The organism is Scytonema hofmannii PCC 7110 (assembly GCF_000346485.2).
Classification (GTDB): Bacteria; Cyanobacteriota; Cyanobacteriia; order Cyanobacteriales; family Nostocaceae; genus Scytonema; species Scytonema hofmannii.
In genome coordinates, this window is the sequence record NZ_KQ976354.1 from 7,364,283 (window position 1) to 7,421,953 (window position 57,671).

The 57,671-nt window shown below is 41.0% G+C and carries 53 protein-coding genes (1 of these 53 only partly in view); 27 read left to right on the forward strand and 26 right to left on the reverse strand.

The annotated features are described in order from the left end of the window. The 7 genes from WA1_RS30830 to WA1_RS30860 all read left to right on the forward strand — a co-directional run. Nucleotides 1–1,901: glycoside hydrolase family 10-like protein (locus WA1_RS30830; protein WP_148663006.1), on the forward strand; the 1,901-nt coding region annotated here is incomplete at its 5' end. Between the two features lie 314 nt (nt 1,902–2,215). Beyond that, entirely contained in the window at nt 2,216–5,065 is a 2,850-nt protein-coding gene (locus WA1_RS30835) for a PAS domain S-box protein (RefSeq protein WP_017740454.1), read from the forward strand. A 22-nt stretch (nt 5,066–5,087) separates the two neighbouring features. Next, complete coding sequence (locus WA1_RS30840) at nt 5,088–6,305, forward strand: EAL domain-containing response regulator (RefSeq protein WP_017740453.1); 1,218 nt, start codon at nt 5,088–5,090, stop codon at nt 6,303–6,305. Between the two features lie 147 nt (nt 6,306–6,452). After that, on the forward strand, nt 6,453–7,562 hold the full coding sequence (locus tag WA1_RS30845) for a response regulator (protein WP_017740452.1): 1,110 nt from the start codon (nt 6,453–6,455) through the stop codon (nt 7,560–7,562). A 206-nt stretch (nt 7,563–7,768) separates the two neighbouring features. Beyond that, on the forward strand, nt 7,769–8,089 hold the full coding sequence (locus WA1_RS61395) for an NACHT domain-containing protein (protein ID WP_026134359.1): 321 nt from the start codon (nt 7,769–7,771) through the stop codon (nt 8,087–8,089). Then, entirely contained in the window at nt 8,076–9,197 is a 1,122-nt protein-coding gene (locus WA1_RS30855) for an NACHT domain-containing protein (RefSeq protein ID WP_051076994.1), read from the forward strand. The genes WA1_RS61395 and WA1_RS30855 overlap by 14 nt, the downstream gene beginning before the upstream one ends. 107 nt (nt 9,198–9,304) lie before the next feature. Continuing rightward, the gene (locus WA1_RS30860; protein WP_017740451.1) at nt 9,305–10,639 is read left to right on the forward strand and encodes a PQQ-dependent sugar dehydrogenase; all 1,335 of its coding nucleotides are present in this window, start codon (nt 9,305–9,307) and stop codon (nt 10,637–10,639) included. A gap of 67 nt (nt 10,640–10,706) precedes the next feature. On the opposite strand, the gene WA1_RS30865 is transcribed toward WA1_RS30860, so the two are convergent. The 6 genes from WA1_RS30865 to dndE all read right to left on the reverse strand — a co-directional run bounded on the left by WA1_RS30865 (nt 10,707) and on the right by dndE (nt 14,884). Beyond that, entirely contained in the window at nt 10,707–11,468 is a 762-nt protein-coding gene (locus WA1_RS30865; protein ID WP_017740450.1) for a HEAT repeat domain-containing protein, read from the reverse strand. Nucleotides 11,469–11,612: 144 nt separating this feature from the next. After that, a complete protein-coding gene (locus tag WA1_RS30870) occupies nt 11,613–12,167 on the reverse strand; it encodes a GNAT family N-acetyltransferase (protein WP_017740449.1) in 555 nt (184 codons plus the stop codon). A 167-nt stretch (nt 12,168–12,334) separates the two neighbouring features. Then, complete coding sequence (locus WA1_RS58275) at nt 12,335–12,487, reverse strand: hypothetical protein (protein WP_169886891.1); 153 nt, start codon at nt 12,485–12,487, stop codon at nt 12,335–12,337. A 186-nt stretch (nt 12,488–12,673) separates the two neighbouring features. Next, nucleotides 12,674–13,084 (reverse strand): RDD family protein, encoded by a 411-nt coding sequence (locus tag WA1_RS30875; protein WP_017740448.1) that lies wholly within the window; start codon nt 13,082–13,084, stop codon nt 12,674–12,676. Nucleotides 13,085–13,089: 5 nt separating this feature from the next. After that, nucleotides 13,090–14,361 (reverse strand): AmpG family muropeptide MFS transporter, encoded by a 1,272-nt coding sequence (locus WA1_RS30880; RefSeq protein WP_026134358.1) that lies wholly within the window; start codon nt 14,359–14,361, stop codon nt 13,090–13,092. Nucleotides 14,362–14,503: 142 nt separating this feature from the next. Then, nucleotides 14,504–14,884, reverse strand: coding sequence for a DNA sulfur modification protein DndE (gene dndE, locus WA1_RS30885; protein WP_017740446.1), 381 nt, complete (start codon nt 14,882–14,884; stop codon nt 14,504–14,506). A gap of 269 nt (nt 14,885–15,153) precedes the next feature. Between dndE and WA1_RS30890 the strand changes: the two genes are divergently transcribed. Together WA1_RS30890 and iscB are read left to right on the forward strand one after the other, a co-directional pair. Further along, nucleotides 15,154–15,384, forward strand: a complete 231-nt coding sequence (locus WA1_RS30890; RefSeq protein ID WP_017740445.1) for an addiction module protein — start codon at nt 15,154–15,156, stop codon at nt 15,382–15,384. A gap of 425 nt (nt 15,385–15,809) precedes the next feature. Continuing rightward, entirely contained in the window at nt 15,810–17,138 is a 1,329-nt protein-coding gene (iscB, locus tag WA1_RS30895; protein WP_017740444.1) for an RNA-guided endonuclease IscB, read from the forward strand. A 218-nt stretch (nt 17,139–17,356) separates the two neighbouring features. Here iscB and dndD read toward each other — a convergent pair whose 3' ends face one another. Then, the gene (dndD, locus tag WA1_RS30900; RefSeq protein ID WP_017740443.1) at nt 17,357–19,345 is read right to left on the reverse strand and encodes a DNA sulfur modification protein DndD; all 1,989 of its coding nucleotides are present in this window, start codon (nt 19,343–19,345) and stop codon (nt 17,357–17,359) included. 120 nt (nt 19,346–19,465) lie between these two features. After that, nucleotides 19,466–21,076 carry a DNA phosphorothioation system sulfurtransferase DndC gene (gene dndC / locus WA1_RS30905; RefSeq protein WP_017740442.1) on the reverse strand — a complete coding sequence of 537 codons (1,611 nt, stop codon included), beginning with the start codon at nt 21,074–21,076 and terminating at the stop codon, nt 19,466–19,468. Between the two features lie 434 nt (nt 21,077–21,510). Here dndC and WA1_RS30910 point away from each other — a divergent pair, with 434 nt between their 5' ends. The 3 genes from WA1_RS30910 to WA1_RS30915 all read left to right on the forward strand — a co-directional run bounded on the left by WA1_RS30910 (nt 21,511) and on the right by WA1_RS30915 (nt 24,872). Then, a complete protein-coding gene (locus WA1_RS30910; RefSeq protein WP_026134357.1) occupies nt 21,511–23,109 on the forward strand; it encodes a DGQHR domain-containing protein in 1,599 nt (532 codons plus the stop codon). Nucleotides 23,110–23,677: 568 nt separating this feature from the next. Beyond that, complete coding sequence (locus WA1_RS60435) at nt 23,678–23,893, forward strand: hypothetical protein (RefSeq protein ID WP_272819261.1); 216 nt, start codon at nt 23,678–23,680, stop codon at nt 23,891–23,893. Then, nucleotides 23,826–24,872 carry a DNA sulfur modification protein DndB gene (locus tag WA1_RS30915; protein WP_017740439.1) on the forward strand — a complete coding sequence of 349 codons (1,047 nt, stop codon included), beginning with the start codon at nt 23,826–23,828 and terminating at the stop codon, nt 24,870–24,872. The genes WA1_RS60435 and WA1_RS30915 overlap by 68 nt, the downstream gene beginning before the upstream one ends. A 112-nt stretch (nt 24,873–24,984) precedes the next feature. Here WA1_RS30915 and WA1_RS30920 read toward each other — a convergent pair whose 3' ends face one another. From WA1_RS30920 to tig, 6 genes are all read right to left on the reverse strand, one after another. Beyond that, complete coding sequence (locus tag WA1_RS30920) at nt 24,985–25,458, reverse strand: DNA phosphorothioation-associated protein 4 (RefSeq protein ID WP_017740438.1); 474 nt, start codon at nt 25,456–25,458, stop codon at nt 24,985–24,987. 109 nt (nt 25,459–25,567) lie between these two features. After that, nucleotides 25,568–26,197: a type I restriction endonuclease subunit R gene (locus WA1_RS30925; protein WP_017740437.1), complete on the reverse strand. Its 630-nt coding sequence runs from the start codon at nt 26,195–26,197 to the stop codon at nt 25,568–25,570. Between the two features lie 199 nt (nt 26,198–26,396). Next, complete coding sequence (locus WA1_RS30930; RefSeq protein ID WP_026134356.1) at nt 26,397–27,332, reverse strand: alpha/beta fold hydrolase; 936 nt, start codon at nt 27,330–27,332, stop codon at nt 26,397–26,399. A gap of 73 nt (nt 27,333–27,405) precedes the next feature. Further along, the gene (clpX, locus tag WA1_RS30935) at nt 27,406–28,746 is read right to left on the reverse strand and encodes an ATP-dependent protease ATP-binding subunit ClpX (protein ID WP_017740435.1); all 1,341 of its coding nucleotides are present in this window, start codon (nt 28,744–28,746) and stop codon (nt 27,406–27,408) included. A 9-nt stretch (nt 28,747–28,755) separates the two neighbouring features. Then, complete coding sequence (gene clpP / locus WA1_RS30940; RefSeq protein ID WP_026134355.1) at nt 28,756–29,454, reverse strand: ATP-dependent Clp endopeptidase proteolytic subunit ClpP; 699 nt, start codon at nt 29,452–29,454, stop codon at nt 28,756–28,758. A gap of 247 nt (nt 29,455–29,701) precedes the next feature. After that, a complete protein-coding gene (gene tig, locus WA1_RS30945; protein WP_017740433.1) occupies nt 29,702–31,171 on the reverse strand; it encodes a trigger factor in 1,470 nt (489 codons plus the stop codon). Nucleotides 31,172–31,855: 684 nt separating this feature from the next. On the opposite strand from tig, the gene WA1_RS30950 reads away from it, so the two are divergent. From WA1_RS30950 to WA1_RS30960, 3 genes are all read left to right on the forward strand, one after another. Further along, complete coding sequence (locus WA1_RS30950; protein WP_017740432.1) at nt 31,856–32,899, forward strand: aspartate-semialdehyde dehydrogenase; 1,044 nt, start codon at nt 31,856–31,858, stop codon at nt 32,897–32,899. A 115-nt stretch (nt 32,900–33,014) separates the two neighbouring features. Beyond that, nucleotides 33,015–33,899: a 4-hydroxy-tetrahydrodipicolinate synthase gene (gene dapA / locus WA1_RS30955; protein WP_017740431.1), complete on the forward strand. Its 885-nt coding sequence runs from the start codon at nt 33,015–33,017 to the stop codon at nt 33,897–33,899. A gap of 354 nt (nt 33,900–34,253) precedes the next feature. Beyond that, nucleotides 34,254–36,026 carry a ribonuclease J gene (locus WA1_RS30960; protein ID WP_017740430.1) on the forward strand — a complete coding sequence of 591 codons (1,773 nt, stop codon included), beginning with the start codon at nt 34,254–34,256 and terminating at the stop codon, nt 36,024–36,026. A gap of 130 nt (nt 36,027–36,156) precedes the next feature. On the opposite strand, the gene WA1_RS30965 is transcribed toward WA1_RS30960, so the two are convergent. Further along, nucleotides 36,157–37,353 carry an anion transporter gene (locus WA1_RS30965; protein ID WP_017740429.1) on the reverse strand — a complete coding sequence of 399 codons (1,197 nt, stop codon included), beginning with the start codon at nt 37,351–37,353 and terminating at the stop codon, nt 36,157–36,159. A 417-nt stretch (nt 37,354–37,770) separates the two neighbouring features. Here WA1_RS30965 and WA1_RS57410 point away from each other — a divergent pair, with 417 nt between their 5' ends. Continuing rightward, nucleotides 37,771–37,932, forward strand: a complete 162-nt coding sequence (locus WA1_RS57410; protein WP_017740428.1) for a hypothetical protein — start codon at nt 37,771–37,773, stop codon at nt 37,930–37,932. Continuing rightward, nucleotides 37,916–38,293, forward strand: a complete 378-nt coding sequence (locus WA1_RS30970; protein ID WP_017740427.1) for a Mo-dependent nitrogenase C-terminal domain-containing protein — start codon at nt 37,916–37,918, stop codon at nt 38,291–38,293. Before WA1_RS57410 ends, WA1_RS30970 begins: the two co-directional genes overlap by 17 nt. A 61-nt stretch (nt 38,294–38,354) precedes the next feature. Here the strand turns inward: WA1_RS30970 and WA1_RS30975 are convergent, their stop codons facing one another. Continuing rightward, entirely contained in the window at nt 38,355–40,196 is a 1,842-nt protein-coding gene (locus tag WA1_RS30975; protein WP_066613066.1) for a caspase family protein, read from the reverse strand. Nucleotides 40,197–40,454: 258 nt separating this feature from the next. Between WA1_RS30975 and WA1_RS30980 the strand changes: the two genes are divergently transcribed. The 3 genes from WA1_RS30980 to WA1_RS30990 all read left to right on the forward strand — a co-directional run bounded on the left by WA1_RS30980 (nt 40,455) and on the right by WA1_RS30990 (nt 41,961). Beyond that, nucleotides 40,455–40,961 carry a hypothetical protein gene (locus tag WA1_RS30980; protein WP_051076997.1) on the forward strand — a complete coding sequence of 169 codons (507 nt, stop codon included), beginning with the start codon at nt 40,455–40,457 and terminating at the stop codon, nt 40,959–40,961. 78 nt (nt 40,962–41,039) lie between these two features. Beyond that, nucleotides 41,040–41,213 carry a 50S ribosomal protein L32 gene (rpmF, locus tag WA1_RS30985; protein WP_017740425.1) on the forward strand — a complete coding sequence of 58 codons (174 nt, stop codon included), beginning with the start codon at nt 41,040–41,042 and terminating at the stop codon, nt 41,211–41,213. Between the two features lie 151 nt (nt 41,214–41,364). Then, nucleotides 41,365–41,961, forward strand: a complete 597-nt coding sequence (locus WA1_RS30990; RefSeq protein WP_017740424.1) for a sulfite oxidase-like oxidoreductase — start codon at nt 41,365–41,367, stop codon at nt 41,959–41,961. Nucleotides 41,962–42,013: 52 nt separating this feature from the next. Here the strand turns inward: WA1_RS30990 and WA1_RS30995 are convergent, their stop codons facing one another. After that, a complete protein-coding gene (locus WA1_RS30995; RefSeq protein ID WP_017740423.1) occupies nt 42,014–43,390 on the reverse strand; it encodes an aldehyde dehydrogenase in 1,377 nt (458 codons plus the stop codon). Between the two features lie 17 nt (nt 43,391–43,407). Continuing rightward, a complete protein-coding gene (locus WA1_RS31000; protein WP_017740422.1) occupies nt 43,408–44,508 on the reverse strand; it encodes a sensor histidine kinase in 1,101 nt (366 codons plus the stop codon). A 365-nt stretch (nt 44,509–44,873) separates the two neighbouring features. Between WA1_RS31000 and WA1_RS31005 the strand changes: the two genes are divergently transcribed. Continuing rightward, a complete protein-coding gene (locus WA1_RS31005; RefSeq protein ID WP_017740420.1) occupies nt 44,874–45,155 on the forward strand; it encodes a hypothetical protein in 282 nt (93 codons plus the stop codon). Between the two features lie 77 nt (nt 45,156–45,232). On the opposite strand, the gene WA1_RS31010 is transcribed toward WA1_RS31005, so the two are convergent. The 4 genes from WA1_RS31010 to WA1_RS31025 form a co-directional block, all read right to left on the reverse strand. Beyond that, nucleotides 45,233–45,451 carry a hypothetical protein gene (locus WA1_RS31010; protein ID WP_272819262.1) on the reverse strand — a complete coding sequence of 73 codons (219 nt, stop codon included), beginning with the start codon at nt 45,449–45,451 and terminating at the stop codon, nt 45,233–45,235. A 79-nt stretch (nt 45,452–45,530) separates the two neighbouring features. Continuing rightward, nucleotides 45,531–45,749: a type II toxin-antitoxin system HicA family toxin gene (locus WA1_RS31015; RefSeq protein ID WP_017740419.1), complete on the reverse strand. Its 219-nt coding sequence runs from the start codon at nt 45,747–45,749 to the stop codon at nt 45,531–45,533. Continuing rightward, complete coding sequence (locus WA1_RS31020; RefSeq protein ID WP_017740418.1) at nt 45,749–45,991, reverse strand: type II toxin-antitoxin system HicB family antitoxin; 243 nt, start codon at nt 45,989–45,991, stop codon at nt 45,749–45,751. The genes WA1_RS31015 and WA1_RS31020 overlap by 1 nt, the downstream gene beginning before the upstream one ends. A 75-nt stretch (nt 45,992–46,066) precedes the next feature. After that, nucleotides 46,067–47,023, reverse strand: coding sequence for an RpnC/YadD family protein (locus tag WA1_RS31025; RefSeq protein ID WP_017740417.1), 957 nt, complete (start codon nt 47,021–47,023; stop codon nt 46,067–46,069). 344 nt (nt 47,024–47,367) lie between these two features. Here WA1_RS31025 and WA1_RS31030 point away from each other — a divergent pair, with 344 nt between their 5' ends. From WA1_RS31030 to WA1_RS31040, 3 genes are read left to right on the forward strand one after another with little or no spacing between them, the layout of a single operon-like run. Then, complete coding sequence (locus tag WA1_RS31030; RefSeq protein WP_017740416.1) at nt 47,368–47,706, forward strand: CU044_2847 family protein; 339 nt, start codon at nt 47,368–47,370, stop codon at nt 47,704–47,706. Beyond that, complete coding sequence (locus WA1_RS31035) at nt 47,690–49,363, forward strand: AAA-like domain-containing protein (RefSeq protein WP_017740415.1); 1,674 nt, start codon at nt 47,690–47,692, stop codon at nt 49,361–49,363. Before WA1_RS31030 ends, WA1_RS31035 begins: the two co-directional genes overlap by 17 nt. Continuing rightward, nucleotides 49,363–52,302, forward strand: a complete 2,940-nt coding sequence (locus WA1_RS31040; protein ID WP_017740414.1) for an AAA-like domain-containing protein — start codon at nt 49,363–49,365, stop codon at nt 52,300–52,302. Before WA1_RS31035 ends, WA1_RS31040 begins: the two co-directional genes overlap by 1 nt. A 31-nt stretch (nt 52,303–52,333) precedes the next feature. On the opposite strand, the gene WA1_RS31045 is transcribed toward WA1_RS31040, so the two are convergent. The 4 genes from WA1_RS31045 to ureA all read right to left on the reverse strand — a co-directional run bounded on the left by WA1_RS31045 (nt 52,334) and on the right by ureA (nt 55,173). Then, nucleotides 52,334–52,639, reverse strand: coding sequence for a hypothetical protein (locus WA1_RS31045; RefSeq protein ID WP_033334573.1), 306 nt, complete (start codon nt 52,637–52,639; stop codon nt 52,334–52,336). Nucleotides 52,640–52,746: 107 nt separating this feature from the next. After that, nucleotides 52,747–54,450 (reverse strand): urease subunit alpha, encoded by a 1,704-nt coding sequence (gene ureC, locus WA1_RS31050; RefSeq protein WP_017740412.1) that lies wholly within the window; start codon nt 54,448–54,450, stop codon nt 52,747–52,749. A gap of 75 nt (nt 54,451–54,525) precedes the next feature. After that, a complete protein-coding gene (locus WA1_RS31055; RefSeq protein ID WP_017740411.1) occupies nt 54,526–54,837 on the reverse strand; it encodes an urease subunit beta in 312 nt (103 codons plus the stop codon). 33 nt (nt 54,838–54,870) lie between these two features. After that, on the reverse strand, nt 54,871–55,173 hold the full coding sequence (ureA, locus tag WA1_RS31060; RefSeq protein WP_017740410.1) for an urease subunit gamma: 303 nt from the start codon (nt 55,171–55,173) through the stop codon (nt 54,871–54,873). A 622-nt stretch (nt 55,174–55,795) separates the two neighbouring features. Here ureA and WA1_RS31065 point away from each other — a divergent pair. From WA1_RS31065 to WA1_RS31075, 3 genes are all read left to right on the forward strand, one after another. Then, entirely contained in the window at nt 55,796–55,981 is a 186-nt protein-coding gene (locus WA1_RS31065) for a plasmid partition protein ParG (protein ID WP_272819263.1), read from the forward strand. A gap of 74 nt (nt 55,982–56,055) precedes the next feature. After that, nucleotides 56,056–56,979 (forward strand): CHAT domain-containing protein, encoded by a 924-nt coding sequence (locus WA1_RS31070; RefSeq protein WP_017740408.1) that lies wholly within the window; start codon nt 56,056–56,058, stop codon nt 56,977–56,979. 4 nt (nt 56,980–56,983) lie between these two features. After that, nucleotides 56,984–57,671, forward strand: the 5' portion of a protein-coding gene (locus tag WA1_RS31075) for a tetratricopeptide repeat protein (RefSeq protein ID WP_017740407.1). 638 nt of this gene lie beyond the right edge of the window; the window shows 688 of its 1,326 coding nt (coding positions 1–688); the start codon lies at nt 56,984–56,986; its stop codon lies off the right edge, out of view.

Genomic DNA, 57,671 nt, shown 5'->3' on the forward strand with positions numbered 1-57,671 from the left:
CCCCTCTCCCCACCGCCCCCACTCCCTACTCCCTACTCCCTACTCCCCGCCTCAACATTGCACCGCCACTAAAGTCAGACGAAGCGATCGACCAATTAGAACAACGGGTACGGTTTAATGTCGATCCCAGCTCGCAATCGCCAATTAGCCAATCAGATGCGATCGCACTCCAGCACGAACTTGAAAACCTGATTGGTAGAGTAGAAAGTTCTCGTTTGACAGCTTTAATTATTAACGGAAACGCCAACACAACCCAAGGGACTAAGGCACAACAAACAGAAGTTGCATCAACAACACCAGGCTCACTTGTTTCCAATCCAAAACAAGTTATAGATCATGCCCGTACAGTCGCTAAAAACTTGCCCCAATTAGTTTCACAAAGAAATTATGCGCTTGCTCGTCAGCAGTGGCTCCTAGCAAGGACAAATTTATGGAAACAATTTCCGCTCGACCAAAGACTTGCTCAACCAGAAATCCGTTCAGTGTGGCTTGATCGAGGAACAATTGTCCGTGCTAAGAACGAAAAAGGGTTAGCCGTCATTTTTGATAAATTGGCTCAAGCGGGAATTAACACAGTATTTTTTGAAACTGTAAATGCCGGATACACAATTTACCCGAGTAAAATTGCACCACAGCAAAACCCCCTCATTCAGGGATGGGACCCCCTTGAAGTTGCGGTCAAGCTGGCTCATGAAAGAGGTATAGAATTACACGCTTGGGTTTGGGCGTTTGCGGCAGGTAACAGAAATCATAATACACTACTGAACCTTAACCCTGAGTATCCAGGACCAGTGCTTGCGGCTCATCCTGATTGGGCGGGCTATGACAATCGCGGTCAGATGATTCCAGCCGGACAGGGTAAGCCATTCTTCGACCCAGCTAATCCCCAGTTAAGGCAATACCTAATCAATCTCTATGAAGAAATCGTCACTCGTTACAATGTAGATGGTCTGCAACTAGACTACATCCGCTATCCTTTCCAAGACCCCTCTGCCAACCGGACTTATGGCTATGGCAGAGCTGCTAGAGAGCAGTTTCAACAACAAACTGGTGTAGATCCAGCCAGTATTTCTCCAAAAGACAGAGAATTATGGCAAAAGTGGACGGAATTTCGCACGCAACAAATTAACACTTTTGTTGCACAACTGTCAAAGCAACTACGAGAAAAACGACCGAATTTGATTTTGTCAGCTGCTGTATTTCCCCTACAAGAACAAGAACGCGTTCAAAAACTTCAACAACAATGGGAAGTTTGGGCAAAGAATGGGGATGTAGATTTGATTGTTCCCATGACTTATGCTCTAGAGACAGCTCGTTTTGATCGACTCGCACAACCTTGGATCAGATCTTCACAACTAGGATCGGCGTTATTAGTACCCGGAATTCGTTTGCTTTCATTGCCTACAGTGGGAGCATTCGATCAAATTCAACTACTGAGGGATTTGCCCGTCATCGGTTACGCCCTATTTGCCGCCGAGAACTTTAGCAATGACCTACATAAAGTTTTTAGTGCAACTCAAGGTAGCGTTCAACCCAAACCACAAGAACTAATCCCTCACCGCCAACCTTTTAAAACTGCTGCAACCCGTTACTCTGCTTTACAACGGGAATGGAAATTTTTGTTTCAAAATAATAAGTTACAACTGTCTTCCACAACTCTAGCAACATTTCATTCTCAAGCAGATATTGTACAAAGTGCTTTAGAACGGCTAGCGCAAGAACCGAATTCCAGTAATTTGATTGCTGCAAAAGCCGTACTCGCTCGCTTTGTGTCTCAATTTAGAATATTGATGCGTGCTCCATCTCAAGAAAATTTGTATCAAGTCAAAGTTTGGGAAAATCGTTTGACTACAATAGATCGGTTATTGCGTTATGGAGAACGCGCTCAAGTTCGCAAGTAAGAGAAAATTGCAACCGCAGATGCACGCAGATGCACGCAGATAAAACATAAATTTTGTGGATCTTGTGGGACGGGCATCCTTGCCCGTTCTATTATCAAATGAACGGGCGAGGACGCCCGTTCCACAAGAAAATGCTGTTTCTGTTAGGAATGCTGTAGCTCAATTCCTTTGACAATCAATTTTAGTATAAATTAATGCTCTTTTTCTGCGCTTATACGCAAGAAATTGTTTTTTGACAAAGTAACAATAAAAGACGTGAGTTAGACAAAACACTATAATACAACAATTTCACCATTCAGGCTATTGCAACCTTTATGCACGCCTTAGCTCAATATATTTCACTACCGTGTTTGGATTGTGTCATTTATCCTTCGCCTCCAACTATTACCGGAGAAGGAACTTTGTTGGACGCAGTTGCTCTTATGCGTCAATCTCGGCTACAACCAGGTTTTGTCTTAGTATTAGACGAAATGCGAGTGGTGGGGTTGCTGACAGAGCAAGATATAGTGCAGATAGCTTTTTCAGAGGTTAACTTTAAAGAAATTAAGATTTTTGAAGTGATGGCGACTTCCGTGATTACCCTGAAGCGCTCTGAAATAGAAAACAATATATTAGTAACATTACTAAAACTATTACGCCTACATCATTTACCTGCACTAGTCGTTATAGATGAAGAGGAACGATTAATTGGAGTCATTACATATGAAAGTATCTGTCACTCTTTAGAAAGAGAAGGGTTGACTATAGGTTCATTAGAGCAAACCCAAGAACAATTCAGTTTGATAGAATCGGCTGTTATCGATGCTGAGGCAAAACAGCAACTTCAAGCTGTTATTGATGCAGTGCCTGGATTTGTATCGTGGGTGAGAGCTGATGGACACTATTTGGGAGTGAACCGTCGTTTAGCTGAAAGTTTGAATTTAACAACTGAGGACTTTGTTGGTCAATTGGTGGGTTTTACACAAACCAATCATGAGATAGCTAATTTCATACAAGATTTTGTTGCTAGCCCGCAGATAGCGACATCTCGTATCTTTGATATGCAGGTTCATGGCACAGTTCGTAATTATTTGATTACATCGCATAAGTACCAGCAAGGGCAAGCTACAGTTTTAGTAGGAATTGATATTACTGAAACCAAACAAGTAGAAAGAGCATTACAACAAGCGCAAGCAGCCCTTGTGCAAGCAAATGCAGAACTGGAGATGCGAGTTGAAGAGCGTACAAAAGCTTTGAGAGATATGAATCGACAGTTAATGTACGAAATTGCCGATCGCCAATTAGTAGAAGAGCAATTGCGGCAATCTCAAGAAATGTTGCAACTTATCATGGATAACATTCCTCAAAGTGTTTTTTGGAAGGATACAACATCCGTCTATTTAGGTTGCAACCGCAATTTTGCTCAGATAATAGGCTTGGATAGCCCAGAAGATATTCTTGGCAAGACTGATTATGATTTAGTTCGTAACCAGGAAGAAGCTAAATATTACTGTGCATGTGATGCTAGGGTGATGGAGAATGATGTCCCAGAGTATCATGTAGCCTCACTTCACCTGCGGAAAGATGGTAAAGAAGCTTGGCTAGAGACGACTAGAGTGCCACTTCACGATCTAGAAGGTAACGTCATGGGAATCTTAGGTACATTTGAAGATATTTCTTCTCGCAAGCAAGCCGAAGAAAGTCTTCGACTGCGCGATCGCGCGATCGCAGCTAGCAGCAATGGCATTATCATTACTGATGTGACAATGCCAAACTCACCAATTATTTATGTCAATAAAGCGTTTGAGCAAATCACGGGTTACTCTGTAGAAGAAGTTCTGGGAAAAGATTGCCGTTTTCTTCAAAATGATGATCACAATCAGCCCGGTTTAATTGAATTACGCAATGCCATTACTCAGGGAAACAGCTGTACTGTCATTTTACGCAACTACCGTAAGGATGGTTCTCTGTTTTGGAATGAGTTAAGTATTTCTCCGGTTCACGACTCTAATGGAAATTTAACACACTATATTAGTATTCAAACTGATATTACAGAGCGACAGAGGGCAGCTGTTGCTCTATTGGTATCGCAAGAGAGACTGCACTATTTACTCTCCTCTAGCCCAGGAGTCATTTATAGCTGCAAACCTTCAGGCAATTTTGAGACAACATTTATCAGTGAAAATGTGACTTCCGTGTTGGGTTATGAAGTACAAGAGTTTATGCAAACGCCTGGTTTTTGGATAGAGCGCGTTTGTCCAGAGGATTTGCCAAGAGTCGTTGCTGATGCGGCAAAACTACTTGAGCAAAGACAAATTAACTACGAGTACCGCTTTTTTCACAAAAATGGTAGTGTTCGGTGGATGTACGACCAAGCCCAGCTTGTGTTAGATGACACTGGCAATCCACTAGAAATCGTTGGTTACTGGATCGATATTACAGAACGCAAGCAACTTGAAGAGGAACTAAAAAATGCGCTGCAAAAAGAAAAAGAACTCAACGACCTCAAATCTCGCTTCATTGCCATGACGTCCCATGAATTTCGCACGCCCTTAAGTACGATTCTCTCCTCAGCCGAATTGCTACAACACTACCGTCACAAATGGACACAGGAAAAACAACTTTCTCACCTGCAACGCATTCAAAACGCAGTCCACCATATGACAGAAATGTTAGACAATGTGTTGTTAATTGGTAGAGCAGAATCGGGAAAACTGAGTTTGGCTCTAGAAGAGTTTGATTTAATTGAATATTGTCAGTACATAATTGAGGAATCAGGATTAAATATTAAAAATCAACAGACAATTAGTTTTAAAAGCCAAAATGAATCCATAAAATGTCGTATGGATAAAAAATTATTGAGGCATATTTTAAGTAACTTACTATCAAATGCTATTAAATATTCTGCGGAGGGTAATCTGATTCAATTTAGTCTTCATTTAGAAGCTGGACAAGCAATCTTTGAAATTCAAGACTGTGGGATTGGGATTCCACCAGAAGACCTACCTCATATATTTGAATCATTTCATCGGGGTACAAACGTCAGTCACATCCAGGGATCGGGATTGGGACTAGCGATTGTCAAAAGGTGTATCGATACCCACAAAGGTGAAATTACTGTGACAAGTCAAGTTGGCGCAGGAACAAGGTTCACTGTCAGATTACCAGTGACCGATGACCAGTGACCAGTGACAAACCAAGGAAAATATGATAAAAATTTTAGTTATTGAAGACGAAGAATCAGTAAGAGAAAATATTTTAGACCTATTGGAAGCAGAAAACTATGATACGATTTCTGCGGCCAATGGAAAAATCGGCTTACAACTGGCATTCTCTGAAGCGCCCGATCTAGTTTTGTGCGATCTCATGATGCCAGAAGTCGATGGTTACGGCGTACTAACTGCATTACGCGAACAAATAGTGACAGCAACAATTCCATTTATCTTTCTGACTGCTAGATCTGCCAGATCTGATTTTCGTCAAGGCATGGATTTAGGAGCGGATGACTATCTAACCAAACCATTTACTCGAGCTGAACTGTTAAATGCGATCGTCAGTCGCTTATCCAAACAAGCCATTCTGAAACAATATATAAAGCCAAACTATGAAACCAAGGCTATCTCGCCAGAAGCACAAAAGCTAGAAATGTGCCTGCGTCATACTTTAGAACAACGAGAATTTCGCCAATTTCAAATTTATTACCAACCTATTGTTGATATCAATTCTGGTAAAATCATAGCAGCTGAAAGTTTGATGCGCTGGCAACATCCTGAATTGGGTATGGTTTCTCCGACACAGGTGATTCCTTTAGCAGAGTCTACAGGTTTAATCGTCCCTATTGGAGAATGGATACTGCGTAGTGTGTGCAAGCAAACAAAATTATGGCATGATGCAGGATTTCCTTTCTTGCACATTGCTGTCAATTTATCAGTCTGTGAATTGATGGAACCTAAATTTAGTCAAAAGATTATTAAATTTTTACTGAACAATAACCTAGTAGCCGATCGCATAGGGCTAGAATTAACAGAAAGCATGATTATGCAAAATGTAGACTGTGCTCTTCAGAATATACAAGAAGTCAACTCCTTAGGAGTACAAATTGCTATTGATGATTTTGGCACAGGTTATTCTTCTTTGCTTTATCTAAAACAACTGCCCATCAATACATTAAAAATAGATCGTTACTTCATTCAAAACGTTGCCAGCGATCTCCAGAAAGCAGCAATTACCACAGCATTGATTCAAATGGCGCACAATTTAAATCTAAAGGTCATAGCTGAAGGTGTAGAGACAGAACAAGAATTAGAATTTTTACGAACTCACAAATGTGACGCCATGCAAGGTTTCCTCTTTAGCCGTCCCTTACCAGCCTCAGAGTTTGAAACAATGTTAATAGCGGATAAAAGGTTAATTGTTAGTTGTTAGTTGTTAGTTGTTTTTGGAAGATATTTAATACTTAAAAAATAACTATATATAAAATAAAATATGTTTTAAATAAAATTGATAAAATGATAACTTAAATAATTAGACGGAGGCAGTGACAAACGACAAATGACAAATGACAAATGACAAATGACAAATGACAATATGCACAAAATTCTAGTAATAGAAGATGAGACAAGCGTGCGGCAAAATTTAGTGGAATTACTCACTTATGAGAATTTCAATGTTGTTGCTGCAGAAAATGGTCTAATCGGTGTGCAATTAGCTCATGAGGAAGTGCCGGATCTAATTATCTGCGATGTTATGATGCCAGAACTAGACGGGCATGATGTTTTGCAGAAATTACGTCAACAACCGCTAACAGCAACAATTCCATTTATTTTTTTGACTGCTAGATGTGAAAAAGCCGATGTGCGCCAAGGAATGGTCTTGGGAGCAGATGATTACCTCACTAAGCCTTTTACCAGGCTAGAATTAATTGCGGCTATTTCCTCTCGATTGGAAAAACAAGCTGCTATTCGTCAGCAATCACAAAAAAAGCTGGATGAGTTACGTAGCAGTATTGCCATGTCCCTTCCTCATGAAATGCGGACACCACTGAATGGAGTTTTGGGTTTCTCAGAACTTCTGATCAAAGAAGTTGATAACCTTACCTCGCACGAAATTCGTGAAATGGCTGAAGGCATTCATAAATCGGGTGAACGTCTATATAGGCTAATTCAAAAATTTTTACTCTATGCAGAATTAGAAGTCATAGCGACGGATTCACAGAGAATAAAGTTACTCCAAAACCACAAGGCTGTATTTCCCACAATGGGATTGCAAAGATTAATCAACGAAAAAGCTAAAAAATTAGGACGTGGGACAGATGTACATATCAATTTCCAAAAATCTTGTATGTTAAGAATTTGTGAAACCAGGCTTTATAGGATGACGGAAGAATTATTGGATAACGCTTTAAAATTCTCATTGCCAGGGACTAAGATCTATGTAGAAAGTTATGTTACTGACCAAAAATTCACTTTATCATTTACTGACTTTGGTAGAGGTATGACAAGCGCCCAAATTTCCGACTTGGGCGCATATCGGCAATTTGAGCGAAAACTTTACGAACAGCAAGGTTCGGGTTTGGGATTAAGCATTGTCAAGCGTATAGCGGAATTACACGGAGGTGAACTCCAAATTTACAGTCAGCCTGGAGAGAAAACTATTGTGCAAGTACTGCTTCCATTTGCTTAATGCCAAAAAAGAAAACACTTAAGGCATTATCCACAGTAAGCGGATTTTATGGTAGTGCCTAGTCGTGTTTAAATTTATATATTGGTTAATTGGCTGACTTTGATACCATTATGAACTAGTGATGTTTGAGATTATGTGTGATTTGCTGTTTTACTGTGCGTATACATTTGTATAAAATATAGACGAAAAATTATTTACTATAGAATATGGCAAAGCGATCGCTCCAAGCATCAGTTGAGGGCATAAGAAAAGCGAAACACGCGTTTAAACTCAAAGGGTGGACACAAGAATATTTAGCATCTGAAGTTGGATTAGACACTCGACAACCAATTTGGAAGTTTTTTAGTGGTAAACCTGTTGAACGTTACGTCTTCCACGAGATTTGTAATTTACTAGATTTAAATCTAGAAGAAATTGTCCAAAAGCCCGATATTGAACTCGTAACAATTTTAGATGAGACACAAGAACATTCCACAGATATCAATGCTTTAGTACAAAAAGCATTTGTTGTTGGTGCGGTGGGATGAAGCCAGAGGTATTAAACGCGATGAATTTTATCAAAATCTATCTTTAGTACAGAAAATCAAGTTACTCAGTCGTATAGCAGTAAGTACTTTTGCTCAAGGCGATTATTTTTTTTCAGAAAGTCGAATTCAGCAACTCATTGGTGATTACCTCAGCCATTTACCACAAGCACCGACTGATGTAGACGCTTTGCAACTAGATAGTACAGCAGTGTTGAAATCAATAGAAGCACAGCACGGACTCTTAGTGGAACAAGCAAGAGGAATTTATTCTTTTTCCCACTTAACTTTTCATGAATATTTTACAGCCAGAGAAATTATAGCAACATCCAATCCTCAAACATTGCAAGAATTTGCCACTCATTTCAATGAAAAGTCTTGGCAAGAAGTTTTTTTGCTAGTTGCGGAAATGCTACACTCTGCTGATGATTTGTGGTTATTGATCAAACAACAAATTCAGATCCTCGCCACTTCAAATGAAAAATTACAGCAATTTCTGAAATGGATAAATCAAAAGGCAAGTGCGATAAGCCGGGTACAGCGGCGCTGCCATGCGATCGCATCTTATCACCCAGCCAGCGTGCGTTCCTTCTACTTCACCCTTGGTCTTCCTCCGAACCATTCTCTAGCGGGAAACCAAAGTTTTACTCTATTGTTAGATAACAGACTTGCATCGACACTTGTTATCGATTTAGCTTTGGATTTAGCTTTGACTTATGTCTTAACAGTCAGTTTAGCCATGACTGCGGACATTTTCTTTCAAAGACTGTCTGCACTCAAACTATCTCTCGATTTGGAACACTTATTAGGGCAAAATTCTTTATTACAAACATCATTACAAAACCTAAAAAACCAGTTACCCGATTCCATAGAAGAGAGGGAAACTATCAAAGCATGGTGGTTGGCAAATGGAGAAACGTGGACTGAAGAATTGCGAAATTTAGCCATCAGTCAGCGTGATATTGGCTACAATTGGCAGTTCACAGAGAATGAGTTGGAATTACTACAGCAGTACTGGGATGCCAACAAATTGCTCTTTGATTGCCTGAATAGTAGCGATCGCGTAAATGCTAAAATGCGACAATCGATTGAGGAAAGCTTGTTCACCTGACCAGTGACCAGTGACCAGTGACCAGTGACCAGTGACCAGTGACCAGTGACCAGTGGGCAAGCGTTAAACTTGAAGGTATTGTACCTTAAAGTAGTACGGGGACTGCTATGAAATCTCTGCGTTGGTTGCTGCTGTTTCTGTTTCTGGGTACACCGGCTTGCGATCAAACCAGTGCTTACCCAGAAGAATCTACAACCCAAGCTTCTACACCCTCTGCTCAACTAGCACAGAATTCGGCACAAACACAAAATGTTATTCCGACTAAAACACTGTCTCCTACACCCATTAATATTGACCTCAAAGATTTACCAAAACCTTTCGCAACAGAAAGTGCCTCAAAAGGACCCCAAGTCGTACCGATTCCAGCAAAACCCACTCTAAGTGTACCCAAGGGCTTTGTTGTTAACGTTTTTGCAGATGGTTTAGATGCACCGCGTTGGTTGGCTTTAACTCCTAGTGGAGATGTCTTGGTGACAGAAACCAGACAAAATCGCATTCGTTTACTTAAAGATACCAACGGCGATGGGGTGGCTGATGTTAAAGAGACATTTGCTAGTTCTGCAAATGGACTCAATATTCCCTTTGGTATGGCTTTTGCAGATAATTCCTTCTTTTTGGGTAACACTAATGCTGTCCTGAAATTTCCTTACCAACAGGGTCAGCAGCAACTCAGTGGTACTGGACAAAAGATCGCTGACCTACCAGGCGGTGGATACAATCAGCACTGGACTCGTAACGTGGTGTCATCACCAGATAGTAAAAAAATATACGTTTCTATTGGTTCGGAAAGTAATGTAGATGAAGAACCACTACCAAGGGCTTCCGTACAAGTTATGAACTTAGATGGTACTGGACGGCAAACCTTTGCCTCTGGCTTGCGTAACCCAGTTGGTTTAGACTTTCACCCTGTTACAAAAGAACTTTACACAAGTGTCAACGAACGAGATGGTATAGGAGATGATTTAGTCCCAGACTACTTCACTCGCATTCAACAGGGAGAATTTTACGGATGGCCTTATACGTACCTAACACCCAATAATCTTGACCCCCGCCAAACAAGAGGTAACCAGAGCAAACGACCTGACTTAGCAGCCCGCACTCGTACCCCAGATGTTTTATTTCAAGCACATTCAGCAGCCTTGGGCTTGCAGTTTTATGACGGTCAGACCTTTCCCGAAAAATACCGTAACGGTGCTTTTGTTGCCTTTCGCGGTTCTTGGAATCGCGATCGCGGTACTGGTTACAAAATTGTTTTTGTGCCTTTTGATAGTCAAGGGAGACCCCAAGGCTACTATGAAGACTTCCTCACTGGATTTTTACTTGACCCTTCCGTACCGACAACTTGGGGGCGTCCTGTAGGTTTACTCGTTTTACCTGACGGTAGTCTTTTGGTCACCGAGGAAGCCAACAATCGGATTTATAGAATTCAGTATAAGGGTTAGTGGTTATTGGTTATTGGTTAGTGGTTTTTATTAACAACTAACAACTAACAACCAACAACTAACAAAATTAAAACCATCCCTCAAGTTCGAGGGTTTCCACCATTTGGAGTCCACGGATATCACCGACACCTAAGATAGCAGCTTTGGCATCCTCCCTAACACCTAAATCTTTGTCTTCAGCAAAAGCTTGAATTAAAGCGTCTACAGCTGTGGCATAGACGACATTAGAAGGGAGTTCGCGGCATAGTTGTCCCAATGCCCAAGCACAATTACTTCGCACTGGCGCAACGGGGTCTTGCACCAATGCTTCAATCAAGGGAGGTATTGCCCTCACAACTGTTTCATAACCGACATTTGCCATTTGAGTTAGGGCGCTAGCAGCCCACAAACGCACTGCTGAAATATCAGTTCTTAACGCATCTGTTAGGGGCGTTAAAGAACGGCGATCGCGACAGTTTCCCAATGCCCACACAATGCCTTTACGCACGTAACCATTCCAATCTCGGTTTAATTGGGCAATCAATGGCTCTACGGCATCTGGGCTAGGGTTGCGTCCAATGGCGTATGCTGCACTCACCCGCACCAAAGGGCAAGTATCAGTTAATAAACGAATCAAATGCGGAATAGCTCGTGCATCTTCTATGTCACAAAAAGCACGAGAAGCTAGCATTCTTTGCTGTGGTTCGGGATGTTCCAATAGAGCTAGCATTGCCTCTGGGTTAGGCTTAGGTGTTTCTGCTTCCGCAGTCAGCTGTCCTAAGTGGTCTAGAGGGCTTTCAAGTTCTATTTCTACATCATCAAGTAAGTAATGGTCTTCTTCGTCATACATATCGTATTTAAATCCCTGATAGGGATTAATATAAAACTCTTCGTGTCAAGAAGTGAAGATCTATAGCTAACTCAGATCCCCGACTTCTTTAAGAAGTCGGGGATCTTGTCTCTTTCCTGCACCTACTGATGACACTTTATAGTCTTATTCATCACGACTGAGTGGTTTAAACATCCACAGTGATTGAGTTGCATAGCCAAGCTGATTGTAAAGATTGTAGGCGGCTGCATTCGACTCAAACACTTGTAATGCTATTTGGCGATCGCCTCTAGCCTTTGCCCAATTTTCCACATGAAGCATCAAAGCTTTAGCAATGCCCTGTCGCCGATGTTCTAGTGTAACATAAAGTAAAAAAATATGAGCGTGACGAGTTCCCCGTATCTGATCGATAGCATTTCCCACCCAAATACAGGCGACGGGGGAAGAGGAGGGGGAGTGAGGGAGTGAGGGAGGGAGGGAGTGGGGGAGTGAGGGTGAATTGGTTTCTATGATCCTGGTTCCTACAAAATCCACCCACCAAAGAGGTGTTGCAGTAGAGAAATACTGCTCGACTGTTTGTACTAAATGAGAAAAATCCTGTTGCTCTGGAAAAAGTTCTTGGTAAGTTCGTTGCATGAACTTGACCAATAGGGCGCGGTCTAGAGTAGAACCACGGCGAATAACATAATTGGGTAGTAACGATTCCAAAACTGATACCATTTTGGATTTTAGATTTTAGATTTTGGATTGAGAAAGTCATGTCTAGACTCGATTTGGGTCAACTATACTGTCGCATTCTTTATTCAAATTGGTATAACTGGGGAAAAGTTTTCTATTTTTTCGTCAAAATAGTTGGTGGTTAGTAGCTAACCACCAACTACTAACCACTAACCACTAACTACTAACATTCCCAACTCCCCAATAGGTGCAGGGGAAGCCATATCTGAAGGTAGGAAGATGCGAGCGCTAACTGCCACAAGGGCAACGAAAAATATAAGCACTACAAGTAGAGGAGCAATATACTGTCGGAAAATAGCCATAACACAGAATGCTTAGAACAGCAAATTATTAGGATCGCTAGCTTAAGAAATATTAAGCTGTCTTAATTTATTCTAGCGACTTTGGAGACCTCATACCAATTTGCACAAAGAATGTGACAAATGGTTAGTTTAGAGCGAGTGTAGATATGACTCAATCCAAAATCCACGCATCCAAAATCTAAAATGTTATCGGCGATCACGTTCCAAATCGGCAATAGTTTTTTCCCAATACCAATTTTCTGGCATACCAGGGAAATCTTGCTTTGCCTGCTCAACGAGTCGTTCGGCGGTAGCAGCGTCACCAGATAATAGACTAATCAGCTTGTTCTTAAGACTGGCATCAGGTGTACGCTCATCACTTTGGGGCTTACTTCCATTAGAAGAAGGTCGAGGTGATGGTGACTGCTGCTTTCTGAATTCCCAAAATAAGACGTAATACAGCGTACCAAAAATGACAATTAGGCTAAATGTTCCTAGAAAAGTTAACAAGTTAAGTGATAAAAATCCCAGAACTAACTGGGAAAGAACGTAGCCGAGTAGTACGCCAGTGATTAAAAGAATAACTGTTGCGGTACTAATGATGAACTTCTGCCCCATAATTCTTATTCCTCATAGTCAAGTCCGGGTCTCTTAATTGGTTCTGGTTGTTGATTCCAAGGAGCAAACCATGGTAGTAAAAGTAAACCGGGTACAGCAGCGACGATACTGATTAAGAAAAATGTTGGCCAACCCATACTTTTTGCTACAACTCCAGATGGAGCAACCAAAACATCACGGCTGACAGCCATAAAGCTGGAAAGTAAAGCATACTGAGTTGCAGAAAAGCGCTGATTGCATTGACTCATTAAAAAGGCAACAAACGCTGCTGTTCCCAATCCACCACAAAAGTTCTCTATGTTAATGGTGAGTACCAAAAACTGATAGTTTTTACCAAGTTGTGCGAGTACAAAATAGGCCAAGTTACTTACAGCTTGCAGAACGCCAAACACCCATAAGGAGCGATTAATACCAACTTGACTCAAAATTGCTCCCCCAACGAGAGTTCCAACAATCGTCGCAATCAATCCCATACCTGTTTGAATTGCGCCAATATCGGTGAGGGTAAACCCTGTTTGAATCAAAAAAGGTGTTGACATACTGCTTAAGAAAGCATCACCTAGTTTATAGAGAACAATAAACACCAAAACTAAGAAGCCTTGCAATACCCCCCGTCTCTGGAAAAATTCCCCAAACGGTAAAAGTATAGCTTCTCCTAAAGATTCTGGCGGGCTAATGTGCTTTGGTTCTGGTGCCAATAGAGTACCAAAAATTCCAATTGCCATGCTTAACGCCATCAACAAGTAGACCGATGACCAAGGTATCCTATCAGCAAGTATGAGCGCTAGAGAACCTGTAAGCAACAATGCGACTCGGTAACCCAAGACAAAAATTGCTGCACCAGCGCCCATTTCCGCTTGTTTCAGGACATCAGTTCGGTAGGCGTCAGCGACAATATCTTGAGTTGCACTTAAAAAGGCGATCGCAATGGCGTTAACAGCTAAAAGTTGTAGTGCTTGCTTGGGCTGTTGAAAAGCCATCAGAGAAATAGCTAAGAACAATCCAACCTGTAGAGCAATCAACCAACCGCGCCGCCGACCCAAAAAGGGCAGTGAAAACCTATCAATCAGAGGCGACCAAATAAACTTCAAGGAGTATGGCAAAGCCACCAAGCTAAACAGCCCAATAGATGCCAAATCCACCTTTTCCACTGTCATCCAAGCTTTCAAGGTAGTCCCTGTTAAAAACAATGGCAACCCAGATGCAAAACCTAGTAATAACAGAGTCGCCATCTTGCGGCTTATAAAAACCTTTTGTATTGATAATATTGTCTTCACAGTTTTAATATTCTCCTCCGGCAACCGGATGAATGTAAATTTATGGGGAGTAGGGAGTAGGGAGTGGGGAATAGGGAATTGGAGATTTTGGATTTTGGATTGGTTCTTCTTCCTTGTCCCCCTTGTCCCTACTCCCCACTCCCTAAACTACCAATTCAATTAAATCTTCAATTTTCTTAATATTGGGATCGCCAGCCAAGTAACCGATACCGCGATGTAAGTGAAGGCGAAACTGCGTGGCAAGAGTTTCTTTATCTGTCCCAAAGCCATCGTTGTAACAGCGTTGCTTGAGAGCAAGTAACAAAATATCAGACATCTCGCCACCAAACACCCACCATGTCATCTCAACGTTGCTGTCAGCAGGTATTGGTACGGGTGATGGAGGAGTTGGTTCTGCAAGAGAACGACAAAAACCCCAACGACACAACACGTTCCAGTTTTCAATTTTGGTATTGCGTTTGAGTTTGATAAGTTGCTCTTTTGCTGTTTGTGAGAGTTTTATGCGATCGATAGGAGGTTCCATGGGGAGGCAGAGGCGTAGGTATGAAGAAAAACATTATGTTTGAGCTACATTATGCAGATTATTTCACTTGTAGTGCAAACAATTCAGGATAAACTACCTTACGGATAAATCTAGAGCACCGACACAGTAATCCCAAAAACCCGGTTTCTTCGTCTATAGCGAAGTCAAGGTTTTCTACTATCTACTGACTTCTAATCCAATGGAAGAGCGCACTATTCATTAAATTTTTGTTATGATAAGATTTAGAGTTTAAGACTTTGCGAGGAGCTATGCAGTCAATTGAGCAACTGATGAACGAGATATTATCTTTGCCCAATGCATCAAGGGCACTTCTCGCTGACAAGCTAGTAGAGAGTTTGGAATTTGACACCGACTCAACTATTCAGACAACTTGGATAACTGAAGCCAAAAGACGCAGAGACGAAATTCGAGAAGGTTTAGTCCAACCCATCCTAGGGGAAGATGCGTTGGCACAAGTAAGACGACTAATTGAACCATGAGGTATGTTTTTCACCCCACAATTGATGAGAACCTTCGGCGATGTATGACCCGTAGGTTTCTCTATGGAATTTTATACATAATCGAGCCAGATTACATCCTCATTTTGGCAGTTATGCATTGCAGCCGAGAACGTGACGACTCCACACACTTCCGCAAAGCGGTAAGTGTGGGCTTCTTAAGAAATTAAGAGGTTCGTCATTAGCCTCAGTAACCCGCCCGTGCGAGGGTTGCTACGTTTTTTAAGAATGTATAGGCACTTTGGGATATAGGGAGTAGCGCCCTGTCTTCTAGTCCCAAACACTGCGGCTTGTGGTTAAACATCTCTACAGGTAGAGGAGAAGTGCTGCAAGTAAGAAACCTTGAAAAACATTGGCGAAGAAGACCACGCCGAAAGGCGATTACCTGCTTATTAGGAATATCCTAAATGAAAGTTTACGTTGTTAACAAACATGGTCGTCCATTAATGCCTACAACTCCCCGCAAAGCTCGGTTGCTTTTAAATGTTGGCAAAGCCAACATTTATTGTCGAGAGCCATTCACTATTCAATTAATTTATGGTTCTAGTGGCTATACTCAAAGAGGAGATTTAGGTATTGATGCTGGCTATCAAAATATAGGTTACAGTGTTGTCAATGAAAAAGAAGAATTGATTGGCGGCGAAGTGCAAATGCTACGAGGAATGTCAGAACGCTTGACAGAACGCAAAAAATACCGTCAGCAGAGAAGAAATAGAAGACGACATCGTGCCTCAAGATTGAATAATCGCAAGTGCAAAGAAGGATGGTTATCCCCAAGCACCCAGCACAAACTTGATACTCACCACAAAATTATTGACCTTGTTAAAAGTGTTGTTCCAGTCAAAGAAGTTGTTGTTGAGGTTGCTTCTTTCGACATCCAAAAAATCAAAGACGGCACTATTGAAGGTGTAGGTTATCAGCAAGGCGAGCAATACGACTTTGACAATCTTCGTGAGTACATTCTTCATAGAGATGGGCATAAATGCCAGAATCCTAACTGCAAAAACAAGTCTTGTGCTCCAATTCTGCAAGTGCATCACATTGGATTCTGGAAAGAAGATAGAACCGATAGACCTGCAAACCTGATAACACTTTGCGATAAGTGCCATACCCCCAAAAACCATAAAAAGAACGGATTCTTGTTTGGTTGGGAACCAAAGCTCAATTCATTCAAAGGTGAAACTTTTATGTCCACGGTGCGGTGGCGCTTAACTCTTGAAGGTGAATATAGAGTAACTTATGGTTACATTACTAAAGGAGTAAGAAGAGATTTCAACATAGAGAAATCTCATCATAATGATGCGTTTGTTATCGCAGGTGGAACAACTCAAAGAAGAACAGAACCTTTGATGTTAGAACAAATTAGGCGGAACAAACGCTCAATGGAACAGTTCTATGATGCCAAATATATCGATAGTCGAGACGGGTCGATTAAGTCTGGTTCCGAACTATCTTCCGGGCGCAGAACTCGCAACAAGCAAAAGAATGGCGAGAACCTAAGACTGTACCGAAAACAAAAAACGTCAGATGGACAACGCCGAATCAAAAAACAGCGCTATCGCTATCAACCCAAAGATTTTGTTCAATTTGAAGGAAAAATTTATGAAGTCATTGGGATGCAAAACTTAGGCACTGGTGTTAAGTTGAAAAATTATCCTGGTATTAAAAACAAAGTTGTCAATGTTGGCAAAGTTAAATCCATAAAAAGAAGGTCGGGTCTGCGTACAAAATTATAAATTTGGCAACTCCTCAACCACCCCGCTCCCTCACTCGCCTTCGGCAAGTATTGGTCGGAACTGGTTTCGTCGCTGCCCCAAAATTCATCTCATCGCTCCCCTTACGGATGAGTGAGAGGCTTCTTTTAGATTAAGCTAAATACTGGAAAAATCGTAGATAGTCGAAGGTGTATCGGCGCTCTAGACAAAGCATTCTCAATCCAAAATTTAAAATGGTATTACCAAAAATACCCTTCTTTAACCGTTGTTTGACGAGTCGATGAATCATATTGCAGGAGATATTTGCGAGCGATCGCATCATTTTCTTGCAAGGCTTTAAATTCTTTTTCTGCAATTTCTGTATCGGTAGAAAGCAAAATCACCTGATGAGAAGCTGAGGGAAAGTAACGCTCAACTAAGTTAGTGCGGTGAGAAGAATCTAGTCTTCCTAACGGAGTATCAATAGCTACTGGCAAGTGATGCCCGGAAACACGAGCTAATCCCCAAAGGAATGCGATCGCTAAAAGTTGCTTCTCTCCCGCTGATAGACGGTGTTTTGGAACCATCTTACCTTGTAAATCGTACAAAGAGAGACCAAAGGTATCAGTATCAATGACTATACGGTGTACTAAATCTGACTTATGTAATAAATAGCGAAAACACTCAGTCACTTCCACTTCCAGCTTATTAAGTTTTTTCAGAGTTAGGCGTTCGCGGAAAAGCTTGAGAGTCTGTTGAACTTTAGCAGAAGCAGCAATTATATGCTCTTTACTCTTACGGTCAATATTTTGGTCTGTATATTTTTTTAAATTCTTTTTTGACTTTTCAATAGCGGCGTCTAATTCAATCAAACAACGTCTTTTTGCTTCATATTCTACTTTGATTTCGGCAACTTTATTTTGTGCTTCAGTGTGGACATCATGTAGCTTTTGATATATTTCCGGAGAAGCAGCCGTTTGCAATTGTCTTTCTAATGTTACAATCTCCTCTTCTTTTGTTCCAAGAACCCCAAGTTGCTGTTGAGCAGAAGATTTTGCCGCTTCTAAAGAATAACTCATGATATTAGATAGTTGAGCAAGCAATTCTGCATCAGCCAATAACCATGCTTCCTCATCATTATTTGAAGCCAATAGCTCGCTTTCCTCTTGAATCAAAAATTTAATTTTATCGAATTTTTCAGATGACAAACGTAATTGAGCAATCTTATTAATTAAACGTTCATTTCTTTCCAGTAAAACACTTCGGGCTATTTGTGTTTGTGAAGAGCGAATTTCACTTTCTCCCGTTTTCTGCACCTGAACAAGTAAAGGTTGAATCAACACCAGTGGTAAAACATCAGCTGCCAATTGACACATAGCTTGACGGACTTGTTCGATTTCTGCAGTTACTTGTGCTTGCTGTTTTTCTAGCTGACTGCGTTCTCCTGCAATTTTGCCACCTTCTGAAATGAATTTATCAAGAGCTATTGTCTGTTTTTCTTCCGCCGATTCTAACTTAGATTTAATGTGTTCTAATTGTTCCTGAGTTGCTTGTTTTTCTTCTGTTTGTTGTTGCAGTCTTTGTTCAATTTCTTCCAGATTTGCCAAGTCTTTTGTATCAGCTAATTCCTTGCGTTTGCGGTTGACTAAAATTTCTAAATCTTCTGCCAAACGTTCTGCCAACTCTAAACCTAAAAGCCCACGAATCGCTTCAACAACATTTTGTGGAGGGATTTCCTGTTGTGCTAGTTCTTTTACCTGTTCGCCATCAAACAGAAATAAGTTAGAAATTCCTAAAGGAATAAGATTTTCAACGTACTCATCCCATATACTAACTAAGCCGATGTCAAGCCATTCGTCGTTTGCACCAATATCCAAAATACCCAAATGGTCTTTCCCATCTTTGGGATTTTTTTCCCAAGTTCGTACAATACGGTATCTCACTGGCTTGTCATTTTCAATATGTTCAAAAGCCAATTCAATACGAGTTTTCTCGATTGGGGGAGTGGAACTGCTAACACATTGCGTGAGAAAATCACTGTAACTTAGATTTCCACGAGTAGAACATTGAGCGCGAGGTCCGTACAATGCAAGGCGAATAGCATCCATTAAAGTCGTTTTGCCACCACCATTCATTCCACCAAATAAGATAATGGGGCTAGAACTATCATTGTTTCTGGGGTCGAGTTTAATAATTTGACGACCGTAGTAAGGACCAAAGTTTTGTAATACGAGTTCAAGGAATATCACAGTTGTTTCTTATACCATTTTGGATTTTAGATTTTGGATTTTGAATTTTGGATTGACAAAGCCTGACATGGGCTTAGTTGCATTGTTTTTCAAACTGGTATTAGTCTTTAAATCTGATAGCTAATTTTCTATCTTGTCCACATTTTTGGCTTGAAACTTAACTTGTCGCCAACTTTGCGATTTGTCCGCTTCCACATTGTTTGTAATAGCAGCGTCACCCAAAGTTAACTGCTTGATCTTAGCAACGTCGCCTTCGACAACCGCCTCTTTTAAATCTCGTTTCAAATGCGCGTTCTTAACTGCTTCATCTTGGGAACGCGAACTTGTTTCAAAACATTTTTCTAGTGTGTCAAATATTCCCACACGGCGAGTCTTTTTACGGTACTGGCGTTCTGTATCCAAGAGATTTGCCATGAGTTCCAAGTGCATTGCATCCTCACTACAGATTTCTTCAAGCACCGCCCATTCATCACTACCTAGCAAACTTATCCCAGCGCCAGGACGGGGATCTTTAAAAGCTTCACCCGTGATTTCCTGATAAATTTTGGGTAAGCTATCATCAAACTCGTGTCTTTCCTCTAGCCATATACGCCGAATTTCACTCAATTCTTCTATAGAAATAAGCGTAATATCGCGCATATTTTCTGGTGCGGTGCGACGAATTTGTAATTGAATAGTTAGGAGTTTTCTCAACCAGTCCTCTCTAGCTTCTTTAACATAGGGACCGGGTATCGGCTCAACTGACACTTCTCCATCTGAGTTGCGCTCGTACAGTTGTACGTCACCATTTCTACGACGAAAGTCTCGGCGATCGCGGTTTTCTTCAGCATCTAATTCCTTACGGAATTCTAGTAGAGGTTGTAACCACTCTTTCTCTTCGTCATTTTGAATCATCGCTGCTAGAGATTTATCCTGACTCACTAGCGTACAAACCCAGCATCCAAAACGAGAGCTACCACAACTGGGGGTGGATGTATCAACAACTAGAGGACATTCATTATCAGCGCTAGCACCTCTATACATAGCGAATAAGTCCTTATTGCTGTATCCCCAAGGGTTTTCCCATTGCATCAGATATAGCCAAACTTCATCGTTTCGCCAGTCTTCAATTGGGCTGTAAACAAGGGAGTTTGGTAAGTTCATATTAGGGCTGAGGCGATCTCGTACCCGCTTGGCTTCCCATTTTTTCATCCTAGCAGCACGATTTGTGCTTTCAGCTTTGCGAGTCCCCAAAACAACAATAGCTTCACCATTGTTTCTGATAACATCGCGAATAAAACGGTTAGAAGGATTGATTTTGAGACGCTCTGTACACCAACGAAATTTTCCTTTTGGAGCTGGGTATCCTTTACCAATAAAACCTACCCAGAATGTTTCTTTAACATCTGGCTGTAGCAGATGAGGTTCTATTGGTATTTGTTGTTCGATAGCTGCTAGTTTCATCTGCTTTAAGGAATTGCGTACCCATGCAGATACATAAGGATTTTCTACAAGGGTGTCTGTTGTGATAACGTGTATTGTTTTAGTTCGCTTGTTCGGTGGAAGTTTTGCGATCGCATTCCACACTAGTTGTAAAGTAGCAGTACTGTCCTTGCCTCCACTGAAACCTAAAACCCAGGGTATTTCGTCTAGACAGTATAACTCTTGGATTTCTTTGGTTAGCTTTTCTGTGTCTTCTACGAACTCTGCTACAGTACGCTGTCCGTTTACTGATATTTTGCTTTCTGTCATTTCTGACAAATCCTCATAATTGCTGGTTACAAATACTTAATTATTGTATATTCTTCACCTTCATTTACTTTTTACTTGTTCCTGACTTTTATAAGCCATTCCTGGCAATGAAAAACATGCTATGATTTCTCGAATTTTGCGACTTGCATCACCATTAATATGTGGCTGTTTTTCAAGACATCCATCTTTCAAGAAACACGGGGAGTGGGGAGTAGGGAGCAGGGAGTGGGAAAAGAGTGTTTCTTTCATTCGTAGGGGTGGTGCGCCGCCCGTGGGACGCTCCTAAGAGTGCTCCTGTTCCCGAAATTAGCTGTAAGTATAACCCTATATTGCATAAATTAGCACAAATTAAAGTTTTTAAAAACTTTCTTTTTAGATACTCATTTTCTTATATATTTAGCTTCAAGTCTATTTATAAGTTTTTAAAAACTAATATGAAGAACACTCAAGACAACTATAATACTGATATGAGCAGTCAGTATAGAAAACCCCAAGATGAGCATCAAAATTTACTGGCTTCTATGCTTGATAAGTATCAAGAGGGAACTGACCAGATTTTAGTTCAGAAAACTGAAATGGGCGGTACTCAGGCATATGTTAGTTCTGTCACCCTAGAATGGTTTGCAAGCCGGGTCAACTTTGCGTCTTACTTACCCTTGTTCCAAAAAAAGTACAATTCCCAGACTGATAACGTCGAGATAGACGCCGAGAGTATTGATGAAATTCAACAACGCCCACTAGATTGGTCGCGTCAAGCACCATTGGTTCAGTATTTGGCGACTCGAAAACACCACAAATTCCCACCAGTTCTAGTGGTTATTAGTAAATCGTGGGTAGACAATCCTGAAGCACCAGAGTGGGACAATGAAGGACGAGCCATAAAACCGACTACTGACTTCACTCCAATCGATAAAGATGGGAAATTCGGATTACTTAACATTTCCGAGAAAGATGTAACTATTTATGCCCTAGATGGTCAACATCGATTGATGGGAGTGCAAGGTTTAATAGAGTTGCTTAAAACTGGTAAACTGCGGAGATACAGAAAGGATAAAACTCCTTTCGATACCTTCATAATGGTCAACGATTTGCTAGAGCAATACCAAGTTTCGCCGGATTACTTGGAAAATGTACCTCAAGAAGAAATTGGCATAGAGTTTATTTGTGCGGTTGCTGCAGGTGAAACCCGTGAAGAAGCGAGGCTGCGCGTTAGATCCATCTTTGTTCACGTCAACCTTATGGCGGTACCTTTGAGTAAAGGTCAACTTGCACAACTGAATGAGGATGATGGTTTTTCTATTGTTGCTAGAAAGATTGCTGTCACCCATCCACTGTTAGAACAGTGCGAAGGAAGGAACCCTCGAGTCAATTGGAATAGTGCAACTGTTGCGACAAAATCCACTGTTTTGACAACCCTACAAGCACTTAAAGAAATGTCTGAAAGATACTTGGGGCAAAAGTTTTTGCACTGGAAACCTTTGGATAAAGGTTTAATTCCTATGCGACCAGAGAATGAGGAACTTGAAGAAGGAATCAAGGATTTTCAAACACTGTTTGATTATTTAGCCAGTCTTCCCAGCTACAACATTCTCAAATATGAAGAGACACCTGTTTTACGACACTTCAGCTTTGAAAAGAATGGAGGTGAAGGAAATATACTTTTCCGTCCTGTTGGTCAAGTTGCTCTAGCTCAAGCTCTTGGTGTTTTAATATTTAAAATAGGATTTTCCTTAGAAGACGTATTTAAAAAGCTGCGTAAGTTCGATCGCGAAGGTGGGTTTAGTAGTATGGAGCATCCCAAATCTATTTGGTATGGGGTTTTATACGATCCAAACAAAAAGCGGGTACAGGTTGCTGGACGGGATCTTGCAGCGAAGTTGCTAATCTATATTTTAGGTGGTGTGGAGGATAGTGTTGAACGTGCTGAATTGCGTAGAGATTTGGTTAAAGCTAGAACTGTTGAAGATAAAACGATAGATTTTGATGGGAAATTCGTTGAACCCAAGCAGTTAGGGATTCCAGCCATAATATAAAATTATAAACTGCGTTTTCTGATATAAGCAGTAACTTTGGAATAAGAATTTGTAGAAATCGATTTATCCGGGTATTAAGGTTTGAAGCAAGAAGATCGATGTGAATTCTTATGCTTATCTCATGCTGTGCGAACAAACCTCAACAAGAACGGGGTTTAAAACTCCAACTATGTCGGCTTTGCTCGTTTTAGATTGGGATCGGAATACCAATACTTAAACTAAATTTCTTCCTTCTTCCTTTATTAAATAAAGACGAGATATTAAGAACTCACAAAACAAGTTTTAACAATAACTTTATGTAAACTAAACAAGGAGAAATGAAATCTACTTTCTAATTAGTTACATTAAGATAAGAGCGAATTTATTACTTAACTAGTAACTACTTTGCGTATATAGCAATCCTAAATCATTTGTAAAATTCTCTCTTCTGTCTTTTCTTGGCGTTCTTTGCGTCTTAGCGGTTAATAATTTTTCCAACTCAAATAGGATTGCTAGAGTTATGCTTAAGCTGCCATTTGAAAATTAGTCTCTTGTATTTGTTACGTCTACCAAATTTTATAGGATATTTATGACTTTTTTAACTGAAGATAGTAACGAGATTATTTCGCCTCAAGATAAAGCTCAGATTAGTACATTAATTGAGCCAATTTTTTCCAAGAATCACCGCGATCGCTGCTACATAGGTCTCATTTTTCAGCAAGGAAAGAAAGCGGGAGATGTTACAAATCAATGTTCCCGCCAGCGACTTTTCCAGCCTTCTTCAAGCAAAACCATCAACTGGTAACGATCCTGATTCTGGTAAAAATCGTCCAGAAGTTCAAGGACATACTGAGGAAATTAAAGATTATATTCTTGACCGTGCTCGTAAACAAAAACCTTGGATTTTGGGAACACTCACTGCAAATGTCAATCCAAAAGACATAAAAATTATTCAATTGTATCGAAATATGTGTTTGGTGATTATTCGCCGTACAGTTAAGCTAGATATTACTGACGGACAGCATAGAAAACGAGCTATTCACGAATTAATGGAAAGCTCTGAAAGCGAGTTAATTGCCGATCATGATTTTCCTATTACTTTAGTTTTAGAAGGTGATTTTCGCCAGTGCCAAACAGATTTTCGAGACATGGCTCAAACTAGAACGTTAGATAAATCTTTATTGCTATCGTTTGGAGAGTATTCTGGTAGAGTTGGTATTACTAAAGAATTAATTGACAGAGTACCAATGTTTTCTGGTAAAACAGAAAAGGTTAAATCAACTCCCTCAGCTAAAAATAAGCTAATTTATACGATGAATTTTCTAGCTAGATTTGTGAGTTGCGTTTTTACTAATAACCCAAATGATGAACTACAAGATTCTGATGTTACAGAGAATTCTGAATTTTTGGTTGAATGCCTAAATCAGTTTTTTTCAGAATGCCAAAATACCAAATATATTTTTGCTAAAAGCATTCAAGAATTAACAGTTAATGATATAGTAAATTTTCGAGAAAATTGTTTACTAGGTGTGAGTGCTGGATTGGAAGTTTTAGGACGTTTACTATACTGCACTTACTCACCTGAAAGCAATTATTTCGATGAAGAAAAAATTTCCCAACTAGCACAAATTAATTGGTCAAGAGACTCCGATTTGTGGAGAAATAATATAGTTAGGATAGATCCTCAATCTAAAAATCCAAATAAACCATATAAACTAGCAACTGCTGCAAATGCTGTAACTGATGCAGTAAAGATGGTAAAAAATAAACTGGAATGGAGCTAGCTTATTAGTTACAGCAGATTACAACTAAGTGAGGTCAGATTGTTGTAAGGGCGCAATGCCTTGCGCCCCTACCGATGTACTTCATTTACCTGAACATAATATAAGCTACAACTCAAGACAGGAATTTAGTTAAATTAAATTCCTCGTCTTCCTCTTCTTGCTCAAATTTTTCAGAACTAAGAAGCAACAAAATACGCTCCAAATAATCCACCGTACCTCGAACCTCAGCTTGTAAAATTTCTAAACCACCGTTAGCATACTCCTCAAAAATACGGAGACGTTCATCTTCAAACTGTTCCTCTTGAGAAGAGAGAATTTTAATATCTTGAGTTGCAGTCACTCCCAATAACTTAATGACTAGATCGTATCCTCTAGATACAAAAATTTCTTGTCCTACAGGAGCAGGTTCCCGTTTAGATATTTCCCCCAAAGCCACACGCCGTTTATGCTTCGCACCCAAAACCGCAGCAAAAGCGATCGCATCAGCATAAGTTTGGAAAAGACCCGTTGCACCATCAGCCGAAGTTAAAGCTTTTACCAAATCAGCCTTATCCTTAGCAACTCTAACTTTGCCAGTTTCCGCCATCTTACTTACACATAAATTGTGATAATCTTAACCTACATTTCAACACAATGTCAGCAAAATTCCTCCGCGTTCTTCCGCGTTCATCTGCGGTTCCATTCCCCCTAAAACTCTAATTCCTACGACCAATATTCTTAAGAATTTGCAAAACACTGTAAAGCTCTCTAGCAGACGTAAACAGAGTAAAAACCCGCGACAAATTATACTGAGGACTCCCAGCCTGACTCAACTTAACAAATAAAATATCATCCCCATTCGTCACCATACCAAACACAGGCTTACTAGGGTAAAGGTTAGCCATCAAATAAGCCAGTGCTTGCGGTAAAGCCGACACAACCGAAAGCGCAGTTTTTTTAGACTCCACCACCATAACCCAAAACTGACTTTGCACAACCAAAACATCAATCCGTCCGCGCAGCACCTCTTCTCCATCGTTCAGCACCAAATCCACAGACGGTTCTGCCTTAATCATAAAAGGAGGATCGTAAAATCCCGCCACTCCCAACAAAGGTGACACCACTAACAATAACACTGTCCCCTCTAACAAATCCCCCGCAGTACGATGATATAAATATCTACGCCGCAGTTCATCCAAAGACGCTTTTTCCACTTCCGTAATTTCAGGCAATCCCTCATACCACTCAGGAAAAAACTGCTCATCCTCAATTCGCACTAAGCCAAAACGATTTTGGACATCAGCCAAACTGGTAATCGCTTCCGTAATTGCTGTAGTTTGTGTCATTCCTTGCTAAGTTCCTGTAATACCCACTTAATACCAATTGGAAAACAGAATGCAATACTGCTCGGATAAGAATTTTTGTAGGTTGGGTAAACCCAACAAATGTCTGTAAATGTTGGGTTTCGTTCCTCAACCCAACCTACGTGTTTTCATAAATCTAAAATCCCAAATCCAAAATGGGACAACTTTCTCAATCCAAAATCTAAAATCCCAAATCCAAAATGGTATGACTCTCCAACTGCAAAAACTCACGCACCCGCGACAAATAATTAGGCGCATCTTCCAACATGGGAAAATGCGCCGTATCTCGAATAACCGTAAATTCAATATTCTCATTCAATGCTGCTGCTTGACGCCCCATCTCAGCCGGAATAATTTTGTCATACTCTCCAGAAATCAGAAGTGTAGGCACTGTTATCTCAGCAAACGCCTGTGGCATTGATTCAGCTGCAGCTTTACTCACTGCTGTAAAAATAGTTCCCAAAGCAGCATCATAATCAGCTACCAGAAAATCTTCCAAAAAAGCTTTACGTTCTGTAGCCAAGATAGGACGACGCAAAAACCGCGCCATAAACATTCGGTCAATCAATGGTATGTTCGCCAACCACTTCGGGCGGAATTTCACAACATAGCCACCAAATTTATGAAAGGCTGCAAACGCTTTTTCGTCGTACTCAAAAATTCCAGCGCAAGTCAAAATTGCCCTTTCCACTCTTTGCGGGTAAAGATTCAGAAACAACGTCACAATTGACGTTCCCGTAGAATGAGCCGTAATATACACTCGTTGAAGCTGCAACGTGTCTAACAAAGCTGCCAAATCCCTAGCATATTCCTCAAGCTCATAAGTTAACTCCTTAATAGCTTGAGATTCAGCTGAGTGTGATCGCGATTCAAAAGATTCAGCAACAGACTCACTTGCTTGAGCTATAGTTGGTTTCCCATAGGAACGCCCAAAGCCACGCATATCATAGAGCAAGCAATCGAACTGTTCTGATAAAACTTGTGCCGTACTCTGCCAGTACCGACCAGAACCAGCCCAACCATGGACAAAAACCATCACAGGTTTCTCTAGCACCTCAGATGGCTTTTTTATCCACTCGTAATAATGCTCAACACCACGAACACTAACGTATGACATTTGTCCTTTGTCCTTGGTCATCTGTCCTTTGTCCTTTGTCTAACAAATGACTATGACAAAGGACTAATGACTATTATGCCGATTCTGGTTTTGGTAGTGAAGATGGATGCACCAACAATTCAGCCGTTGAACGTTTCTCTACCATCTCCCGCGTTACCGTGCAACGAGTCACGTCTTTACGGGAGGGTAGCTCGTACATCACATCTAACATCAGTTCCTCAACAATACCTCGCAGCGCCCTCGCACCTGTTTTACGACGGTATGCTTCCTGAGCAATTGCTCGCAAAGCTTCTTGCTTGAACTCTAGCTGAACGTTGTCCATCTTCAGCAGTTTTTGGTATTGCTTTACTAAAGCGCTGCGGGGCTGGGTCAGAATCGCCATGAGTGCTTCCTCATCTAGCGGTTCTACCACTGCTACCATTGGAATCCGCCCGATGAATTCTGGAATCATGCCAAATTTCACCAGGTCATCTGGTTCTAGGTGACGCAGAGTATCAGCCGTGCGCCTGTCTTTCGTTTGACCTTCGCCCGGTTGTACAAAACCTATTGACTTTTTACCAATTCTTTGATCTACCACTTTTTCCAAACCAACGAAAGCACCACCGCAGATGAACAAGATATTGCTTGTATCAATCTGGATGCAGTCTTGATAGGGGTGCTTGCGCCCTCCTTGAGGTGGAACATTAGCGATCGTCCCCTCTAACATTTTCAGCAAGGCTTGCTGTACGCCTTCGCCAGAAACATCGCGAGTAATTGATGGGTTTTCGCTTTTACGAGCAATCTTATCGATTTCATCGATGTAAATAATTCCTCGCTGCGCTTCCTCAACATCTAAATCTGCCACTTGTAACAGTCGCAGCAAGATATTTTCTACATCTTCTCCCACGTATCCCGCTTCCGTTAGGGTCGTAGCATCAGCCACAGCAAAGGGGACTTCAAGAATCTTGGCTAGAGTTTGTGCTAACAGAGTCTTTCCACAACCAGTGGGACCAATGAGCAAAATATTGGACTTTTGTAGTTCTATAGCATCATCCAATGCTTTGCCACTGCCTTTCGCCTGAATTATGGATAACCGCTTGTAGTGATTGTAAACGGCGACTGAAAGAACTTTTTTAGCTTCCTCTTGACCAATAACGTGTTCGTCCAAGTACTTCTTAACCTCTCGCGGCTTCGGTATTTGATTAAACGAGAGATTGGAAGAGCGACGAGCACGTTTTTGAGGTGGTTCTGACCTGGGTGCTGGTTGAGACGACGCTGCCCCATTCGTGTCTAGTAACTCTTCATCCAGGATTTCATTACACAAGTCAACGCATTCATCGCAAATGTAGACTCCCGGTCCAGCGATTAGCTTGCGAACCTGCTCCTGAGACTTACCACAAAATGAACACTTTAAATGGGAGTCGTACTTAGACATACCAGCCTCTTATTTCAGAACGGTGACGTTTTCCCCTGCAACGGGGAGATTTTGTCGTAGAATGACCTGATCGATCAAGCCATAGTTTTTTGCCTCTTCTGCCGACATAAAAAAGTCGCGTTCAGTATCGGCTTCTACTCTTTCTAATGGTTGACCAGTGTGCTGAGCCAGTAACTGATTCAACTTAGATTTATGATAGAGAATTTCTCTGGCTTGTATTTCGATGTCCACTGCTTGTCCCTGAGCACCACCCAATGGTTGGTGAATCATAATTCGGGAGTCAGGAAGAGACATCCGCTTGCCACGAGTTCCTGCTGTTAACAGAAATGCCCCCATACTGGCAGCTAATCCAAAACAGATTGTCACCACATCGGGACGAATTTGCTGGATTGTATCATAAATTGCCATGCCTGCTGTAACGGAACCACCGGGAGAATTGATGTACAGTTGAATGTCTTTTTCAGAATCTTCGGCATCTAAAAACAACAACTGGGCAACAATCGAGTTAGAAACGACATCGTCAATGGGCGTTCCTAGAAAAATGATTCGATCGCGCAGCAGACGAGAGTATATATCAAAGGCTCGCTCTCCTACTCCGGATTGTTCTACCACCATCGGAACGATGTTGCTAGGACTACTCAGCCCGGAGTAAAGCTTGAAGTCACTCGAACTCTTCAATTGGTAGTTTCCCGACTGTGATACAAGCATATAAGAACTTTTGATAACAAGTGTAACAGTAATTTCAGCAGCCAGAGCTGCTACGAATCAAGAACTGAATTCGCAATATAACTATGTGTTAACCATTATGCCTTATAGAAATTGCTCCCGTGTGAAACAGTATCAAATCTCAGTGACCTTTTGCCAAAATTTTGATAATTGGTCACTGGTCATTGGATTTTAGATTTTGGATTTTGGATTTTGGATTGGTTACTGGTCACTGGTCACTGGTCACTGGTCACTGCTCGCTGCTCACTGATTCTGCTGTCACCTCCACCGTTTGTTCTGACGCTGTTGGTGTGAATTCTGCTTCAGTCACCGGAACAGTTTCGGCAACTTCCACTTCAGAACCTTCCTCTGTTGCTGTTTGGGCACTCAAAGACCCTTCTGGCACTAGTTCAACAGTTGCTCGTTCTAAGAGCCAATCCATGATTTTTTCAGACAACAGTTCATTTTTCACAACTTCCTGAACTCTGTCAGGATCGACATCGCGATCGCCATACTGCTCTAGCAACTCTTCAACCCTAGCTTTCACCTCTTCTGGGGACACTTCGATAGATTCGCGCTTACCAATTTCCTGTAAAGATAGCGATCGCTTGAGACGTTCAATAGCTTCACCACGAGAACGTTCCCGTAACTGAGGAATCACATCTTGGGTAAACAACTTCTTGACATCAAGACCCTGTTGAGAAAGACGGACTGCTGTTTGTGTCAGCATCGCATCCACTTCCTCCTGAATCATCGTTTCTGGCAAGTCCACTTCTACGTGCTGTACCAGTTCAGCCAACAGGGCTTCCTGCTTGTTTGATTTGGTTTTCTGTTCTGCCTCCTTCTGGAAACGTTCTTCTAAAGAACCGCGTAATTCTTCAAAAGTTTCAAAATCACTGGCTTCTTGAGCAAAATCATCGTTCAATTCCGGCAGTTCTTTTTCCTTCAGTTCCTTAAGCGTAACCGTGAACATAGCAGGCTTTCCTGCCAACTCCTCATTTGCATAAGGGTCTGGAAACTGAGCCGAGATTTCTTTGGTTTCCCCAGGATTCATGCCCACCATTCCCATGATAAAACCAGGAATGAATTTATCTTCCTGCAACTCCACCTGAAAATCAGTTGCTTCCCCACCCGGTATTGGTTGCGGTTCTGTGGATTCGTCCTCACCTTCTGCTTTAACGATAACGCCCTTGAAATCAACAACAGCAACATCACCGAGTTGGGCTGCTCTTCCTTCTACAGGAATTAAAGTCGCCATTTGTTGCCGTTCGCCGTCCAAAACTTGTTCAACCCGTTGTGGGTCGTACTTGACTTCCTCTGCTTTCAGCTGTAATCCCGTGTAATCACTGACCTGTACCTCTGGCTGAACATCTACAGACGCAGAAAATGTCAAAGGTTTACCGGGTTCATAGTGATTTATCAACTCCTCAAACGAAGATCGTAATTGTGGCTGACCGATAGCTTGAACTTCTGCTTGTTTAACCGCTTTTTCAATCCCATCTTGAATCAGTTCTTCCAGCGCGGCTGCCTTAATACGAGTTACGCCCATGCGCTGTATCAATACTTGCCGAGGCACCTTACCTTTACGAAACCCAGGAATATTTGCAGTACTCGCTAAGTTTTTAATGACTTTTTCGTAACTTTCCTTGGTCTTTTCCGGGGTAATTTCTATTTCCAGACCAACTTGACTGGCGGGAAGTTTTTCCTGGGTTACTTTCATCTTCGTCTCTACGTATGTCGCTGTTTTGGTGTTTTTTTTTCTAAGTAATTTTTCGGAACTGCAAAAAACAGATTATTTCATCCTTGTAGTGCGGGACTTGCCTACACTACTAGAATGTTGAAACATTTTTTCTTTGAAAGTTCCTTAGTTCTTGACACTTTATCTCAAATTAGTTTAGCTATTAATCCTCCAAATAGTTTTTCCCAAAGAGGTGACACGTGATATCCTGGTTCTCAATCAGCAGTTTGCATGACCTGCGTATAGCGTAGGGACAACTGTCTAATGGGGCTGAGCGCAGTTCTTGCGACATTCGACTAGCTTGCTGTCGAAGTCCATCTGAATCATAGTACATCAATCACTCTGATAAAGCACCTTGATAGGGAGAATACCTGTCATCATGCTAAAGTGCAGACATATGCATTTTTGCATCAACTGGAAACAAGCAGTATAATGGTGCTTGATTGGGTTGAAACTTTAATGATTATTAATTGTTGTAAAATGCAGCAATCACAAGCATAACTTAAGAAAATAAATGTATTAAATTAAGAAATACGATCAATTGCTAAAAATAATAAAACTATCTATTAAAAGGTTGACAAGGCATATGATATATGCCAAGCACATCTAGATTATGAACTTTTACAAGAACTTGCACATAACACTATTTTAGAGGAGGAAGTCAGTTTGTCTAAATCCTACCGCATAGCTATTTTGGGAGCGACAGGTGCCGTTGGCAAAGAGTTGCTAGAATTACTAGAAAACCGTAATTTCCCTGTTTCCGATCTCAAGCTTTTGGCATCAGAGCGAACTGCAGGGCAGAGGAGATCATTCAAAGGGGAAAGTTTATTAGTAGAGCCAGTCAGTGACAAGGTATTTGAGAACACGGATTTGGTACTTGCCAGTGCAGGAGGTTCGACCTCGAAAGTTTTGGCACCAAAAGCTGTGGCATCAGGTGCTGTAGTCATAGACAATTCCAGTGCCTTTCGCATGAATCCGGAAGTTCCCCTAGTTGTTCCAGAGGTAAACCCAGAAAGTGCCGCAACCCATAAAGGCATTATCGCTAACCCCAATTGCACCACAATTTTAATGGCAGTGGTTGTGTGGCCCTTACACAAGGTAATACCCGTCAGCCGGATAGTAGCTGCAACCTACCAATCTGCTAGTGGTGCAGGTGCTAGAGCTATGGAGGAAGTCAAAACCCAAACAAGGGACATCCTAGCAGGCAAGGAACCTGTGGCTGAAGTATTCCCCTATCCCTTAGCATTTAATTTATTTCCCCACAACTCCCCATTAAATGACTCGGGGTACTGTGAGGAAGAAATGAAAATGGTTAATGAAACCCGTAAAATCTTTGGGGAGCAAAGTATAAGAATTACGGCAACTTGTGTGCGGGTTCCCGTACTCCGCGCTCACTCAGAAGCGATTAACCTAGAATTTGAAGAACAATTTAGCCCAGAGAAAGCAAGAGAAATTCTGCGGCAGGCACCTGGTGTAAAATTGGTGGAAAATTGGCAGGCAAACTATTTTCCAATGCCAATCGAAGCGACAGGTCAAGACGAAGTTTTAGTAGGAAGAATTCGCCAGGACATCTCACACCCGTGCGGTTTAGAACTATGGCTATGTGGTGACCAAATCCGTAAGGGAGCAGCATTAAATGCGGTACAAATTGCTGAATTGTTGGTTGAAAAAAGTTGGTTGAAGCCACAAGAGTTAGTGGTTAGTGGATAGTAGGGGCGCAAGGCCGCCGCGCCCGTACAGTGGTTAGTGGTTAGTAGCGTATTAACAACTAACAACCAATCAACCAACAACTAGCAACTAACAAAAAATAAGGAGAAAACGAAGGGTGGTAGATTTTGGTAGAGTTCTAACCGCTATGATTGCACCGTTTCATGAAGACGGAAGTGTAAATTACGATGTAGCAGCAGAACTAGCAGTGCATCTGGCGAACAACGGAACTGATACAATAGTAGTGTGCGGCACAACCGGAGAATCCCCTACCCTAAGTTGGGACGAAGAATACCAATTATTTTCTGTGGTGCTGCAAGCAGTGCAAGGAAAAGCTCTTGTTATGGCAGGTTGTGGATCGAATTCCACAAAAGAAGCAATTGCTGCTACCCAAAAGGCAGCTACAATAGGAGTACATGGCACACTGCAAGTGGTTCCTTACTACAATAAGCCGCCGCAAGCAGGACTTTATCAGCATTTTCAGGCGATCGCCCAAGCAACGCCGGAAGTGCCAATATTGTTATATAATGTTCCCGGACGCACTAGTCAAAATCTTTTACCACCGACAGTGGCGCGTTTAGCGGAAATTGATAATATTGTAGGAATAAAAGAAGCAAGTGGAAATTTAGACCAGGCGAGTGAGATTCGTCGGTTGACACCAAAAGATTTCCTGATTTATTCTGGCGATGATTCGTTAACACTACCTTTGTTAGCAGTGGGGGCAAAGGGAGTAGTCAGCGTAGCTTCTCATGTTGTAGGTAACCAACTACAGCAAATGATTCAAGCTTTTGAATCGGGTCAGACTCAGTCGGCGAAGGAAATACATCTCCAACTGTTTCCTTTGTTTAAAGCTTTATTTGCAACTACCAGTCCAATTCCAATTAAGAAAGCATTGAACCTTTTGGGTTGGAAAGTGGGTTCGACTCGTTTACCACTAACTGAGGCAGATCCAGAAGTCAGTCAAAAGTTAGAAACAGTTCTTCAAGAACTCAATCTCATTTAGCAACAACTAGTGAAATACGTGCAGGTTGTTTATTGTTGAAGTTACTTATAAGAAAACGTGTGTAATTTTACCATGTCGCAGGTAAAAAATCTGTGCTACGACTAAAGTTAATATAATTAGTCATCGCAAATTAAAGTTAACTAGTGAGGGTTGTCATTTGTTATTTGTCATTGGTCATTTGTCTCGGTTATAACAATTTTTCTATGTCATTACACAGTGGCTTTTATTTGCATCCAGCTACATGGATTGCCAGTGTTTCTATTACAAGAAAACTTCTAAATCTCGCGTTTTTAACAACAGAGAAACAACGCTCTAAAATCTCATATTTTTAACGAAGAACAACGAAGGGAGAAAATGGTAAAAAACGAAACGTCTGCTGCCGTAAAAATTATTCCATTAGGTGGCTTGCATGAAATTGGCAAAAATACCTGTGTTTTCGAGTATGAGGATGAAATTATCCTTTTAGATGCAGGGTTAGCTTTTCCTACAGAAGCTATGCATGGGGTGAATATTGTTCTACCAGACATGACTTACATAAGGGAAAATCGTCACAAAATTAAGGGGATGATTGTTACCCACGGTCATGAAGACCATATTGGTGGTATAGCTTTTCACCTAAAACAATTTGAAATTCCTGTTATTTACGGTCCCAAATTAGCATTGGCGATGCTAGAAGGGAAGTTAGAAGAAGCAGGAGTCCGCGATCGCACGGAGTTAAAAACCGTTCAGCCCCGCGATGTCGTCAGAATTGGCCAACATTTCTTTGTTGAATTCATCCGCAATACCCACTCCATAGCCGATAGCTTTACCGTAGCCATTCATACACCTCTAGGCGTAGTCATTCATACGGGAGATTTCAAATTTGACCACACCCCAGTCGATGGTGAAAGTTTTGATATCCAAAGGCTAGCCGAACACGGAGAGAAAGGCGTACTGTGTTTGATGAGTGATTCCACGAACTCAGAAGTTCCAGGATTCACCCCCTCAGAACGTTCCGTCTATCCAAATTTAGAAAGAGTTTTCAGTCAAACCACGGGACGACTCTTCGTTACAACCTTTGCTTCCAGCGTGCATCGCATCAACATGATTTTGCATCTGGCACAAAAGTATAAACGCACGGTGACAGTGGTTGGGCGTTCCATGCTCAATTTAATTGCTCATGCCCGTAATTTAGGATATATCAAATGCGAGGACAATCTACTGCAGCCGTTGCATGTAGTCCGCAATCTTCCCGATGAAAATGTACTGGTCTTGACAACAGGTTCTCAAGGTGAGCCAATGTCAGCCATGACGAGAATCGCTAGGCAAGAGCATCCCCACATCAGAATTCGGCAAGGAGATTCAGTTGTATTTTCAGCCAATCCCATTCCCGGAAATACCATCGCAGTGGTAACCGTAATCGATCAATTAATGATGCAAGGGGCAAATGTAATCTACGGTCGCGATAAAGGCATTCACGTTTCCGGTCATGGATGTCAGGAAGACCAAAAGCTCATGATTGCCCTGACCAAGCCCAAATTCTTCCTACCAGTTCACGGGGAACACCGGATGCTGGTAAAACACAGCCAAACAGCTCAAAGCATGGGTATTCCTGCTGAAAACATGGTCATTATCAAAAATGGCAATGTTGTAGAATTGACATTAGACTCCATCAGTGTTGCTGGGAAAGTACCAGCTGGACTGGAATTGGTAGATACGTCCGGTATTGGTATGGTCAGTGACAAAGTGTTGCACGAACGGCAACGCATGGCAGAAGAAGGCATTGTCACAATTGCAACAGCAATAGATTGGACTGGCAAACTCATGGCGAAGCCAGAAATTCATCTGAGAGGTGTTGTTACTAGTTTTGAGCGATCGCTACTGCAAAAATGGGTACAACAACGACTTGAAGAAATTCTTAGCGTGCGTTGGTCGGGATTTGCCGCCTCTTATGAAAGCGATCGACCAGAGGTAGATTGGGTTGGATTGCAAGAGCATCTAGAAAAAGAACTTGCACGCTCACTGAAAAGAGAACTCCATTGTCAACCAACAGTGACATTGCTGATGCAAATTCCTGATGAGCCTCCAGTGAAAGTTGCCGATGGTAGAAGACGGCGCACTCGCACAGCGGCTCAAGTCGCATCATAATTAAACCCTCACCCCCAACCCCCTCTCCCATTGGGAGAGGGGGCTTTTTGCTCTCGTTCCCCGGCTCAGCCTTGAAAATAGGGAGTGGGAAAGAGGGATTTTTAGGTGAAAACTGCTGTAATCAGTGAGCCTAACCAATCAATAAAAAAGTTAGAAGTAAAGTTAAGACAGTCAGAGGCAACCCAAAGCGCAAATGCTCCAAAAAAGTCAGCTTGTAACCCAACTCAGCAGCAGCTTCCACAACAATTAAATTAGCTACCGATCCAAACAAAGTGAGATTTCCAGCCAAAGTCGATCCCGCCGCAAGCAACAGCCAAGACTGGGAACTGTCTTTAGGAATTAAAGGTTGGAGAAGCAGCACAGCTGGAACATTAGAAATCAGGTTGGATAATATAGCCGTCACGCTCACTAGACCAGCCGGTGAATGCACTGCATGAGTGAACGGCTCAAGCAAATTCAACTTTTGGGTCACCTTAGAAAGGATAAAAAGCCCAGAAAACATAACTAGCAGATTCCAATCCACTTGTTTGAGGATGCGCTGTGGTTTAATTCGTCGAGTGATTAGTAATAAACTAGCAGCAACAAGGGCAGACTCGGCGAGAGGTAACCCCATCGCAAAAGCAATCAGCAATCCGGTAGCGATAATTAAAGTTTTTTGATACAAAGGTTTATAAATACGTTCTTGACCAATAGGCAATTGCCTGCAGGGTTGACGCGATCGCACATCTGGGTATAGTAGCCACAGCAACCCTACCTGAATTACCAAACCTATTAAAGCAATGGGAGTCAATTCCCTTGCAAAATTTAAATAGCTTATACCTGAGAAAGAACCAATGAGAATATTTTGGGGATTTCCACTCAAGGTCGCGACAGAACCAATATTAGTAGCCCCAGCGACTGCAAGTAAATAAGGGATCGGATTTAAATTTAAGCTCCTTGTGAGGCTCAAGGTGAGTGGCGTAAAAACCAGGGCCAAAGTGTCATTGAGAAAAAAAGCAGAAAGGATACCACTGCCAAAAGTTAAGACAGTTATTAAGCCAAATGGACTGCGAGTAAAACTAAGCAATACTGACAGGGATCGCGGAAAAAAGCCAGCAAAAGATAAATTGGCATTAACAACCATCATGCTAAGCAGAAACACAATTGTTTTGGCATCAATAGCATCCCAAGCTTCTTGTAACTTAAGAACACCCAGAGCAATTAGAAATGCCGAACCCACCAAGGCAATTGTGGCGCGGTTCATACGTAAACCAGGGAAAAAACCAAATGCCAACCCCAAGTAAGTCAGTCCTAAGACACCATAAATTGCAAATTGAAGCAAAAGCACAACATTAAATAGGGGTTAGGGACAAATGACCAATGACCAATGACATACTTTCTGATGTACGCAGTTTGCGAGCGCTGTTTACTTTTTTTAGTAAAACTTTATTTTTCTTTACATATTCATATTTTTTCTTCAATAAGGCTGTAAGATTTACAAGCTAAAAACAATGTAAAATCTACGTAGTTTGGCTAGAAGCTAATAATCAACTTCCGAGCGCTATTTTCCAGTATTTTTACTTAAAAAAAGTCTGGGAAAGGAATGAAACATAAATTTATGTAAATTTTTGATTTAGCTCTACCCAAAGGCAGATGACTTCATTAGAATTTAATCGTTGTGTCAAGTTATAAACAAGATGCTAGTACCACACTTCCGATCTAAAGGAAATTGTTGTTAACTTGACTTAATATAAAGCAGGCTCTGATGCCAAAAGCTACTCAATCATCAGGTTGTACAAATTGTCAGATTGTATCTCAGTCGGGACAAGATTTTTCCGGGATGAGTCATCGCAATGTTGTAGATTTTCAGCAGGCGGTTAAAGACCCTCAATCAAATAGAGGAGTGCAGAATGAAGGTATACCATAATACCCCAAAAAGGATTTTTTTTGCAAGCTGGGTATCGCTAAATCCAGCCCCAGAGAATGAGGCTAAAGCAGTCGGGCTGCGAGGTCCTTCTCCCAAACCTCACTTTGATATTCTCAAGCCTTTACGGCAGTGGTTAGACAATTTTCAAGTACAAAATCGCGAACTAGCGCATCGCTTGTGCAAATCGATCCCATCTCAATGCCCGTTTGAGCGAGACATCAAGCTATTTGGGAAAACCCTATTTCACATTCCGCCATTGTGCAAGCTCAACCCTTTGTATGATGAAGTGGTAAGCTTGCGTTTTCGCGCATTATGTTATTTAGCCGACGAATGCGGTGAAGATGTAACGCAATATTGCTAATGGCTAATGGCTCTAGAAGACTGACAATTAACAACTAACCACTAACCACTAACAATTAGCACTAATTAGTTTTTGACCACTTTTTAATGGCTTCCTGAGCCTCTTTATAGGCGGCTGTCCCTTCTGGTACTAGCACGGCAGTGTCAATAGCTGACTTAAACTCTCTTCGGGTAGCACGCCTTTGAGCAAGCTCGAAAATTTTTTCGCTCCAAGTGTCAATAGATTTCTTAGCAACGTCAAAGCCTGGTTGACCTTGTGGCACCTTCTTAGCAACCTCGATAGCACGATTGTATGTAGAAGCCTGTCCGGGCTGAACTAAGCCGCTAGCAGCATCGACGAGAGTTGTGTTACTCATATACTGCTTTGCCATGAGCCGCCACTGCCTCATCTGGAATTGTGCTTTAGAGAATATTGATTCCTCTTTTGTAATTAATTGCGCTGCAGCGATCGCATCTGAATAACGCTTCTCCTTAGCACGATTTTCCGCTAACTCCAGAATTATCCGGCTCCAAACCTCAATATCGGCTTGAGCTTGTTGGTAAAGGGGATCGCTTGGTGGAATTTCACGAGCCTTGATAATCGCCAAGCGTAAATTGCTGGCTTGATCTGGAGTCAGCGACATCTTTTCCAAGTCCGCCAGGGCAATAATTCGCTTTTGAGACTCATCCGAACTAGAAGTTGGTTGGAGAGTTGGTTGAGGACTAACTTGAAGATCTGATGGCGTCGATGCTGTAACTGCAACAGTAGGGGCTTTTGGTGAAACCCCAACAGCATCGCGATCCCCATTAGTATCAGTTTTTGAAGACACAGGCAAAAGCTTACCTAATCTCAATCCCACCCGTTCGTGGAGAACAACAACTGCGATGATGCATAAAAGTAGCATCGTCACCACACTGCCAAACAGAAGTTTTGGCAGAAAAGAGCTTGTTGCTTTTTTGGCAGAAGTGGGGTGAGGGAGGGAGGGAGTGAGGGAGGGGGGGAGTGAGGGAGCGAGGGACGTAGAGGACAAAGTAGAATTTTCTTCCCCGCTCCCCTGCTCCTCTGCTCCCCTAGTTTTCAGCGCCCCAGATCCTCTACTCTTCACTTCCTCCCCAAGAGAGGGAGCGACTAGTACAAGTGGTGTAAACTCGGATCGAGCAACAGCAGATGCGCTTTTTTTGTCCCTTTTATCATCAAATTGGGGCAAGATAATTTGCCCTTCTAAGGTAGAGACAACAATCGGATTTTGTGTAGGACGCCAGTGATGCTGACACAATTCTGGTGTGCGAACACTGAGGTAGTTTTCTAAATTCGTCAAACTGCTGCCATGACCGAAACGCAAAGCTTCTAAAAGCGTTGCTGTAAAGAATCCATGACTTAATTCGCTACTTTCATAAGAAAATTCTTCTAGTTGGCAAGAAAGAATAGTAGGAATTTGTAATTCTTTTGCTAATTCCACCGATTCTTGACCAACAAAAGCATCTGCTTGAGAGCCAGTAGCACGGTTAATATCAAGCAGGATAAACGCATTAAGTGCAGCAAATTGCAAGCTTTGCATAATAGAGCGTAAGTCTATGCCGGTCTCCTCAATGTGATTGGGGTTTCCATCCATCGCCATTAAGTAATCCTGTCCTTTAGCGTTGGTGCCATAACCGCTAAAGAAAAACCACACTCGGTCTTGAGGTTGAAAGTCAGTTGCTACCAAATCTTCAACCAACAGCAGAATGTTTTCCTTAGTAGGAATTGTTGACCTATCTCTAAAAGGTGGCGAAGTATCCGTCATCAACAGACACTGTTGGGGTAGAAAACCGCCATGTGTCACTAAAAAATCTTTGACAGCCTCAGCATCTGCTTGAGCATAACCCAAGGGTTGGTAGAAATGATATTGATTGATGCCTATGGCGATCGCCCAGTTGTTTGCCATCGCGCTCTGAGTTTAGTTATTGTTTGCTATTTAACAGTGACCAGTGACCAGTGACCAGTCACTGATTACTGATAATTGTACTGAAGCCAAAATCTTCAATTATGAAGTATAAAATTTTCATTATTGATACTTATTTTTGTAAATTCACATTAAGGTTATCACCTGAGGAGCCATAGAGTTATGAAGAGGAGCAATGTTTTTCAGTCATCAAGGATTATTCTTTTTCAAACCAGTCCATTCAAAGCACTCATTCCATCTATGCTAGTCATTGGCAAGAAAATCCGGATAGCTTCTGCTGTGCTTGTGTTGAGTAGTGGGGTTCCTTTGTGGATAGCAAGCGTTGCACTTGCCCCCCAAATTGTACAAGCTTACACCGCCAGAGTTGACCTTTCCATTGACTGCTTTCCTGAGGAAAATTACGAAACTCTCTTAACTAGAGCAGAAACGGCTGCTAGAGCAGCAGCTCAACGCAGTTTTGACCAAGATATTTTAGTTACAGACGTTTCGATCATGGTTTCCGTACAAAATTATGGAGCGATCGCACCAGTTCTAGAATTGAAAGTCAGCCGTCCGCAATGGCGTACACGTCCAGATGCAAAGCTTTGGGCAACTTACTTTAAAACAGCGCGATCACTACTATTTTTTGGAGGCAAGTTTTCCATCACCCCGGATGTTAACCCAGAACCGACAAATCCCCCAGCACCCGCACCTCAAACTGCCGATCCCAAAGCAGGAGGGGGAACTGCTATACCACCAGCAAAATAAGGATAAAGGATACTTTACACTTCAGCCTTTTGTTAGCATACAATAGTGAGGTTGTCAAAAATTGCAGTATCCGCAAACATGGCTGTTCCAAAGAAGAAAACATCCAAATCGAAACGAGATAAACGTCGAGCTACCTGGAGACACAAAGCTACAATTCAAGCTCAGAAAGCCATCTCTCTGGGCAAATCAATTCTGACTGGACGTTCCACCTTTGTCTATCCAACTGCTGAAGAAGAGGAAGAAGAGGAATAGTAACGTTGGGAATTGGGAAATGGGCAATGTCCATGGGGAAGAGAAAATAGCAAACAAATTATTTTTGACAATGCCCCATGCCCTATGATTGATTTCCCAATAACTATATAAAAGGTAAAGTGTCTTCAGAAAAGCTATATTTCTACATAGTATGCTAGGAAAGTTTTTTCAGAAGCCGACACAACAAGAAGGCGATCGCGTTCCACCCGGGCAGCACCTAACAAAGGGATTTCCCGTGCTAACCTATGGTGCAACGCCTCAAATCAATATAGAGGAATGGGAATTTAAGGTTTGGGGTTTAGCAACACCGAAAACCTTTAAATGGTCAGATTTCATGGAGTCACCCCATTCCGAATTCACAGCCGATTTTCACTGTGTTACCCGTTGGTCAAAGCTTGATGTCAAATGGACTGGCATTAAGGTAACAGACTTCATGAAATCTATTGAGGTAGATTCCAAAGCAGCCCATGTCATGGAACACTGCTACGGCGGCTACACCACCAATATATCAATGGAAGACTTTGTTAGAGAAGAAAACTTCTTTGCTTTTCAAGTCTTTGGCGAACCGTTACCTGCTGAACATGGGGGTCCTTTGCGATTAGTTGTGCCTCACCTCTATGCTTGGAAAAGTGCTAAGTGGATTAATGGCTTGGAGTTCCTAGAAAAAGAGGATCTTGGCTTTTGGGAACGCAATGGCTACCATCGCCGTGGAGAACCTTGGGCGGAAGAACGCTACAGCAGCTTATAAATGATGAATGATGAATTATGAAAATTTTATAATTCATCATTCTTTAATTTTCTTAACTAAAAAATCGCTTCAACAGAGATAATTTCTCCTTATAGGGAGGGTAAAGCAATTTAAAGTTGAACAGGAAAGATCTGTGTAAAACGCTTTTGTAATGGGAAAATGTATCAAAACTCGTTTTACCGTGATACTTACCTATACCACTATCACCGACGCCACCAAATGGTAAGGATGAGATGCCAAAGTGTAATAGTGTGTCGTTGATGCAAACTCCACCAGATGAAGTTTCCTGAAGGACTTGTTGTTGCAGGCTTTTATTATTGGAAAACAAGTACAAAGCCAGGGGTTTTGGTCGAGCATTAATGAGGTCAATTGCTTCTTGTACATTGGTATATTCAATAACAGGAAGAATGGGACCAAAAATTTCTTCCTGCATGACTGGATCTGTTAGAGAAACATTATCGAGCACTGTGGGAGCAATATAACACTCTTCCCGATTCGTTTCTCCTCCAATGCGAATTTCGCCATCTTTGATAAGATTAACTAACCTGTCAAAATGTCTTTGATTGACAATTCTGGCATAATCGGGGCTGGTCGCTGGATTATCTCCATAAAATTCTTTCAGACGCTTTTGAATTTCTACTAACAAATTTTCTTTGATTTTTCTATCAACTAAAAGAAAATCAGGTGCAATACAAGTTTGTCCGGAATTCAAAAACTTACCCCAAGCAATGCGTGTAGCTGCTTGTTCGAGGTTAGTGTCAGAATCCACAAGACAAGGACTTTTGCCACCCAATTCTAGAGTCACTGGCGTTAAGTTTTTTGCAGCTGCTTCCATAACGATTTTGCCTACAGATGTTCCACCAGTAAAGAATATATGGTCGAATTTTTCTGCAAGGAGTTGCTGACTGATTTCCACGCCTCCTTCGACCACATTGATATATGCTGGGTCGAAGTATTTCTGAATAATTTTATTAATAACAAAAGAGGTCTGAGGTGCAATTTCTGAAGGCTTAATAATTGTACAGTTACCTGCTGCGATCGCACCAATTAAGGGGGAGACAACCAAGTTAAATGGATAATTCCAAGGACCGATGATTAAAACAACTCCCAATGGTTCTGGATAAATTTCTGCTGAAGCCGGAAAGAATTGTAGTGAAACAGGTGCTTTTTGAGGTTTAGTCCAATTTTTGAGATGTTTGATAGCGCGAGTAATTTCTTTAATAGTTGCAATCTCTGTACCATAAGCCTCAAACTCTGGTTTGCCCAAATCTGCTTTCAACGCTTGAAGAATAGCTTCTTGATTTTCACTGACAGCTTGTTTGAGAACTTTTAACTGTTCTAGTCGAAAACCAACGTCTTTTGTTTTACCAGTTTTAAAAAATTCTCGTTGCCGAGCAATGATATCAGCAATTGATACTTGAGTATTCATCTTTTTGATCGCCCCAACTACTGTTTTACGGGTAGTTTTACAGTAAATACACTGCCTTTGCCTACCTCCGAATGAACGATAATGGTGCCTTGATGTGCTTCAACAATTCGCCGAGAAAGGTATAACCCCAATCCGCTTCCAGAACTCTTATGGCTTCCCTGGCGAAATCGCTCAAACAAAGTTGTCTGTTCTTCAAGAGAAATCCCCGAACCCGTATCTGTCACTTCAACAGTTATGAATTGATCGGATGCGGTTGCTGATGTGAGGCGGAGAGTGACTGACCCATTGTCTGTAAACTTAATGGCATTACCTACAAGATTGGTAAAGAGCCGATGGAGTTCCAGACGATCTGCCATTACCTTATCTGTACCAGTGTTTTCACTCAACTTTAGATGAAGTGCAAGTCCTTTATCTACAGCCAGTGGATTTAATTCACCAACAACTTCACTGAGTAGATTGGGAAGATCTACGGGCTGAAATGCCATTTTTTTGCGACCCGCTTCAAAACGGTAAACTTCTAACAAAGTATTGACCATAGCCAACAGATTGCCATTACTGCGAGCCATAATCTCAATAACTTCTTGCATCTGATCTGAGAGATTTCCCAATGCACCCTGCTGAAACAGCATCAGCATCTTATCAGCAGCCACTAAGGGTGTGCGTAAGTCATGAGTGAGGCGAGAGACAAAATCTTGCCGTTGGCGATCAATTTCATCCCGTTCATCTATAGTATGTTTGAGGCGGAGAAGCGATCGCACTCGTGCGAGTAATTCATCTACCGTCACGGGTTTGCGAATAAAATCATCAGCGCCCAAATCCAAGCCCTGAGCAACATTAGGTGAATCATGGGCGGTAATCAGCAGAATGGGAAGAAAAGGCAATGACTTATTTCCCCGGATATGCTTAGTCACTTCATAACCATCCATTCCTGGCATCATCAAATCTAACAGTACTAGGTCACAAGTTGACGTTTCCAGTTCTGCCAACGCTGAAATACCATTTTCTGCTGTACTAACGGTGTAGCCTTCTTCTTCTAGTATGGTTTTGATGAGAAATACATTATCAGGAGAATCATCCACAACAAGAATTTTGTCGGGCTTTGAAGATAAGGAGTTCATATAAGAGAGAAACGGGAGAGGTGGAGTAATACTAGGTTAGTATATGACACTAGTTATTTGTGTTATTATTTCCATTTTTACCGTTAAGTAGTTAGATCCCCGACTTCGCAGAAGTTGTCGGGGATCTGGCAACCCTTCGCGATCGATGTGGTCAAGTACTAGTTTTAAAAAAGGATTACTCCCTTCCTGCTTGAAGAGTATCTATTTAAATGAACCGCAAAGACGCAAAGTACGCGAAGAAAGAAGAGAAGAAGAGCGGTAATCTTAAAGCAGTTTATGGTTTATTGCTACTCTCAGTCCTGTTTTACCAGTAGCAGTAATTACCCAAGATGGAGAAATTTATCCTGTAGAGTGGGTTCAAAGTGATGACAACAACTAACGATAAGAGTAAGCAACAACAAATCCGCCGAATGGTAGAACTTGGAAACATTGCAAGACAACGACATTTAGATGCTGGAGGTCATCCTTATCTATCGGTTGGTAGCCTCAATAATAACGATACTCTTACCAAAGAAGAGAGAAACGAATTTTTAGAATTAGCGAATCAAGTTTTTAATGATGAATCAATTGCAAATTATTTAAAAAAAAATGGAAGTTGGCGAGAGCGGTTTACAGCTATGAAAGAAAGTATGAAAATGGTAGAGTAGTTATTTGAACTTCAGATCCCCGACTTCTCAAAGAAGTCGGGGATCTGGCAGCCCATCAAAATTAATGCGATCGAGTATTACATTAGTATCCAATAGAGTGAGGATTGGTAACACTTCCACTCATTCCTAATTTGCTGCTGGTACTCCAATGACTCTTGAGATAGTGTAATTACACCTACATACTTATTGAGATTCAACTCTTCTTTTTGTTGTTCTTGGTAAGTCTCTAAATATTTGCTGAATTCTTTGCCAATCTTGATAATCAATAAGCACTGCAACTGGATGCATCGCTTCATCTGTAACAATTTTTTTATTAATGAATAACATTCTTGTTTGCTCGCAGTATACCTTTGTTTTAAAATTGTCCTTCAAAAATCACAATACTTCCCACTCATCCTTATCAATTCTAGCTTGCCGTAATATCTCAGCCAAAAGCCCCTTACCGATGTCACTTTTATGAGGGTTTGGTAGCCACACCGTGATGTCTTCCTTTCGCATGAACTGGTGTCTGCTACCTGAATAGGGACCTTCAAAACCCAGTTGCCTTAAATAGCGGATCAAGTCAGAACGCTTAATGGGTCCGAAGGTAGGCATTATGCAACTTCCTTGATAGATAATTCAATACCATCAACAATAGGTAATGGTAGATTACAGGAAAGACGCAACAAAATCCATTCTTCTAAAACTTCAGCTAGTTCTTCACGAGTAGCTTCAAGCGTATCTTGATTAGCATAAACGCCTTGAAAGTTAGGTATTTCTCCATAGAATGTGCCGTCATCTGACAAAATCTTATACTTGGCTTGACGCAAAGCAGCTTGTATGTATCTTGTGAGCATAATAGTTTTTCTAAAATGTACTTTCGTTAAGAAATTTTACGTTTTTTCAGATGAAGTGCTTACTATTTTCAATTTCTAACTAGCTCCAGAGGTACTTTCGTTAAGAAGGTGTTGGAATTGTTCTAAAGAACCAATGGTAATAGCGCTTGTAAAAAGGTTTTCCAGTAGAGATAGCTCCTCGATTCCATTAACAACTGTCACAATTGCTTCAGGTACTACTCCAAATCGAGTTTGGAGAATTTTCATTATATGCTCTCTTGCCGTTTGAACCATACCTTCTTCTTTTGCCAAACGTTCAACACTTGTGACATACCGCATTCTTCGAGCCTCCTCGTAACTTCTCACTTCTTGTTTAAAACTACGTACCAACTCTTCTGGTAACACCATTATCCAATCAATGAACCGAAATAAACCTAGAACATCTTCCCGACTATAGCCCTGTTCAAATAATCTTTTTACTATGTTCAATTTCCACTGTAACCGATTTTCTGGGTTTCGATGCGTTGCTTTTGTTTTTAAATGCGCCATGACAACTACACTAAAAGGATTAGTGCTTTGTTCTAAAGTTTGCCATTCCGCCTCATAGTCCAGAAGTTTTACGATAGGAAACTCTAGTCTGACGCGACATCCTGCTAAGACGTATTCATAACTTGAAGGTCGCCACGAAATTTCTTCGTCAGCCAAAACCGCTAAACTGATGACTTTCTGTTTGTGGCGGTCAAACAAACGGTAATTATAGATGTACATCCGTTGAGTAAATTGACTGTCGTATTGTCCTTGAACTTCGATATGAATCAATATCCAAGCCTTTTCCCCATCAACTAACCAAACCTTGGCTACTTTATCTACAAGTCGCTTACCAATTTCTGCATCTGGTTCTAGCTGTTGCAGTTCTGTGTCTAAAAATTCAGGAGGTCGAGTCCAATCAATGACAGCGTAAGCATCAGGGAAAAAGAATTCTAAAAAGCGAGGAAAAAATCTTTCAATAACTTCTTTCCAAGGATTATCATAATCAGTGCGTTGTTCGGTCATGAAATTGTCAATTGTTGCATTTAAATGAGAAGTTGTAACTTTGAAAAGCGCACCCCATATATTGAGCAATACGGTGAGTTATTGCCGATAGATAGTATATTTTACAACGCCTAGCTTAGCAAGTACGAATACATAGTAACCGTAGTATAATCATGCTAATGTGACTAGACATCTCAAAATAAAAGTACACAATCATTGAATTTTGTCAAGTTAATTATTGTTGGGAGTAAAGCTTAGACCAGGTTAATGAGTATCTAAACAAATAAAGACACAAAAGAGGTAAATTTACGGTTTACAGTTAGTACCAGCCAAATTCTTTAATAACTCTTGTGTAGAGGTTTATAGTGAAGCGCATAATTGAATTTCCACTAGAAAACGGTGACTCAATTCTTGTAGAGGTTGATGAGCCAGCAGCAATAGACAATCGCATTGGTTTACGAGATGAAATTGTGGAAAAAGCGAATCAAACTTTCGAGTCTGCCTTGGACAAAATTAAGCCTGTAGCAAATGTGATTCTCACTAAAGTGCGTAGTTTACAACAGCCTGCAGATGAAGTAGAAGTCAAGTTTGGTGTCAAGATTGTTGCTGGGTTAGGGGCAGTAATTGCTTCCGGCAGTGGTGAGGTCAACTATGAAATTATCCTGAAGTGGAAACGGGAGTCAAAAGATGACCGCACCGCTTGAGTTCTCAGTAGTCAGAATTTACTCAAACAATAATAAAGTTGTGGGTGCTGGCTTCTTGGTTTCCCAAAAGCACATCCTGACTTGTGCTCATGTAGTAGCAGATGCTTTATCTCTTGCACGAACAATTGTTGAAAAACCAGAACAATCAATCAGCTTGGACTTTCCGATAGTAGCGGCAAAGCAGTTGTTCAAAGCTAAAGTCGTGTTCTGGCGACCAGTAAATCCTAGTGAATGTGCAGAAGACATTGCAGGATTAGAGCTAGAAACTTCTCCACCAGACACAGCACAACCCGCGCAATTGGTATTTGCTGAAAACTTTTGGGGGCATCCTTTTCGAGTTTTGGGCTTTCCGCTTACCCAACATAATGGAGCGTGGGCTTCTGGAGAATTACGTGCTGGTATCAGTAACGGTTGGGTACAACTGGAAGATGTAAAACAACAAGGCTATGCATTGGAGCGAGGTTTTAGTGGTGCGCCAATTTGGAATGAACACCTACAAGGCATAGCAGGAATGGCGGTGGCTGCAGAAATTAACCGATTAGAGACTAAAGCCGCTTTTATGATTCCTACTAAAGTTCTCTATGAAGCATGGTTTGAGTTAGGTAAGCAGGTGAACCTTTTACCAGTGATAGAACTTGAATCACCGGATGACAGTCCTGTGGCTTTGAATTCGCATTTTTATGTAGATCGCCCTCCCAGAGAATCTGAATGTTATCAAATGATTGCTAAGCCTGGAGCATTAATCCGAATCAAAGCTCCCTGGCAAATGGGCAAAACTTCATTAATGAGCCGAATTCTTCAACATGGACAAACTCAAGGTTACCAAACAGTCTCTATTGACTTTCGGCAAATGGCAGGTAGAGATGAACTCACGAACCTAGATAAGTTCTTGCAGAGGTTTTGTGCAAATGTGGGACGAAGGTTAAGACTAGCTAATAAATTGGAGCATTATTGGGACGAGATTTTTGGCAGCAAAGATAACTGTACAGAGTATTTCGAAGATTATCTTCTAAAAGAAATCGATCAATCTTTAATTCTAGGGTTAGATAATGTAGATCGAATTTTTGCACATCAATCAATTGCTGATGACTTTTTCGCGTTGCTTCGCGCTTGGCATGAGCGTGCAAAGAATAACACAATTTGGCAGACGATGCGGCTGGTAATTGTCCACTCTCAAGCGGCTTATATTCCCAGAGATATCAATCAGTCTCCATTCAATGTGGGATTACCTATTGAGTTGCCAGAACTTAATGAGCTACAAGTTCTGGATTTAGCGCAAAGGCATAGACTAAATTGGACTAGAGAGCAGATCGAGAAACTCATGGCGATGGTAGGAGGGCATCCTTATCTTGTGCGAGTAGCTTTATATTCAATAGCATGTCGTAAGATAACACTGGAACAATTACTAGCAATTGCCCCTACCGAAGAAGGTTTGTACCGCGATCATCTTCTTCATCATTTATCTAAGTTAGAGAAAAATAAAGAACTGCTGACTGCAATGAAAGAAGTCGTTGACGCTAGTAAACCTGTAAGGATAAAAGCAGGGTATGCATCTCAGTTACACAGTAAGGGGTTAGTAAAATACACAGGCAATTATGTTCAACCTTTGTGCAATTTATACAGACAATATTTTCGCGATCGCCTGAGGGTTAACTGATGAATCCAGAACAAACAGCTTACAAGTACCATGTAGGAGGTACTTTACCATATGATTCTCGTACTTATGTGAAGCGGCAGGCAGATAATCAATTGTATGAAGCTTTGAAGGCAGGAGATTTCTGTTATGTTCTGAACTCACGGCAGATGGGTAAGTCTAGCCTTGGGATGCAAACCATGAGACGGTTGGAAGCTAATGGCGTAGCCTGTGCTCTTATTGACTTAACAGAGATTGGTAGTCAGAACCTTACGCCAGATCAATGGTATGCAGGTTTAATTCGTAGTTTAGTTAATAATTTTCAAATATCAGGAAGGTTTAACTTAAAAGAATGGTGGCGCGAACACGACCTTATTTCTCCTTTACAACGGTTTAGTGAATTTATCGAAGAAGTTTTGCTTGTTCAAATTGCTCAGTATATTGTAATTTTTATTGATGAAATTGATAGTGTTAAAAGTCTAAATTTTTCCACTGATGATTTTTTTGCTTGCCTCCGGCACTGTTATAACCAACGTGCTGCTCAGCCAGAATACAGACGCCTCACATTTTGTCTTTTAGGGGTCGCAACTCCTTCTGATTTGATTCAAGACAAAGAGCGTACACCGTTTAATATTGGTCAAGCAATAGAATTAAATGGTTTTCAATTGGATGAAATTCAACCTTTAACCAAGGGATTAGAGAGTAAAGTAGAGAATCCTCAAGAAATTCTTAAACAAATATTAACTTGGACGGGAGGACAACCATTTCTCACCCAGAAATTATGTGACCTTGTACTTAGATCTCTTTGCTCCCAGTCGTCTACACCTAAAAATGTTGTTACCTTTGGTAAAGAAACTAAATGGCTCGATCGGTTAGTAAGAAGGCTAGTAATTGAAAATTGGGAATCCCAGGATGAACCAGAGCATTTGAAGACGATACGCAATCGCCTTTTTAGTGATAAACAAATTACAAGCCTGCTACTTGGGTTATATCAACAAATTCTACGAGGAGGACATATTACAGCTGACAGTAGTGAAGAACAAATGAAGCTACGGCTGTCAGGGTTGGTTGTCAAGCGACACGGCAAGTTAAATGTATACAACAAAATTTATAAGAGTGTTTTTAACCAGAATTGGGTTGAAAACTCATTTGCAGATATACGACCACCTTTTTATCATAAAGCAATAACAGCTTGGTTAGCCACGAACCGTCAGGACAAATCACAGTTATTACGTGGGGAAGTACTACAGGAAGCAAAGAAATGGTCAGAAAATGTTAATTTAAACACAGAAGATAGAGAGTTTTTAAATGCTAGTACAGAATTTCGTAATCAAGAGTTAGAAGAAGCTATAAAACCACATAGATTCAAGTTTAAGCATGGACAAGCCTCATCAATTTTTGATTTAATAAATTTATGTGAACGGTATCCTATCGAAGCAGAAGATTACCTATTTAACAGTTATTTTGAGAGATGGCTTTTCGCACGCGGAAAAACAGATTTAGCAAACTTAGTACAAAAAATTGTTGACTTTTATCAAAGTGAAAAACAGAGAGGCATTGAGATTTTTGTGCGGTATCTGTGTGAATATGAAAGTATAGACCCTTACCCAAAAATTTTTTTTGACCCAAATGAGATAGACATTGGTGAAGTTCCAGTTGGATTTCAAAAAAGATATTCTTTAAAAATTGGTAATAAGGGTCGTGGTTTTGCATGGGGAGATGTCATTGTTTCTAATCTTCCTGGAGTAAAAGTATCTGAACAATTTGATTCTTCTCTAGAACCGTTCACTTTTGAATTGGATACACTTGATGCTGAACTTGGAGATTATAGAGGTTGTATAATTATTGATTTGGAAGGGATTAGCGAGCAATGCCACATTTTTGTTAGTTATACAGTTATACACCTTCAACTAAGTATACCAAGTAAAATAAATTTAGGAATTATTTCATACAAACAGCGTGAAACTACTACTTTCTTAAAAATTACCTGTCAATTTTCTAATGTTATCCTTAAAGGAAGTGCTTCAACTAACATGGAGCAACTCAAAGTAATGCCGCAACTTTTTGAAAATTCATCAATAAATTTATCCCTGCTTGTAGATACAACTTTACTAGAAGCTGGTAATTATAATGCTGAAATAATCCTAATAATTAATAGAGAGGAATTTCAAGTACCTGTTCATTTTAAGAAACCACTGAGCTGGCATATTATTGCTGGATTCACGAGTGGAATTTGTATCCCAACAGGAATTTGTATGTATTTTGTACGCTTGATTTTAGAAAATAGTTTATCAGTAGATTCAATCAATCTTTGGATTTTATCTTACCCAATTGAAGTCAAGCAAGCTCCTTTTTTGCGATTTATTAATCCTCTCAAAATCACTGAAGAAATTCCAAATATACAATTAACATATGCAAAATTTGGATTAATGATAATTGCTATTACATTTTTTCTAATTTGGTTAAATTTTCGCCATAATTTACAATCTTTAAAAAAAGCTTTATTATTGAGACTAAAAGTATTGTTAAATTTGGACGATGATTCAGAAGAAATTATTGAAGATACATATAGATGGAATCCTAATGTAATGCCATACAGCCATCTACCCTATTTTTCTAGAAACAAATTTCAATTATTTATAAGCAGATTAATACTAATTACAATAGTTTTATTTGTTTTATGGTTATTAATAGGATTAAGTATAAATTTGCTTGTAAACCTTCTAGCTTGGGTTGGTTCAAGCTTTGTTATTGTTACCGATCTAACTGCACACGCATTTAAAGTAATTAGTATTGAGCGTCCAGCAGTTGCATGGTCAATATTAGGCTGCTTTATTGGTGGAACTTTAGGACTAATTCAAGCACTAGAACGTATACAACAATATTCTTACTTGTTGAAAGTGTATATCACAGCTATCACTGTAATACTGATACTACTTTTAATTGGTTATCGACTTACTTAATTTAAAGGTCATACAAACCTTCTGCACTGAATTAATTCCTTACATGGTTCTTTTTGAGGTCTTCTTCTGACAATTTCTCGGATGGAGTTGGAAACCATTTTGATTCAGCTACTAAAATAGAATTAGCGTAAGTAAAAATGTGCGCCAATTCAGATATACCATCTAATTCCGCTTGTTCTTCTGGCTTGATTAATCCGGATTTGCTCCGTTTGAGCAGTTCATCTGAACGAGCTTGCATTTCATCAGTAAACTTAAAAAGGTTAAGATTGTCAATTTTTTCAAGTTTGATTCCTGTTCCCAACCAGTATGAAGGTTCAATCATTAATTTTGGAGTCATCGTGGGTTGAACATGGAATACGGCACTTTAATCTTAACTTCTCAGAAGAACTAATGCCTATGCCTGGGGGGAATCCGCTCTCTTTGCTAAATGTGACTCCAACTCATTTAAAATAAAAAATACCGTTGCGACATTGGTAAAACAGTTGCTGGTTCGCATATCAACAATTCGCCATCCGCCCTGACTTCATAGGTTTCTGGATCGACTTCAATACTTGGTAACGCATCATTTAATTTCATATCTCGCTTACTCAACTGGCGTGTCCCAGAAACAGCAACGACTTGCTTTTTCAAACTCAACAGACTCTTAATCTCCCTGTCTAGTGCAACTTGAGAAACAAACGTGAAGGATGTGGCGTGACGCGCACCTGCAAAACTACCAAACATGGGACGCATATGCACTGGTTGAGGAGTAGGAATACTAGCATTCGCATCGCCCATTTGCGCCCATGCGATCGCTCCCCCTTTCACAACTATCTCTGGTTTCACACCAAAAAACGCTGGACGCCACAAACACAAATCGGCTAGTTTCCCCTCTTCTACCGACCCCACATATTGAGCAATCCCGTGCGCGATCGCTGGATTAATTGTATACTTGGCAACATATCTCTTTGCTCGGAAATTATCTGCTTTTTGCACACCATCAGTCTGATTGAGTTCTCCTCGTTGTACCTTCATCTTATGGGCTGTTTGCCATGTACGAATAATCACCTCTCCTACCCGTCCCATTGCTTGGGAATCAGAGGAAATCATGCTAAATGCGCCCAAGTCGTGCAGAATGTCCTCAGCAGCAATCGTTTCTCGACGAATCCGTGATTCAGCAAACGCCACATCCTCAGCAATTGCGGGATCGAGGTGATGGCAAACCATCAACATATCAAGATGCTCATCCAAAGTATTGACGGTGTAAGGACGTGTGGGATTGGTAGAAGATGGTAGGACATTGGCTTCCCCACACACTTTGATGATGTCTGGCGCGTGTCCCCCTCCAGCACCTTCAGTATGATAAGTGTGGATAACACGATTCTTAAAAGCAGCGATGGTATTTTCCACAAATCCTGCTTCGTTCAAGGTATCAGTATGAATCGCAACCTGCACATCATACTCATCAGCAACACTAAGACAAGTATCGATCGCAGCAGGAGTTGTTCCCCAATCTTCATGCAGCTTTAACCCAACCGCACCTGCTTGCACTTGTTCCACCAATCCTTGGGGTTGGCTGGTATTCCCTTTACCCAAAAACCCCAGGTTCACTGGAAAAGCATCAGCAGCTTGCAGCATTCGATACATATTCCAAGGTCCTGGCGTACAAGTCGTTGCGTTTGTACCTGTAGCAGGACCTGTTCCACCACCTATCATTGTAGTAATACCGGATGCGATCGCAACTTCAATTTGTTGGGGACAAATAAAATGAATGTGGGTGTCGATTCCACCAGCCGTGAGAATCATACCTTCCCCAGCCAGTGCTTCAGTTCCAGGACCAATAATAATATCTACATTATCTTGAATATAAGGATTTCCTGCTTTACCAATTTTGAATATTTTGCCATCTTTAATGCCGATATCTGCCTTGACAATTCCCCACCAATCAAGAATCAAAGCATTCGTAATCACTAAATCGACTGCACCATCAGCGTTAGAAATTGGTGATTGTCCCATCCCATCACGGATAACTTTACCGCCACCAAACTTGACTTCATCGCCGTATGTTGTTAGATCTCGTTCTACTTCGATTAGTAATTCTGTGTCGGCTAATCGGATGCGATCGCCTACTGTAGGACCAAAGGTTTCTGCATAGGCGCGACGATCCATTCTGTAACTCATTGTTAAGTCCTCAAAATATTGAACCGCAGATGAACGCTGATGGACGCTGATGGAAGAGGGTTTTTAGGGGTTGAGTGGTCCGTTGATTTTGGCGTTAAAGCCATAGACTTGACGGCTACCAACTAAGGGGACTAACGAGACTTCTTTGTCATCACCTGGTTCAAAACGAACTGCTGTTCCTGCGGGAATATCAAGACGCATTCCCCGTGCTTGTTCCCTATCAAAACTTAATGCAGCATTAACTTCGTAAAAGTGGAAGTGGGAACCAACTTGTATCGGGCGATCTCCTGTATTAGACACTCGCGATCGTACAGTAGGACGACCAGCATTCAACTCAATTTCCCCTTCTCCTACGATCGTTTCCCCTGGAATCATCTTTTTAGCGCCTTTGTGTCGAGTGCGTGATACCTATCTTATCGGATTATGCACTGTCACCAACTTTGTCCCATCAGGAAAAGTTGCTTCCACCTGCACATCATGAATCATTTCTGGTACACCTTCCATTACATCATCTCGTGATAACAGAGTTGTACCATAACTCATTAATTCTGCGACTGTTTGTCCATCCCTCGCACCCTCCAAAATAGCAGCAGAAATATAAGCCACTGCTTCCGGATAATTCAACTTTAAACCCCTACCCTTACGCCTTTCCGCTAACAGCGCAGCAGTAAAAATCAACAATTTATCTTTTTCCTGCGGTGTAAGTTGCATCCCCTACCTCTGACCTTTATTAATCAGACATCATAAGATATCTTTCTTGAAAAAGGGAGTAGGGAGTGGGGAGTAGGGAGTAGGGGAAGAGGAATTTTCCCGTGAATGGCTGTCTGTCAAAAAATCGAAGCTACGGTGTACGCATAAGTCGAATTTACCTCCCTTATATACAAATAAAGTTATGAAACCGCAGATGAACGCAGATGCACGCGGATGAAGCCGTACCTCATTCGGATGAAAATCGCTATAGTATAAGCTATTTCGGACTTGTGTATACCACCTGTAGCCTTAAAAAGGGGGGAATTCAAAATCCCCTAATTTATCAAAGAGACGGGGGGAGTTGCAAAATGTGAAAACCCCAAAATACCGTTGAAGCGAAAGTCCCGATCTCTTTAACTAACGTGTTAATACTGTAATTTCATGTTTTCAATAAACATATATTTTTGTCAATAAAACGAAAAATAAAGTTTATTAGCCAGACGAGCACGGGTTGGTTTGTGTAGTTCCACACGAATAAGTGTAGGTGCAAGATATGCGTTCATGGCATTTTTTCGGAAATGCCGTTTTTACTTTTGTAGTTTTATCCATGTGATAATCAATTACATTTTACATGAATGCCATAATGACTAAAGAAATACACATCAATATTTCAGATGATTTGAAAAAGCAGTTTCATGCTACCTGCGTTATGCAAGGAAAAAAAATGAATCAGGTCGTGGTTGAGTTAATCCACCAATGGCTTAGGACAAACGAAATTTCACAAACGAATAGTGAAATAGGTAAGAAGTTACCACCCAAATCCTGTTGAATAACCTTGCTAGTAACAAAGTTAATTATGTAATAAAAATTTTTCAATTTAACATAACTGGAGCTAATTAGTTTATGCATCAAAAAATCTTGATTTTAGCAGCAAATCCTAAAGGCATAACACCACTGCGTTTAGATGAGGAGGTGCGTGAAATCAATGCTGGATTGCAGCGAGCCAAACACCGCGAGCAGTTTGTCTTAGAGCAGAAATGGGCGGTGCAACCAAGAGATATTCAGCGAGCAATGCTGGATCACAATCCACAGATTATTCATTTTTCCGGACATGGGATGGGAGATGAAGGTCTTGTATTTGAAGACGAAACAGGTTCCGCAAAGCTAGTTGATGGAGAAGCTCTAGCAGGATTGTTTGAGCTATTTGCAGAGCAGATTGAGTGTGTTGTTCTTAATGGCTGTTACTCAGAGATACAAGCAAATGCGATCGCTCAACACATTAATTATGTAATTGGTATGAGCAAGGCTATCGGAGATAGAGCAGCAATTGAATTTGCTGTGGGCTTTTACGATGCTCTAGGAGCAGGGCGACCTGTCGAATTCGCTCACAAATTTGGTTGTGCTGCAATTCGGTTAGCAGGTATTCCGGAGCAACTAACTCCAACTCTCAAGAAGAAGCCTTTCAATGGATCTAAAAACCAGCCTCCAGTCCCCAATGAAGCAGTTTCTGAGTTAGATTGGGAGCTAAACGACTCTGATAGAGAATTACTGACAACACTCTTAATACGTAGTGGACGTGCAGAATATTCGGCACGAAAAGCTCTTTGTATAAAAATTGGAATTGAACCAAATCAACTTGGATTTTTAAGGCAATCTACCGATGCTGACTTTGCCTTAGAGCTAATTAGCTATTTGCATGGGATAGGTGACAAACAAGCACTTTGTAAAATCTGCTCCGAACTTGACATTGTCTTTAAAAGAGGCAAGTACTCGGCTGATTTGGAAAATATTAAATCAAAAATAAATTATAATAAGGTGAGAAGTTAAAAATATGTTTCAACAAAACTTTTTAAGTGAATCTGATGTAGATACATTAATAAACCTTTTGCTCCGCAGCCAACAATCAAGAACACGAGAAGCACTATGTTTTAGCATTGGAATTGATCCCAAGCGACTTTCGTTTTTAAGAGATTCTTCGGATTCTGACTTTTTTCTACTCCTCATTAGGTATTTAAATGAAATAGGCGATCAAGAAGCTCTTTGTAAGCTTTGTTGTAAAGAACTAGTTCCTATTTTTCATAAAGGAACATATGGTACTTTTTTAAGTGAAATTGCCGTACAACTCAACTGTAGTCAGGAGTTTAGACCGAATTATTCAAATGATAAACAGCCGACTTCTTCAGCGTCTAATCCTACTCCTACTGCTCTTAGTCTCAGCGTTAATTCCTTTAATCAACTTACTAAAAACAAATTAGTTACAGGTAGTATAATTCTCATAATGGGGTTAGCAGGGTTTAGCTTATATAACCGGAACATCAACGCGTCTAACGATCCGCACCTGAGCGAACAACCTGTAAGTCAAACCTCTAACCTTAATCGGGAAGACTCCGTTACTGAATTAAAAGCAGGGCTTGTGTACTACGAGCAAAAGAACTACGATCGCGCTATTGCTCGCTACAACCGAGCTATTCAACTGAACCCTAATTATGTCATAGCTTACTACAACCGAGGGAAAGCTT

Coding starts and splice junctions, on each gene's coding strand:
- WA1_RS30835 (WP_017740454.1), top strand. CDS start 2,216: ATGCACGCCTTAGCTCAATATATTTCACTACCGTGTTTGGATTGTGTC.
- WA1_RS30840 (WP_017740453.1), top strand. CDS start 5,088: ATGATAAAAATTTTAGTTATTGAAGACGAAGAATCAGTAAGAGAAAAT.
- WA1_RS30845 (WP_017740452.1), top strand. CDS start 6,453: ATGACAAATGACAATATGCACAAAATTCTAGTAATAGAAGATGAGACA.
- WA1_RS61395 (WP_026134359.1), top strand. CDS start 7,769: ATGGCAAAGCGATCGCTCCAAGCATCAGTTGAGGGCATAAGAAAAGCG.
- WA1_RS30860 (WP_017740451.1), top strand. CDS start 9,305: ATGAAATCTCTGCGTTGGTTGCTGCTGTTTCTGTTTCTGGGTACACCG.
- WA1_RS30865 (WP_017740450.1), bottom strand. CDS start 11,468: ATGTATGACGAAGAAGACCATTACTTACTTGATGATGTAGAAATAGAA.
- WA1_RS30870 (WP_017740449.1), bottom strand. CDS start 12,167: ATGGTATCAGTTTTGGAATCGTTACTACCCAATTATGTTATTCGCCGT.
- WA1_RS58275 (WP_169886891.1), bottom strand. CDS start 12,487: ATGGCTATTTTCCGACAGTATATTGCTCCTCTACTTGTAGTGCTTATA.
- WA1_RS30875 (WP_017740448.1), bottom strand. CDS start 13,084: ATGGGGCAGAAGTTCATCATTAGTACCGCAACAGTTATTCTTTTAATC.
- dndE (WP_017740446.1), bottom strand. CDS start 14,884: ATGGAACCTCCTATCGATCGCATAAAACTCTCACAAACAGCAAAAGAG.
- WA1_RS30890 (WP_017740445.1), top strand. CDS start 15,154: ATGCAGTCAATTGAGCAACTGATGAACGAGATATTATCTTTGCCCAAT.
- iscB (WP_017740444.1), top strand. CDS start 15,810: ATGAAAGTTTACGTTGTTAACAAACATGGTCGTCCATTAATGCCTACA.
- dndC (WP_017740442.1), bottom strand. CDS start 21,076: ATGACAGAAAGCAAAATATCAGTAAACGGACAGCGTACTGTAGCAGAG.
- WA1_RS30910 (WP_026134357.1), top strand. CDS start 21,511: ATGAAGAACACTCAAGACAACTATAATACTGATATGAGCAGTCAGTAT.
- WA1_RS60435 (WP_272819261.1), top strand. CDS start 23,678: ATGACTTTTTTAACTGAAGATAGTAACGAGATTATTTCGCCTCAAGAT.
- WA1_RS30915 (WP_017740439.1), top strand. CDS start 23,826: ATGTTACAAATCAATGTTCCCGCCAGCGACTTTTCCAGCCTTCTTCAA.
- WA1_RS30920 (WP_017740438.1), bottom strand. CDS start 25,458: ATGGCGGAAACTGGCAAAGTTAGAGTTGCTAAGGATAAGGCTGATTTG.
- WA1_RS30925 (WP_017740437.1), bottom strand. CDS start 26,197: ATGACACAAACTACAGCAATTACGGAAGCGATTACCAGTTTGGCTGAT.
- WA1_RS30930 (WP_026134356.1), bottom strand. CDS start 27,332: ATGTCATACGTTAGTGTTCGTGGTGTTGAGCATTATTACGAGTGGATA.
- clpX (WP_017740435.1), bottom strand. CDS start 28,746: ATGTCTAAGTACGACTCCCATTTAAAGTGTTCATTTTGTGGTAAGTCT.
- clpP (WP_026134355.1), bottom strand. CDS start 29,454: ATGCTTGTATCACAGTCGGGAAACTACCAATTGAAGAGTTCGAGTGAC.
- tig (WP_017740433.1), bottom strand. CDS start 31,171: ATGAAAGTAACCCAGGAAAAACTTCCCGCCAGTCAAGTTGGTCTGGAA.
- WA1_RS30960 (WP_017740430.1), top strand. CDS start 34,254: ATGGTAAAAAACGAAACGTCTGCTGCCGTAAAAATTATTCCATTAGGT.
- WA1_RS57410 (WP_017740428.1), top strand. CDS start 37,771: ATGCCAAAAGCTACTCAATCATCAGGTTGTACAAATTGTCAGATTGTA.
- WA1_RS30970 (WP_017740427.1), top strand. CDS start 37,916: ATGAAGGTATACCATAATACCCCAAAAAGGATTTTTTTTGCAAGCTGG.
- WA1_RS30975 (WP_066613066.1), bottom strand. CDS start 40,196: ATGGCAAACAACTGGGCGATCGCCATAGGCATCAATCAATATCATTTC.
- WA1_RS30980 (WP_051076997.1), top strand. CDS start 40,455: ATGCTAGTCATTGGCAAGAAAATCCGGATAGCTTCTGCTGTGCTTGTG.
- rpmF (WP_017740425.1), top strand. CDS start 41,040: ATGGCTGTTCCAAAGAAGAAAACATCCAAATCGAAACGAGATAAACGT.
- WA1_RS30990 (WP_017740424.1), top strand. CDS start 41,365: ATGCTAGGAAAGTTTTTTCAGAAGCCGACACAACAAGAAGGCGATCGC.
- WA1_RS30995 (WP_017740423.1), bottom strand. CDS start 43,390: ATGAATACTCAAGTATCAATTGCTGATATCATTGCTCGGCAACGAGAA.
- WA1_RS31000 (WP_017740422.1), bottom strand. CDS start 44,508: ATGAACTCCTTATCTTCAAAGCCCGACAAAATTCTTGTTGTGGATGAT.
- WA1_RS31005 (WP_017740420.1), top strand. CDS start 44,874: ATGACAACAACTAACGATAAGAGTAAGCAACAACAAATCCGCCGAATG.
- WA1_RS31010 (WP_272819262.1), bottom strand. CDS start 45,451: ATGAAGCGATGCATCCAGTTGCAGTGCTTATTGATTATCAAGATTGGC.
- WA1_RS31015 (WP_017740419.1), bottom strand. CDS start 45,749: ATGCCTACCTTCGGACCCATTAAGCGTTCTGACTTGATCCGCTATTTA.
- WA1_RS31020 (WP_017740418.1), bottom strand. CDS start 45,991: ATGCTCACAAGATACATACAAGCTGCTTTGCGTCAAGCCAAGTATAAG.
- WA1_RS31025 (WP_017740417.1), bottom strand. CDS start 47,023: ATGACCGAACAACGCACTGATTATGATAATCCTTGGAAAGAAGTTATT.
- WA1_RS31035 (WP_017740415.1), top strand. CDS start 47,690: ATGACCGCACCGCTTGAGTTCTCAGTAGTCAGAATTTACTCAAACAAT.
- WA1_RS31040 (WP_017740414.1), top strand. CDS start 49,363: ATGAATCCAGAACAAACAGCTTACAAGTACCATGTAGGAGGTACTTTA.
- WA1_RS31045 (WP_033334573.1), bottom strand. CDS start 52,639: ATGACTCCAAAATTAATGATTGAACCTTCATACTGGTTGGGAACAGGA.
- ureC (WP_017740412.1), bottom strand. CDS start 54,450: ATGGATCGTCGCGCCTATGCAGAAACCTTTGGTCCTACAGTAGGCGAT.
- WA1_RS31055 (WP_017740411.1), bottom strand. CDS start 54,837: ATGATTCCAGGGGAAACGATCGTAGGAGAAGGGGAAATTGAGTTGAAT.
- ureA (WP_017740410.1), bottom strand. CDS start 55,173: ATGCAACTTACACCGCAGGAAAAAGATAAATTGTTGATTTTTACTGCT.
- WA1_RS31065 (WP_272819263.1), top strand. CDS start 55,796: ATGACTAAAGAAATACACATCAATATTTCAGATGATTTGAAAAAGCAG.
- WA1_RS31070 (WP_017740408.1), top strand. CDS start 56,056: ATGCATCAAAAAATCTTGATTTTAGCAGCAAATCCTAAAGGCATAACA.